This is a genomic window from Psychrobacillus sp. MER TA 171, from assembly GCF_023713305.1.
Classification (GTDB): Bacteria; Bacillota; Bacilli; order Bacillales_A; family Planococcaceae; genus Psychrobacillus.
The window spans coordinates 56,426-114,096 of the sequence record NZ_JAMAWN010000010.1 but is presented as its reverse complement, the minus strand read 5'-3'; the positions used below and the strand labels follow the sequence as shown (position 1 = coordinate 114,096).

Here is a 57,671-nt window from a genome sequence, read left to right as displayed (position 1 = left end):
CTCCTCATCATTTAATAGTCTCTCTTTTGGGACTGACTCCCCAATTGCTACAACAGTTTTTTCTTTCTTCATTTTCTCGAAAATGTCGCTCATCTTTCCTTCAAGCTCTAGACCGTTATAAAAAATCATGTCAGCATCCTCTAATATTTGTAAGTCTCCTTGAGTCGCCTTATAAAGATGTGGATCTACTCCTGGTCCCATCAAGGATTTAACTTCTACCATATCCCCGGCTATCGTCTTTACGGCATCAGCAACCTGACCTGTAGTTGTAACTACTAGTGGTTTATCAGCTTCCGCCTTTCCATTGTTTTGGTCATTACATCCAGCCAATAAAACTACAGCAAAAAATAATAAAAATAATTTTTTCATTTACTACACTCCTTTTCCTTTGTTATAAATTATTTCCTCAGGGAAACTTTTAGAATAAAAAAATATAAATTTCTTAAAAGATAATTATTTTCCCTTAGGAAACATTTGTTCATTAGGTTAACTCATCTTTTTAGAATTGTCAAATTAATTTATGCAAAATTGGAAAAAATGTGATTGTCTATTTTTATGAGTTAGAGTGGTAGAAATTTAATTAGGCTAAACTGAAATTTTCGTATGTCTTTATGTCAAAGTGCTATACTGTATAAACAATGATAGTGGGGAGGTAATGTAATGCAATATTCAAAATCTAAAATGGAAGAGCTTGTTAAGTTCAGTCCTGATTTAGCTAAAAGATTAAAGGAAGTAATGAAGGAGCATGATTTAGAAAAAAGCTTTGCTCTGAAGGCTTTGTATCATTCAGAGGTTAAAGATGGCGGTAAATATCAAAGGGATTATCAAGATCTATAGGAATTAGCGAACCAAATGACTAACGTCATTGGTTCGCTTTTTTAAAAGAGTCAATTTCATAATTCTATTTTAAAAAGCCAAACATGAACAATTAGTAAAAACAGTGATTTATATATGCTTTTATATGTGTAGAAGCAGAATTGATTTCCGCGCCAACCCGACGCTTTCTCGCGGGGTGAGCGATAAGCCATCACCCATCGCTTGCGCGCGTGGTTGTGATGTCTTATCTGTCTCCCTCATCTCGCTGGAGTCGCCGCCTGTCGCTACAATTAATACGGTTCGTGTTAATTGGTAAAGCTCTATTTATGAAATTGACTGACATATGTATTCTATTTATTCCTGCTCTATTCCAGCAATCTCTTGTTTAATCTGACGGTGTGCAACATTTAAGTGGTGAAGAAAAAGATTTCTTTCTTCTATACTCCATACTGAGTTAAGCTCAATTTCTTTTTTCATTTCCTCAAAGGTAGACTGTAGAGATATCGAGGTACTTGCAACCTGGTTTGTCATTAATACTTGCTTAAATTGCTCCATAAAAATCTCTTTTCTCATTTCCAAAATCCTTTCGTTTTTAACATAAAAAGCATCCTCTTTTTTATAAAAGAGGATGCTTGGTTAGTATGATTTAATAGTCAGTACGCTAGGAAACAAATAAAAACCACGATTAAATAAGGAGTCTGTTCGCTCCAGTGGATTTTAGTATGTCTTTTCGTACGGCAGTATTTTCAAGCTTTGCTTGTCATAGTTACACTTAGCACCTCCTATCCTCGTAGGGTCGTGGTGTGTACTTGAAATAGGCAGGTCTCCTGGCTCATGGTCATCGCGTTACCTTCCTTCCCGTAGTATCCATACATACAGTGGTTTATAAAGTATTGCTCACATTTACAGTTGCGGGACAGCGTCGGTCTTTCACCGAACTTCCCTTTTAAGTTCTTTTGCAATTAAAAGAACACCTAAATCTACACATTATTTAATTGTTCTTTCACTATAACATAAAAAAAGTTAGTCAATATAGCAAATTTGGATAAGTCGTGGACTGCTTCTCTTTTTATAATCAAGTGGAGAGGTGAGGTAAATGAGTAGTTTAAAGGACCCATATCGGCTGTATATTTATATTTGCTTTCTATCGCAATTATTTTTTACTTTTATATTTACAGTCAGTTTGTTGTATCAAGTAAGCGTTGTTAAGCTGGATCCGTTGCAACTAGTTTTAGTGGGAACTGTGTTGGAGATAACCGTATTTCTCTTTGAGATTCCAACTAGTATCGTGTCTGATTTAAAGAGCCGGAAGCTATCCGTTATCATTGGTTACTTTCTAATAGGAGTTGGTTTTTTATTAGAGGGCTTGTTTCCTTTTTTTATTACGGTTTTATTGGCTCAAGTGGCATGGGGGATAGGGTATACCTTTACTAGCGGGTCATTGCAAGCCTGGATAGCTGATGAAATAGGAGAAGAAAAGGCCTCATCTGCATATATGAGAGGAGCTAAGGCTGGTAACCTTGGCCAATTAGTTGCCATTCCGTTAAGCGTATTAATCGGCTCCTACCTAATCCATCTACCGATTATAGTAGGAGGATTATGTATGATTGGTTTAGCTGTTTTACTAATATTCTTTATGCAAGAGAATCATTTTAAACCTTTGAAAAGAAGCGAAACAGTTGGTGCATGGGAGACAATGAAGGAGAACTTAGATAAAATCATTCTTTTCTCCAGAACTAGCTTTATACTTCGTATGCTATTTCTAATCGCTCTGTTTATAGGTTTTTATAGTGAAGGTTTCGATCGTCTGTGGCTTCCTCATCTATTAGAAATGGCTGAAATAACTACCTTGTCCAATGAACGACTGGTGCTATTAACTGGAGGAATTCAATTAGTTGTCGTGCTGCTGTCATATATGTTGCTTCACTTTTTAAATAAAAGTACGATTTATCAAGAATTGCACCGAATATATATCGCTCTTTTTATTGGTTGCTCCAGTATAGTGGTAGCATTAATAGGCTTTGCATTTTCGAGCTATATTATTGGTTTGTTTATTTGCTATGTAATAATCCAAGTTAGTCGGAAGGTAATGTCCCCATTAGAGGACATTTGGTTAAATAAAATCATACCAGACTCTTCTACTCGGGCAACATTTTTCTCTGTAAAAGGGCAGGTGGATGCAGTTGGGCAAATAAGCGGTGGACCTGTTATTGGGTATATTGCCACAACCCTTACTATTAAGACTGCAATTATAGTAAGTGCGCTTATTTTAAGTCCAGTTCTATTTTTTTACCGTTCTCTTCTAAAGAAGGGTGTGCAGAAATAGTGGTAATTCGAAAAAAAGCAGTAGCTTATCTATTAAATTAAAGTTTCTATCATTTTTCTTTAATAGGAAGGTAAATCTCCATATAAACTTTGTCGTACTCCCAATCATGGCAGTGTTCATCATAATATTCAAAGTCATAGCTGTCTTCATCGACTTCATATTGGGAATCAGGTAGCCAGTCTTCTAAAATATATTGCCAAGTACCTTTGATAGAGGAAACAAATTGCTCTACCGGTACAAGAGGTGTTTTGAAAACTGCATAAGTGGTGGCCTTAACGGTAAATTTAAGGATTCCTTCAGGTACTGTTGTGCCCTCTTCAAAATTCACCGCAAATAAATAGGTGAAATGATCTTCTGACTCTGGTGCACTAAGATTAAAACAATATTCTCCGTGCTTTTTAGGTGTTAAGAGGTTATATAGAGTAGTTTCAATGGATTCCTCAGAGAGTATTCGTTGATTCCAAAAGGCGGGGGCATCTCTCGTAAAGGCTATATTTCCCATCCGTGTTTCAAACGTCTTACCTGCTACCCTAAAAGGGGGCTTAGAAATGATTTTAGGCTGAAGAACTACTCCCCCAGTTTTCTTTTGTATAAGGCTCTCTAAACATAGTCTTTGTGGAACCGAAATGGGGCAGTGCATCTTATATAAGCTAGGGGGACTCCCAAAGCAGCGTTTAAATGATTTAGTAAAGCCTGCATGTGTTTCAAACCCATATTCTAATGCTATATCTATAATTCTTTTCTCCTTCAGTAAGTCAACTAAGGCAAATTGTAGCTTCCTTTTTTGCACATAATCCATTGGTGTATAACCAGTAGTCTGATGGAAAATACGAGAAAAATGAAAAGGGGAATAGCTGATAAGCTTTGCAAGGCTTTCGGTATTTATATCATCTTTAATATGTTCGTCTATATAATCAATGACTTTTTGTAATAGAAAAAGTTGTGTCATGCAACATGCTCTCCATAAATTCGAATTTTCTAAAAATAAATCTTATAATAGTCTATAATAAAACAAAGAGAATGACTAGAGGAGGATGGATAGTGGAGGAGCTAATAGGTAAAGTTCAAAAGTTGATTAAACCTTCCAAGGGGACATGGGGGATTGTATTAGATGATTTGAATACGGGAGAGAAGTGGGAACACAATGAGCAAGAGCTGTTTTATGCAGCTAGTGTCATTAAGGTACCAATAATGACAGCAGTTTTTCAGGCAGTAGAACGTCAACAATTGTCCCTGACCGATTTAGTCAGATTGGAAAAAGATGAGTATGTGGGAGGGTCCGGAGTCCTCCAGCATTTAACTCCAGGAACTTCACTACCATTACTAGATATCATGCTTCTGATGATTATTCAAAGTGACAATACAGCTACGAATCTTTTAATAGATTTAGTTGGAGTAGAAAATATTCAACAAACAATGAAGGAAGCCGGTATGGAATACAGTACATTTTATAATAAGCTTATGTTGAGTAAGCCAAATCCACTTGGCTCTAATAGAATTGCTGCAAAAGATGTTGGTATCTTACTATCTAAAATGGCTCAGGGACAGCTAGTTAGTGAACAAGCAAGTAAGCAAATGATAGATATGCTTAAAAAACAACAGGTCCGTGATTGTTTGCCGGAAAAACTTCCTTCTCCATATTCCAACTTCAATAATGGGATGCCTGCTTGGGAATTTGCAAATAAGACTGGTTGGATACCAGGCACCCGTCATGATGTAGGAGTATTTTTTGTAGGAAATAGAAAACTAGTTGCAACAGTCCTATCGGAGAAGGAGGATGATATCCTATCCAAAAGAATACTTTCTCAAATAGGCTACGAAATATATCAATATTTATGTAAGGAAGTATAAAGAGCATATTCCCTTCCAAAAGAAAAACTTTGACAGACGGTAGTCAAAGTTTTTTCTATATTACTTGGATAAGTCCTTGGCCAATGCTCTCCCTGTTTCTCTTCCTGTGAACAGACATCCTCCCAAGAAGGTTCCCTCCAGAGCACGATAGCCATGCATTCCTCCACCACCAAAGCCTGTGACCTCTCCAGCTGCATAAAGACCGGGAACGGGATTACCTTCTGAGTTAAGGACACGACCGCCTAGATCTGTTTGAAGACCCCCTAGTGTTTTGCGAGTCAGGATATTCAAACGAACTGCAATCAGGGGACCATTTTTAATATCTAATATTTTATGAGGGGCAGCTACACGTATAAGCTTATCTCCGATATAATGACGGGCTCCCCTTAAGGCAGTTATTTGAAGGTCCTTTGTAAACTTATTATCCATCTCCCGATCACGAGCTACAATTTGTTTTTCTAGATGTTCATAATGTAACAGGCTATTTCCGGTAATTCTATTCATCCCAGCTACTAGTTCCTTTAGAGTTGTGGCAACTACAAAATCTTCCCCCTTCTCCATGAATGCCTTAACTGGATCAGTTGGCCCAGGTAAAATCCTTTTTAGCACTTGTTTGATGCTCTTTTCAGTAAGATCAGGATTCTGCTCTGAACCAGATAGTGCAAATTCCTTCTCAATAATTTTTTCTGTGAGTATAAACCAGGAATAATCATATCCAGTATCTTGAATGGCTTTTAAGGTACCCAATGTATCGAAGCCTGGGAAGTTTGGGGCGGGAAAGCGATTACCCTCTGCATCTAGCCAAATGGATGATGGACCGGGCAAGATACGAATTCCGTGTTCCTTCCATATTGGATTCCAATTCTTAATACCTTCTGTGTAATGCCACATTCGGTCTTTATTGACTACACGTCCACCTGCTTTTTCAGTGATTCCCATCATTCTTCCGTCTACATATTCTGGAACCCCGGAAATCATGTTTTTAGGAGGGGAGCCGAGGCGTGCTGGCCAATTTTGACGTACTAGTTCAAGGTTAGCTCCAATGCCTCCACTTGTGACTACTACTGCTGTCGAGTGGTATTCAAAGTTATTAATAACTTCTCTTGAGCTTGCTTGTCCACGTTCCGCATCGCTTGCCGCTAAAATGGATCCGCCTACACCAGTCACCCTACCATTAATAGTTAACAAACGATCGACTTGATGACGTGGCTTATAAGTAACTAATCCCTCGGATACTGCTTTTTGCACCTGCTTTTTAAATGGGGCAACAATTGCTGGGCCTGTACCCCATACAATATGAAAGCGAGGAACTGAATTGCCGTGTCCTTCAGCTAGATAACCTCCACGTTCTGCCCATCCAACTACGGGGAAAAATCGAATACCTTTTCCGTGCAACCAGTCTCTTTTTTCTTCATGAGCGAAACGTACATAAGCCTCTGCCCATTTTTTTGCCCAGTATTCTTCCTCGTTATCTCCATCAAACCCCGCTGTCCCTAGCCAGTCCTGCCATGCAAGTTCGTAGGAGTCCTTAATACCCATCCTTCTTTGCTCCGGAGAGTCTACAAGAAATAGTCCTCCAAACGACCACCAGGCTTGCCCGCCTAGGGAACTTTCCGGTTCTTGATCCAATAACAAAACTCGCTTTCTAGCATCTACTAATTCAGCTGTTGCCACGAGCCCTGCTAAGCCGGCTCCTACAACGATTACATCAAATTCCATTCGCTTATCCCCTTTTAAATATCTAATAGTTCTGAAAATTACTGTCAATCCTTATTATACTTCCTTTTTATGCTAATTAACTATTGGGTTATGATAACGGACTTTAAAAAGTACCACATGTTATAATGAAAATATTATTGGAGGTAATACGTTGAAAAATTTAAACGATCATCCGTCATTTATTTATACATTTGCTTATAACGATGCAGAACGCTCTCTTTGTCATCTAGAGATGCGCTCTTTTTTTGGGTACGATACAGACATGAAAATACTTAAAAGTGATACAAAGATAGATCCTAGTAGAAGTCCATTCATGAAGGGAAGAATGGATATCTTAGCGGAGGGGGACACTGTAGAAGAAATTATTGCCGCTGCCCATTTATTTGGTGAAGAAGGAGAGACCAACAAAGTGATCTTTCTTAAAATAAATGATAGGCAAGGTGAGGATAAGATTGAAAACAAGGAGCGTCTCCACATTGAACGAGCTATTGGATCAGAGATGAAGGGAGATTTTGACCTTCATAATCCAGAACAATTCTTTGCAATAGCTCCATACCAACAGCGATGGTATTTTGGTACTTATACAAAGAGTGAACCTATTTGGTTTAATCATATAAAAAAACCAAAAGAATATTCTACTGCCCTAAGTACGAGAGTAGCTAGAGCTGTAGCTAATATAGCCGTTCCTCATCCTTCAGGCGTACGAGCAATCGACCCGTGCTGTGGAATTGGAACTGTCCTAGTAGAAGCGAGATCTATGGATATCGATATTGTAGGAAGAGATATTAATCCCTTAGTTTGTATAGGATCCAGAGAAAATCTGGCTTATTTTGGGCTAACTGGACAGGTAGAGAAGGGTGCTATTCAAGACATAGAGGAAGCCTATGACGTAGCGATTATCGACTTACCTTATAATTTATATACTCATGCCTCATGGGAGGAACAACTGACCATATTAAAGCATGCGAAAAGGATTGCTAAGCGGGTAGTCATTGTCACAATCGAATCTATGGATGATCGGTTAGAATCGATTGGTCTTCATATAAAGGATCGCTGTATTACAACGAAACAACAGTTTGAGCGAGAGATTTTAGTTTGTGAATCAAAGTAGTGAAAGGGGGAGAAAAGGGTGCATGAGCTCTCTTTAGGTGGACTTTTAGATGTAGTTGGCCAGTTATTTTCGGACGAAATATCCATAGCCGTTTCAGACAAAGAAAAGTATATATACTATAGACCAAGCACACGCATTGATTTAAAGATAAAACCAGGGGACCCTATAAAGGAAGGAACTTTAGCTTATAAAGCGCTGCATAGTAACCAAAAAGTCTCTGAATTTATCAATCGAGAAATGTTTGGGATTCCTTATCATGGGATGGCTGTACCCTTGCAGCACAACGGTGAGGTAGAAGGAACTGTTTTGGCCATCTATCCTGCTCTGACGGATGGAAAATCAGTTATTACAGTCAAAACACTAGACGGCTGGATGCCTGTTCCTTTTTCAGATGTTATCTATTTAGAAGCAAGAGATCGAAAAACGAGAATCGTGACTAAAAATTTTACTGGTACACATGCTGGTTCACTCCAGGATTTTGAATATAGACTACCAAGAGAATCCTTTATACGGTGTCACCGTTCTTTTATCGTCAATGTGCATCAGATTAAAGAAATATACCCGGATACACATTCTACCTTTGTATTAGCTATGCAAACCGGAGAAAAGGTATCTGTTAGCCAGTCGTATTCTAGCTATTTTAGGAAATTATTAGGTTTTTAAAAAGAAGGCATGGATAAGGGGTTAATCTCTTTTTATTCAAGCTTTTTTTATTTATTCCTTTTTTTGATATAGCAAAATATGAATTTTTTTAAAATCCATTCTGTTTTAGTCATTATTTTTTCTGCTTCATTCATTTTATAAGTGTCTTTGACTGTTTTTATCAAATTTGTGACGATACGAAGTAAAATAATTAGACAAGGCAACTAATGAGGGGGATGTCTGTATGTTAAAAGAACTTAATCGTATAAAAAATACTAAATTACATAGCTTAATAGTAAGCGCAGAAGAAGCGGCTTCCTGGATTCAAGACGGAATGACTTTAGGATTAAGCGGATTTACACGTGCGGGTGATGCGAAAGCGGTGCCATTAGCATTAGTAGATAGAGCTAAGAAAGATACTTTTAAAGTTAACGTATTTACAGGAGCTTCAGTAGGCTCTGACATAGATAAGCTTCTATCAGAAGCAGGAATCATTAATAAACGTTTACCATTCCAGGCGGATGCAACTATGAGAAAGCATATTAATGCAGGTGATCATCTATTTGTTGACCAACACTTATCTCATACATCCGAATTAATTCGTAACGGGGTTTTACCTACAATTGACTTCGCTATTGTGGAAGCGGTTTCAATCACAGAGGATGGAATGATTATACCAACTACTTCAGTTGGTAACTCTGCAACCTTTGTTACTCATGCAAATAACATTATTATTGAAATAAACTTAGCGCAACTTGAGGAGTTCGAAGGCTTACATGATGTTTATGAGCCAGTCGCACAAGGAGACAATAGACAACCAATCCCTGTAACCTCCGTAGGTGAACGAATTGGTACCATTGGTATCCCTTTTGATGCATCTAAGGTTAAAGGAATCGTTTTTACTAAGTATTTGGATTCTCCATCTACAATTGTTCCTCCGGATGAGGAAACAAAGGAAATGGCAGATCACTTAATCACTTTCCTTCGTGAGGAAGTAAAGGCTGGAAGATTAACAGAGAAGCTAGCGCCTATTCAAGCTGGTATAGGCTCTGTCGCTAATGCCGTATTACACGGAATGATTGATTCGGAATTTGAGAACCTTGAGGTTTACTCCGAAGTATTGCAAGACTCTGTTTTTGATTTGATCGATGCAGGAAAGGTCGACTTTGCTTCTGGATGTTCGGTTACACTATCAGAAGAAAAGATGAACCAGGTATTCGGTAGCTTCGATCAATATCGTGAAAAGCTTGTGTTAAGACCACAGGAGATTACAAATCATCCAGAAATAATCCGTCGTCTTGGACTAATCTCTATTAATACAGCGTTAGAGTTTGATATATACGGAAATGTAAACTCTACACACGTATGTGGTACAAAGATGATGAATGGTATCGGAGGTTCCGGAGACTTTGCACGCAATGCCAAACTGGCTATATTTGTAACCAAATCTATTGCTAAGGGTGGAAATATCTCTAGTATCGTTCCATTTGTATCTCATGTCGATCATACCGAGCATGACGTAGATGTAGTAGTGACAGAGCAAGGCTATGCTGATTTACGCGGTTTAGCTCCTCGAGAGCGTGCATCTTTAATTATTAATAATTGTGTGCATCCAATGTATAGAGACCAGTTAAGCAGTTATTTCGTGGAGGCCCTAACTAGAGGCGGACAAACTCCTCATGTATTAGAGAAAGCATTCTCTTTCCACACGAAATTTGCTGAAACTGGAACTATGTTAGATAAAGAAGAATCATTAGCTTAAAACCAATAAAACCCCGTATCCTTCTACAAGGTACGGGGTTTTAATATGCAAAATAAAAAGTAGTGGTAAAAATAGGCGGTTGCGCTTTTCTCGATGTCTAGCTGCACCGCCTTGCCCCTCGGGGTCAAATGGAGAAAAGCTCCGGTGGCTGAGGAACTGCCTCCTCGTTTTTCTCCATTTGCCTGTCGGGGCAGAGATAGGCGGTTGCGCTTTTCTCGATGTCTAGCTGCACCGCCTTGCCCCTCGGGGTCAAATGGAGAAAAGCTCCGGTGGCTGAGGAACTGCCTCCTCGCATTTCCCCATTTGCCTGTCGGGGCAGACATAGGCGGTTGCGCTTTTCTCGATGTCTAGCTGCACCGCCTTGCCCCTCGGGTCAAATGGATAAAAGCTGTGGTGGCTGAGGGACTGCCTCCTCGTTTTTCTCCATTTGCCTGTCGGGGCAGAGATAGGCGGTTGCGCTTTTCTCGATGTCTAGCTGCACCGCCTTGCCCCTCGGGGTCAAATGGGAAAAAACTGCGGTGGCTGAAGAACTGCCTCCTCGCATTTCCCCATTTGCCTGTCGGGGCAGACATAGGCGGTTGCGCTTTTCTTGTTAATGAATGTCTTTTTTCTTAAATCTGCCGCCTTGTACCTCGGCTATGTTGCCTACTGCTAAAAAGGCATGGGAATCTATTTCTTCCACAATTGATTTTAGCTTGGCTTCCTCTAATCGAGTAACAACTGTAAAGATTACCTTCTTACTATCTCCTGTATAGGCACCTTCCCCATGAAGATATGTTACTCCCCGACCAAGACGGTCCATGACAGTATCACCAATAATCTCAACTTTATCACTAATAATAAAGACGGATTTAGATTCATCTAAACCTTGAATAACGATATCAATAGTTTTAAATGCTACAAAGTAGGCTAAAAAGGAATACATAGCTTGCTCCCAAGTGAAGACGAAACCGGCAACAGAGAATATGACTAGATTTATTATCATAATAATCTCGCCAACTGAAAAAGGTAATGCTTTATTAAAAAGAATAGCTAAAATTTCAGAGCCATCCAAGGAACCTCCATGACGAATAACTAATCCTACTCCGACGCCAAGAACGATGCCTCCAAATACAGTTGATAGGAGTAAATCCTTTGTAAAAGCATCAATATGGTGTAAATAAGATGTACAGAGTGACAGTATAGTAATACCAAAAAGAGTGGATAGTGCAAAGGTTTTTCCGATTTGCTTGTATCCTAAGAAAAAGAATGGAATGTTTAGTATGAAGATAAAAACTCCTAATCTTACTCCCGTTAGATGTGAAATAATGATAGAAACTCCTACTACTCCACCATCGAGAATTTGATTGGGAACTAAGAAAAGTTCTAGACCGACGGCCATCAGGATAGCTCCAATTGCTATCATGATCATGCGCCCAGCAACAACTTTTTTGGGGGTTTTTCTGTGAGGTATTTTAACTTTTGCCAGCTCAATCGCTATATCACTCAATTTAATCTCCTCTTTTCTAAAAAATAGCCATTCTTCTATTTTATAAAAAAATTCAAAAAATTAAAAGAGTGTTTTCTATATATTAATAAAATTATCCAAAAAATGTTATAAGCATTTTTAATCTATCTATTTAAATTTATGTAGTCCTTTCTGAAAAGAATAATGAAGGCTTTAATATTGCACGTGGCTGATAGAGGAATTATGAAAATAACAGAGCCCATCTTTAAATAAGTTTATCAAATTATATAATTTGAATATTCATTTTAATCTGTTAATATTATTGTAAGATTGATATTATTAGAGGGGGGATATAAGATTCAAATTCATGGAAAGTAATTAAAATTGTAAGCGCATACATAATTATTCTTTTGCATATTATTTAAATGCGCAAAAAAATGTGGGGGAGGAATAGGGATGGTTTATGCATTTCCTAATACTGAAGGGGCAAAGGTTTCCTTTAAGGACAAGTATGATAATTATATCAACGGAGAGTGGACACCACCGGTTAATGGGCAGTACTTTGAGAATGTCACTCCTGTGACAGGAAAGGTATTTACAATGGTTGCTCGTTCCACATCGGAGGATATTGAATTGGCTTTAGATGCAGCTCATGCCGCCAAGGAAGCTTGGGGATTGACATCGGTAACTGAGCGATCAAATATTTTGAACAAAATTGCTAACCGTTTAGAAGAAAATTTAGAAATGTTAGCTATTGCAGAGACTTGGGATAACGGTAAAGCGGTACGAGAGACTTTAAATGCTGATTTACCTTTAGCTATTGATCACTTTCGTTATTTTGCTGGTGCCATAAGAGCACAAGAAGGTCGACTTAGCCAAATAGACAATGATACAGTTGCATATCATTTCCATGAACCTCTTGGTGTAGTGGGACAAATTATTCCTTGGAATTTCCCTATCCTAATGGCAGTATGGAAGCTAGCCCCGGCCTTAGCAGCTGGTAACTGTGTCGTGCTAAAACCAGCAGAGCAAACGCCAGCCTCTATATTAGTACTAATGGAGCTGATTGAGGATTTACTTCCCGCTGGCGTGGTGAATATCGTAAATGGATTTGGCTTAGAAGCTGGTAAACCTTTAGCCTCTAGTCCTAGAATCAGTAAAATTGCCTTTACCGGAGAAACTACCACTGGCCGTTTAATCATGCAGTATGCTTCTCAAAACCTTATTCCAGTAACACTAGAGCTTGGTGGGAAATCACCAAATATCTTCTTTGAGGACATAATGGATGAAGATGATGCATTTTTAGACAAAGCAATAGAGGGCTTTGTATTGTTCGCTTTAAATCAAGGAGAAGTGTGTACATGTCCTTCAAGGGTGCTTATTCAAGAGTCTATTTATGATAAGTTTATGGAACGAGTAATTGCTCGAGTGGAGTCTATTAACATAGGAAATCCTTTAGACCCTGATGTAATGATGGGAGCACAGGCTTCCACAGAGCAAATGGAGAAAATTCTATCCTACTTGGATATTGGAAAACAAGAGGGAGCAGAGTGCCTGATCGGTGGCGAACGGAATACATTAGAAGGTGAATTGGCAGAGGGCTATTACATTAAGCCGACAGTCTTTAAGGGTCATAACAAAATGCGTATATTCCAGGAAGAAATTTTTGGTCCAGTGGTGTCGGTTACCACATTTAAGACGAAAGAAGAAGCTCTGGAAATTGCTAATGACACGTTATACGGCTTAGGTTCTGGAATATGGACACGCAATATGAATACAGCATATCGTTTTGGACGTGCTATTCAAGCAGGACGTGTATGGACAAATTGTTATCATCAATACCCGGCCCATGCTGCTTTCGGAGGCTACAAAATGTCTGGAATAGGCCGAGAAAATCATTTGATGATGCTCAGTCACTATCAACAAACCAAAAATCTATTAGTGAGCTATAGTGAAAATAAATTAGGATTCTTTTAAGCAACAGAGAGGATGAATGTAGATGGTCGAAAGGGTCATCGCAACAGATGCTTCACTAGAGCTAATCGAGCAATTGAAAATTAAGCACGGTCCCTTAATGTTTCATCAATCAGGAGGGTGCTGTGACGGGTCCTCTCCTATGTGCTATCCCAATGGGGAGCTAATTGTCGGAGATCAGGATATCCTCTTGGGACATATTGGGGATGTTCCGTTTTACATGCACAAGAATCAGTTTGAATACTGGAAGCATACCCAGCTAATCATTGATGTGGTAGAGGGAAGAGGAGGAATGTTTTCTTTAGAAGGAGTAGAGGGCAAACGATTCCTAACAAGATCTCGGGCATTTACCTCTGACGAGAACACTCAGCTTAGTAGTTATGAATAATGGAAATAAGCACAGTAATGGTATCCCCTTCCTGTGCTTATTTGTAATTGACTCAACAAACACTGCAGAGCCCATAGCTTGTTACTTGCCGTCTTTAATAGCCATTCCGTTTCCTTAGAGTGTGATTTGTTTCATTCTTAAAATAAATTAAGCTATACTTACTTTAGAAAAAACAACGAAAGAAGGAATACGAATGGTTAAAGAACTGTTACGAGCGCATGCTTCTGTGAGAAAATATAAAGACTATAAGTTGCCGAGAGAAGAAGTAGTAGAGCTTATAGAAACTGCTCAACATGCTGCCAGCTCCCACTTCGTACAAGCCTATAGCGTGATATGGGTTTCCGATGAGGAGAAAAAAGAAGAACTAGGTAGACTATCCAAAAACCCTACTCAATTTGCTACTGCAGGAGCAGCTCTTCTAATGTGTGCAGACTTCAATCGCTTACAAGCGGCTGGCAAAATTCAAGAAAAAGAAATAACGATTGATACGGTTGAAAATGTAATTGTCGGAACAGTAGACGTAGCCCTGTTCTCGCAAAATCTTGTTATTGCTGCCGAAGACAAAGGCTATGGCATCTGCTACATAGGTGGGGTAAGAAATGCATTAGATGAAATTAGTACTTTGTTTAATCTGCCAGAAGGGGTATTTCCACTCTTTGCAATTACACTAGGTGTGCCTGACCAACAAAATGAGGTGAAGCCACGTCTACCAGTGGAGGCCATTCTCCACGAAAATGATTATAATTCTGGTAAATACGGAGAGCTTCTCAAAGAGTATGATGAAACGATGAAGGAATATTACTTGAGTCGTGGATCTAACCAAAAAGTATCTACTTGGACAAGGCAAATGGCAGACTTCCTAGAAAGTCCTCGCAGACCCCATGTGAGAGATTTCTTAGCAAGTAAAGGATTTAACTTAAAGTAAGTGAAATTTAGAAGAGAGGATCCGACATTAGTCGTGATCCTCTCTATAGCTTTTTACTGTGTAAAAAAGTTTTCAGTGTAGTAGGGTGTAGCAGTATCATTAAAAGCAGTTCCGACTCCTAAGTTCCTGTAATTTGGACTGAGAATATTTTTACGATGACCAAGTGAGTTCATCAATCCCTCATGGGCAAATATACTGCTGCTTTGTCCGTATGCTAAATTTTCACCAGCATAGGTAAAGCTAAGACCGTCCTGCTCCATTCGGTCAAAAGGAGTTAGCCCCTGTAAGTTGTCATGACTAAAATAATTATGGACAGCCATATCCTCACTATGCTTCCGAGCGGTGTCACTTACTGATTCATCGTACGCAAGGATAGGTAAACCACGAATCGCACGAGCAGCATTTGTTAAATCGAAAAGCTGATATTCAAATCCTTTTTTCAATTCCTCAGAAGGCTCACCAAATGTTTTTTTATGATTTTTTTCCACGGATTCCTCTACAATTTGTATTGCTGTAATAGTACTGCTCTCATGTATATCATAAAAAAAAGTAACATAGTTGTTATTGACCAAAAACAAATCATATTCCCCCGAGTCTGGGAGTATATAGACGATGTTACCCTTTTTTAAACGTTTGATAGGTTCTCCTAAAGCAGCAAGCAACTGCTCTCTATTACTATCCATAGTCATCCCTAAAAACATGGAGTTAGAGGGCTGATTAGTGAACATGGCATTTACCTTATTTTGAGAATCATAAGAAACCATCATGAAATTTTGATAGTTTTCATGGTGAGTATGCCAAACTAACCCGTATTCGTTTAGACTAACTCTTTGAGCTTTTCCATATATCGTTTCAATCTCGGTTTTTTTCATACCCATCTTAATCTGATCTAGCTCAATGCCTGCATCAGAAAGAGGAATGTTCGTTTTAGTTGGGGAGGAAGTAGGATTAGATTTCATCTCTTGCCAGTAAGCCTTCGCTTCATTTAGATACTGACCAACCTCCATAGACTCTATCCATTCATCTACAGGCTGAAGAAAAGAAAGATCAACATATTCAGTTGTATATTCCTCCCACAAAGGTCTGGAGAAGAAAATGGCTACTAACAAAAGAAGAAACCAGCCTACTTTTCTCACGTGTTTCACACTCCAACTTATTTCTTAATTTCTCCGCATACAATTCTTTTGCCAGAATTACCTGCAGGATCGGTTTTATAGTCATCAGCACTTTCATGAATAACAATAGCACTACCATCAGCATCTAACAAAGAATTACTTTTCCCTTGAGTTAACACTACAGCAGGTGAAATAGTTTCTAACTCAACAGTTCCATCCTTGTCTATTTCAATATTGGGTAGATCTCCGGCATGATACCCCTTATGATTTTGAAATCCATGCTCTTTTCCAGTAGGATTAAAATGACCTCCGGCGGATTCAAACGTTGGTTTTTCACAGCTAGCCTTCTCATGAAAATGGATGGCCTTAATTCCAGGAGCTAACCCCTCTGCTTTTAATAAAATATGGGTACCCTTGGAGGTTTCTGAAAGCGTTGCAGTTCCTACTTGTTTACCTTCTGAATTCATCAATGAAACATCCACCATCTCACCTTTATCTGCATCAACTGAAGAAAAGCTACACCCTGCCAATAAAACGCTAGTAATTACTAAAGTAACTGTAATATGTTTATACACTTATGTCCCTCCTAATTTTACATTTTTAAGTCCACATAAGTCTTACCAAATATAGGGTTTATATACATCTATTTAAATAAAAAGCACAATGCAGTCGACTTCTGCATTGTGCTTTTTATAATATAAACGGATTAACTCGGAACAAAGCGTTTGTCCCTCAAAAGGCATTAAGCTTAGCGATTAAGGTTTGCTCTCAATCGCTTCATTTGCATTAAGAATACAATCAAGGTCAAGGCAACAATACCGCTAGATAGCAGGTAAAGCCCTTGATACCCAAGTTTCGATGCAACAATTCCGAGGATGAAAGAACCTATAGCAATACCAGTATCGAACAATGTAAAGAAGGTAGCTGTTGCATAGCCACTTCTCTCATGAGTAGTCGATTGTATAGCTAGTGTTTGGAAGCTAGGCACAATCGCTCCATATCCTAAACCAATAAAAGCGCCAGACAATAAGAATGTAAAGGGACTATCCATATATGCTAATAAAATAAGTCCAAACATAAAGAAGACTAATCCCGGTATTATTATGTATCTTGGTCCTTTTTCATCAAAAATTCTTCCGGTAAATGGTCTACTTACAAGCATCACAATAGCAAAAACTGCAAAGAAGCTACTAGTTAGATACAACAAATCTTTTTGTTGGGAGTATATAGAAAGATAAGATAGAATGCTTGCGTATGAAAAAGCGACTAAGCTCCCGATTAATGCGATTGGTAAAGATTTCTTTTCAAAAAGATCGTTTAAAGTCATTTTTGCTCTGACAGGTGGCACGGCTGGCTGTTTCTCAGGTGGAATGGATAATGCCGTTAAAGCACCAATTAATAAAAGTAGACTCATAGCTATAAAGAAAATATCATATGAGAAGTACTGAACAATCGTCAAAGCGATGAAGGGACCTACTACTACAGCTAAATTTGTAGACATAGTAAAGTATCCTAATCCTGCACCACGTCTAGATGGTGGAATATTGTCTGCAGCAAGGGAGCCACTGGCGGTTGTAGCGATACTAAACCAAATACCTTGGACAAAGCGCAAAATAAGCAAGATACTAAAGGGTTCTATGAAGTAATACATAACTGTGCAAATCAAGTATAAAAATAAACTGATCCATAGCATCTTTCTCTTACCGGCTAAATCTAAAAGCTTACCGGTAAACGGACGCATAATAATTGCAGAAATTAAAAAAATGGTCATTAGTAAACCGGCATCTTCATCCGAACGCTCTAATACATCGGTAGCGTAAAGAGGAAGAACAGTTACTAAGCCATAGAAGATGATAAATATGGAGAAGTTTGTACTGAACAAACTGATAAAAGGTTTAGTCCATATTGGTTCCTTGTTAGTCAAAAAACATTACTCCTTATTAATTTTTTTTAACAACTCCATTAAAAGCTGTTGGTCTTCTTTAGACAGGGCAGAAATCATTTCGTTTTCGAAAACATTCATAGAGTTTTCAATAGTAGGAAAGGTTTCTAGCGCTTTGGTTGAAAGTCTTACTATTTTTTCACGACGGTCTTTTCCAGCCTTTATGTCTAGCCAACCTAAAACAGCCAATCGATTGACTGTACGAGTGATCGTAGGGGCTTCCACATTTAAATACTTCCAAATTTGAGTCAGTGTCATTTCATTATGTCGATAGACGCAATTCAAGACAGACCATTGAGATGAATAAAGATTATAACCCTTTAGCGTTTTGTTTACCTCATACGATAAATAACGAGTCTTTTGGAAAAGCTCATGAATAAGTGGATTTGTCATCTTCTAGCTCCTTGTCTGGAAAATTATTTAACTAGCTAAGTTTTATTTTAATCCTCATTATACACTTTGTAAAGTGGGAGAAAACTGGAGAAATAAGAAAAAGCCGAGAAGACTCGGCTTTTTAAAAGCATTGAAAAGATGTTATTCTTCCTAGGTCTGTACCGTAGAAGGTCCAACGAAAACCATTCCAGCGAAAACCAGAAACTGAATTTCTACCTACATAGGTTGGGTAAATCCAAAAGCCTCTTCCGTTATTTAACCAAATATAAGTGTTCCGGAACAAGCAATTTCTAATAGCGCCAGGGTCAACCGCAAACACGCCTACATCCTGTCTTTGTTGAGGAATAAACGAGGGCGGAGGGCTAGTAGGTGGCCCTCCTTGTGTATTTTGTCCTGGAGGCCTACCTGGTGTACCTGGAGTCTGCCCGCCACCTGGCGGTCTATTTGGAAATCCAGGCATCCCTGGCGAGCCCGGAAAACCCGGAGACCCTGGAAAACCTGGCGAACCCGGTGATCCTGGAAAACCTGGTATACCCGGAAAGCCACCTGGCCCACCTGGCGGTCTTCCTGTGCTTCCAGGTCCACCAGGTGGTCTTCCCGGAAATCCGCCGGGAAATAAACCCGGAAAATTAAATTGATTCGTCAAAATAATATCCTCCTTCTACTTAGTCAAGTTAGTATATGTAGAAGGAGCTTTTATGGCACGGCTACTTAATGTAAGTTAAAGCCTTATTTAAGAGCTCTGTACTAGAGAGCGCTGCTTCGCCTCCACCTTGGGCAAGTGTATCATTTCCTCCACCCTTACCATTAATTAGAGGAAGTAGCTGTAGAAGCAATGCTTTCATACTCTCTTCTCTATTTGTACCACGGGCAGTTACGATTTGAAGCTTTTCTTCATTGTGTGAAACTAATACACATAGGGAGGAAGGGGATTCCTCTACAAGGAAGCGAGCAAGCCTTTGTAGATCCTGAATAGTTCTATTTTCAAAAGTAACACCTACTATATCGTTAATAGATTGTTTTAATAACTCCTTGGCTTCGAACTTTAAAAGCTCCTGTTTGTGCTCATTTAATAGCTTTTCTAAATTTTTGTTAGTATGCAATAGGTTATTTGCAGTATCGACTAGCTTTTCCTCCGGTGAACTCAGCTTGCTAATTAGGCTAAGTAATACATTTTGCTTACGGTCAAGTTGTGTTAACACTCTTTTACCGCAGACAAATTCCACTCGAATATGCCGTTTTTCTTTCTCTGTCTGTAGGATTTTAATGGAACCTACTTGTCCAGTCGAAGATGGATGAGTGCCGCCGCAAGCGTTGTAATCGAAATCAGGAATGATGACTAATCGGATATCTTCCTTAATACTAGTTGATTTACGTAATTTGTATTGAGTAAGCTCATCTTCTGTCACCCACTTTGTTTCAATAGCGCGGTTTTCAAGAATTATTTGATTAGCTAATTCTTCTACTTTTTTCAATTGCTCCTCAGTAACTTCGGTTGTATCTAAATCAATTGTTGCAGTTTCTTTACCAAGGTGGAAGCTTACTGTTTGCATTTGGAAAAGCTCTGCAAAGGCTGCAGATAAGATGTGCTGACCAGCATGCTGCTGCATATGGTCGAAACGTCTCCTCCAGTTAATACTCCCCTTCACTTCTATGGACTGAGAATCTAATGGCTCAGCTAGAAAATGTCTTATTTCTCCATCTATAATCTCTACGTTTACTACGGAAATATCATTTAGACTACCAATATCACATGGTTGGCCGCCTCCAGTAGGATAGAAAGCTGTTTCTGAAATTATTACATATTCCGGTTCTTTTTTTATGATAGAGGCAGTAAAAGTAGTTAGGTAAGGATCTTCGTAATATAATTTGTTAGTCATTTCATTAGCTCCCTTATGTAGGATGTCCTGATCGCTTTATTAACGATTGCATGCCTGTATGTTTGTTCTTCTTGTCTTACTGTATACACTAATATCTTATAAATCCTCCATTACTTCTAGTTAGTTCTGGTAACCTTGAAAGAAATAGTGAAAATATCAATAGTATTTTGAAAAATCCTTCTCTATACTAAAATTAACGAAATATTAAATAAAAGAGGTAATCCATATGAATGTAGCTGCTAGAGAATACTGGAACAGTTTTTGGAAAGACAAAGAGTATGAGCCCAAGGTCTCCGCTTGGCAATTTGGAGAAGATGCGGACACTTTGGCACAACTAGTTGTAAACAGAATAAAAACTGCTACTTGTTCCGCTCATATTCTATATGAAAAAGAAAATGAGCCACTTCCACAGGTTGGTGAGTATAATATTATCTTAAATACCAAGGATGAACCAGTTTGTATTATAAAAACAAAGGATGTCACCATTAAACCGATGAATAGAATTTCTGAAGAATTTGCGCATGCAGAGGGTGAAGGAGACAGAAGTTATAATTACTGGAAAAAAACCCACATAAATTTTTTCACAAATGAATTAGACAAAGTTGGGTTGAAGTTTGAAGAAGATTTATTGTTAGTCTGTGAACGATTTGAAGTAATTGATGTTAAATAAAAAGGGGTGCGAGTATGTTTAAAACAGTAACCATGTATACAAATAAGTTACAGGAGCTGCGAGGATTTTATGGGAATGTGCTAGAGCTCAATGTTACAGCAGCAGATGACCATTATTTTCAAGTAGAAATTGGCGAGTCTACTCTTGTTTTTCAAGAAACAGAACTTGCTTCGTTGTATCATTTTGCGATTAATATTCCAGGCAATCAATACACACTTGCTAAACTTTGGGCAAAGGAAAGAGTTGTGCTAAATAGAGAGGATGGGTTAGACGATATATACTATAGTCGGTTTGACGCAGACGCATTCTATTTTGAGGACCCGGCTGGTAATGTAATCGAGTTTATCGCTAGAAGACATGTAGATAAATGGAGTGACTTCAGTATTGAATCTTTACTGAATATAAGTGAGGTAAGTATAACAACTCCTTTTGTAAAACAGGTAGGAGAACAGCTTCAAAATCTAGGTATTGCTGTATCAGGTCATGTTCGGATCGAGCCTGAGGAGCTAAACTTTATAGGTAGAAAAGATACATTTATATTACTCGTCCCTCCACAACGCAGATGGTATTTCTCTAGAAAGATGAGTGTTACCTCTCCAATAGACATTCATTTTACGAATGGTAAAAGAGTTGCAATTAATGAAAAAGGCGAGTTATCAGAGGATGAGAGCGACTAGGTAACACTTCTAGTGTTACAGTCGCTTTTTTTTAGAATGTCGCTTTTTTAGACCATAAAGTACAACTGATATTTAAAATTATTTACATTAAAATTTTTTCTAGGGGAAAGATATACATAAAAAGGAGGCATGAAAACTTATGTGGTATAACAAAAGGACCGAAGAGATAGCAACAGAGTTACAGGTTAATCTACAAGAAGGTCTAACCACTGATGAAGCACGGCAGAGATTAGAAAAAAATGGACCTAATCGACTGGCAGCTGCCAAAAAGAAATCATGGTTTGAAAGAATATTTGCTCAAATTAACAATGTGCTTATTTATGTACTTATAGTTGCTGCAGCGGTTTCAGCTTTTGTAGGAGAAGTGGCAGACGCAATTATTATTGGGATAGTAGTTATTATCAATGCAGTTGTAGGTGTCGTTCAAGAGTCAAAAGCAGAGGAAGCATTAGAAGCACTAAAAAATATGTCCACTCCAAAGGCTGTAGTCAAAAGGGATGGTCAATCTAAAGAGATAGATTCGATTGAGGTAGTAACGGGTGACATTATTGTGGTAGGTGCGGGATCGTATATACCATGTGATATTAGGTTAATTGAATCCGCCAACCTCAAAGTAGAGGAAGCAGCTTTAACTGGAGAATCTGTTCCCGTTGAAAAGGATGCACATGTAAAGCTTAATACAGAGGAAAAGACAATTCCTCTAGGTGATCAAAAAAATATGTTATTCATGTCCACCCTAGTCACAGCTGGTAGAGGAACAGGCATAGCAGTAGGAACAGGTATGAACACCCAAATTGGTAAAATAGCAGGCATGCTACATACGGGGGATGAGCAAACTCCATTACAAAAAAGCCTTGCTCAAGTAGGTAAGTATTTAGGTTTTGCAGCAATGGGGATTTCTTTGCTGATTTTCTTAATCGGAATGTTTCAAGGAAGAGATTTACTAGAGATGTTCATGATTGCGATCAGTCTTGCAGTTGCTGCTATTCCTGAAGGTATGCCGGCTATAGTCTCTATTGTGTTGGCAATTGGTGTACAAAGAATGATTAAACAACATGTAATCATTCGTAAGCTCCCAGCGGTTGAGGCTTTAGGATCCGTAAATGTAATCTGTTCTGATAAGACCGGCACACTTACGCAAAACAAAATGACTGTAACAAAGTTTTTCTTAAATGGAGAGACTCAGGAAATAGCAAATCTAAAAAAGGCTAGTACTGGGCATGAACGTTTAATGAGAATTTTTGTTTTATGTAATGATGCTACCTATACGAGAGGTGCTGAAACAGGTGATCCAACTGAAATTGCATTAATCGCTGCAGGAGCGAGCCATGGGATTGACAAAAATGTCCTAGAAGCGGAGTTAAAAAGAGTCGCAGAGATTCCATTTGATTCGGAACGAAAGTTAATGACGACGATCCACGAGTCTGAAGACGGCTATTACTATATGACCAAAGGGGCAATAGATCGATTACTTGGTCGATGTAATAGAATTTGGAGTAATGGAGAAGTTAAACCATTAACGGAAGAGGATAAAGTAATCATTTTAAATGCATCTCACTCGATGTCTAGCGAGGCACTGCGAGTGTTAGCTGCGGCATATAAGGTGGATGCAGAGATAGAGCTGGAGCAGGCTGAAAATGACCTTATTTTCGTTGGATTCGTTGGAATGATTGACCCTCCTAGATTAGAAGTTAAAGACTCTATTGCACTATGTAAAAGTGCAGGTATTCGTACGGTAATGATAACGGGAGATCACAAGGACACCGCATTTGCTATTGCCAAGGATCTTGGAATTGCTTCTTCTGATGAGGAGGTTATGGAGGGCGTTGAATTAGACTCCTTAGACCAAGCACAATTGGTTAAGACATGCCAAAACATCAATGTGTTTGCTCGTGTTTCTCCTGAGCACAAGGTGAAAATTGTCCAAGCTATGAAGGCCGCTGGTAATACGGTTTCGATGACAGGAGATGGAGTGAACGATGCACCATCCTTAAAAGAGGCAGATATAGGAGTTGCTATGGGTATAACCGGAACGGATGTAGCAAAAGGTGCCTCAGACATGGTACTTACGGATGATAATTTTTCTTCCATTGTAAAAGCAGTTGAAGAAGGTCGAAATATTTATAAAAACATAAAAAAGTCTATTATCTTCCTTTTGTCTTGTAATCTTGGAGAAATCATAGCATTATTTTTCGCAATCATTGCTGGATGGCCGACTCCTTTACGTTCCATTCACATTTTATGGATTAACCTAGTGACCGATACTTTCCCAGCTCTTGCTCTTGGGATGGATCCTGAGGAACCGGGAGTAATGAAGGAAAAGCCAAGACCAAAAAAGGAACAATTATTTCATGGAATGATTCCTTTCTTATTGCTAAACGGTCTACTAATAGGTATTGCAACTTTAGTTGCCTTTTTAATTGGGCTAGAGGGAGTTACAAAGAATGTGTCCGAGGAAGTATTGACACATGCTCAGACGATGGCCTTTATCACTTTAAGCTTTTCTCAGCTAGTTCATTCCTTAAATTTCCGATCTATGAACCAGTCAGTGTTTAAAGCGGGGTTGTTTAAAAATAAGTTATTAATATATTCTATTTTGTTAGGTGTTGTATTGCAGGTGCTCATTGTTTCAATTGGACCAATTGCAGATGTGTTTAGTGTACAGTCGCTACAATTAGAGGACTGGTTAATTGTTATTGGGCTTAGCTTACTACCACTAATCGTAAACGAGGTAGTAAAGATTTTTAGAAAATAGAGATAATCTTCAGGGGGAAATGTTATGGGAGAGATGAACAATCAACAAATAGAAGTGGCTCAAAAAGAATCGCAGTTTTCAGGAAGTATTCTATTGAAAAACAAGGATTCCTCGCTAGTAGAGACTAATTTTGGATATGCTAACCGCTCCGATCTGCTACTTAACACGATAGATACCAGGTTTGGTATTGCATCTGGTTGCAAAATTTTTACAGCGGTTGCCATTAGCCAGCTAGTAGAGGCAGGGAAATTAGCTTATGACCAAAAATTAAAGGATTGTACGTCCATCACTCTTCCTCACTTTGATAATTCAATAACTATTCATCACTTACTGACACATACTTCTGGAGTCCCAGACTATTTTGATGAAGAAGTGATGGATGACTTTGAAGAGCTTTGGATTGAAAAGCCGATGTACCATATGCGTAAGTTAGAGGACTTCTTACCATTATTTCAGAATGGTAAGATGAGATTTACGCCAGGAGAACAATTTCATTACAACAACGCAGGTTATATCTTACTTGGTTTAATCGTAGAAGAAACTACAGGGCTTTCGTTTCAACGATATGTAGAAAAAAATATTTTTGAGAAAGCGGGAATGAAGGACTCAGGGTATTTTCCGATGGATGCCTTACCAAATAATACGGCAATAGGTTATATAGACTATGAGGATGGATCATGGAAAACTAATATTTATTCTCTACCCGTCCTAGGCGGGTCGGATGGAGGAGCTTTTACAACGGCTCAGGATATGCTTCATTTTTGGGATGCCCTCCTAGACAATAAACTATTAGAAGAGCAAACAACGGCAGCCTTACTCCAACCATACGTAAAAGAACAGGATGATGATTACTATGGATATGGGGTATGGATAAAGAAAGACGGGAACAATATTAGCAAGTACCACGTAATGGGATATGACCCTGGAGTTAGCTTTCACTCGGCGTACTATCCTGCTCAACAACTTAAATTAGCTATCTGCTCTAATAAGTCCAAGGGTGCTTTTGCTATGATGAAAGTGTTGGAGCAAATGTACTGCCTTTAAATATTATTTGCGTTGCTTTCGCTCCTCGCGTTGTTTACGTAAAAGGGAATAAGCAAGGTAAAGCATCGACAAGCCTAAGAGGAAAGATAGGATAGAATATACGATATTATTTAGACCTTCACCGAATACTAATACGAGAAGAAAAACAGGTACAAGTATATATATTATTTTTTCAGGGTTAAGCATGAGAGACTCTCTCCTTCTTTTTATAATCTCTCTATTATAGCGAACAAAATAAGAAAAAGCTCTGTAAAAATGATAAACTATAGACGGAGGTGGACTTTGTGAATATAACATCTTATGAGGTTGAAAAGATAAAGGACCCAACAGGAATAATTGCTGGGGATCGATATGAATTTTTATTAGGCTTTGAAGTTCCAGAGGATGACGAGTTATTTGAAGAGGCAAGCTCTTTAGATTTAAGAGTTATTTTAGCTGTTTTAGATACGGGGTCAAAAATTGTTCAATATCACATTCTTGATCGCAGTAATGGAAAAGTATTAGACTACGGATTAGAAGAAAATGAAGAGTCTGTAGTTCTTGCTTTTTGCATGGAACACTATAACGAGGCGGAATAACGCAACTAGCCTCAAATAATGAGAAACGTGAAATCGTTAGGATATCACGTTTTTTCATTTGAGGCGAAGGTAGACAGATTAAGGGCGAGATGCCTAGACGAAAGATGTCTCGTTGTAAGTGAAAAATTGATTACTTTCTTCTCACGAAAAGCATATATTTTATGTCGCCATTCTTTCCAGGAACGGCCTGACTTTTTAACAAGAGAAATGATGGAATAGACTCAATTGAAGGACTATTAAGGAAATAGTTTTTGTATTTCCTTTTAGTTTCCTTCTTATTTGAATTGATGTAAACTTAACTGAGAAGATTTTACATATAAAGGTGGCTGTTTTGATGGAACTAACAAATTTGATGAATCAACTATCTATAATTGACGTCAAAAATGCTAAAAATATGAATATTACAGGACTTGCTTATAATTCACAGAAGGTGGAGAAGGGCCAAGTATTTGTTTGTATAAAAGGCTTTAAAGCGGACGGACATAAGTTTGCTGGACAAGCAGTGGAAAATGGTGCTGTAGCACTTGTGGTAGAGGAGTTTATAGATGCTTTAGAGGTTCCACAATATAAAGTTGGGGATGCACGTAAAGCTCTAGCTGCACTTGCTGCTGCTTACTATGATCATCCAACCCATAAGCTTAAAACGATAGGTATTACGGCAACTAATGGAAAGACATCAACCTCCTTTATGACTAATGCAATTTTAGAGAATCATGGTCTTAAAACAGGTCTAATGGGAACTGTCGTAGTTAAAATTGGTGATTATGCAGAGCCTTCTGAACTGACAACACCAGAATCGCTGGATCTACAGCGATTTTACGCTAAGATGGTCGATGAAGGTGTGACTCACGCTACTATGGAGGTTTCATCCTCTGCTTTAGAGTTAAAACGTGTAGGCTGTGTCGATTTTGACATTGTGACGTTAAACAATATAAGTCGAGAACATATCGACTTACATTCATCCTTTGAAAAATATTTTGAACATAAATCTAGTCTTATACGAGACGCTGGAGCAGACAAGGTAGCGATTCTGAATTTAGATGATGCTTATTCTGCCTCTCTAATTAACAAAACAAAGGCTACAGTTATTACTATTGGTGTAGAAGACCAATCGGCAGATGTAATATGTGAAGAATTGGATTTATCAACAGGAAGAGCAAAATTCAATCTAGTTATTCAACGTGATTTAGTTACAAATGATATGATCATACCCAAGCAACAATTTTCAATTGAGCTTTCTACACCGGGTTACCACTCCGTTTACAATTCCATGGTTAGTATTGTAGCCGGCTTGTTATGTGGTGTTCCAGTGGAGACCATCCAAAAAAGCCTCTCCGAATTTGTAGGGGTAGAAAGACGTTTTGAAATCATCTTTGAGGAAGATTTTAAAATTATAGATGACCACTTTGCAAATAGTGGGAACATAGATATTACACTTGGAACTTTAGAAAAAATGGATTTTAACCGCTTGTCCCTTGTATATGCAATTCGTGGAGATAGAGGGGTAACCGTCAATAGAGAAAATGCAGAAGCTATCGCTAAATGGGCACCAAGATTAGGTATTCATGAGATCACTGCTACCATTAGTAAATCCCACGTTACTAAGAAAGATGTTGTGTCTGAACAAGAGTTACAAGTATTTAAAGAAGTAATGGACGAAGCAGGCATTACGGTTCATTTATATGAAGAACTACCAGAGGCCATTAGCTTTGGCTTGAGTGAGGTGTCTGAAGGCGATCTTGTTCTGTTAGGTGGATGTCAAGGAATGGACTATGGTGCTAAGATTGCTTTAGAACAGCTAGAATCCCTTCGACCAGATGTAGATAAAAAGAAATTATTCCAACCATTAGAGAAACGTGTGGCTGGAAACTAGATAATAAAAGAAGCAGTCCGCATTTAAAATGGGGACTGCTTCTTTTATTATCGTTTTGGATGATAATCTAATTCCATAAATAGTTCTTTTCTTTCTTGCTCAGTTAAATCGCGCCATTCACCAATAGCAAGACCATCAATGGAAATGTTCATAATACGAACTCGTTGTAATCTCTTAACTGTAAATCCTAAGGCAGAACACATCCTACGTATTTGGCGATTTAAGCCTTGAGTTAAAATAATATTAAATGTTTTTGGTCCTATTTTTTTTACTTTACATGGTAAAGTAGTTGTATCAAGAATGTTAACTCCAGACGACATTTTTTCAATAAAAGTGTCTGTTATTTTCTCATTGACAGTTACAATATATTCTTTTTCATGCTTGTTTTCTGCCCGAAGAATTTCATTCACAATATCCCCATCGTTTGTTAGTAATATTAAGCCATCAGAATCTTTGTCTAAGCGACCAATATGGAAGATGCGGAGTGGGTGATTAACAAAGTCCACGATATTTCCTTTAATATTACGCTCTGTTGTGCTAGTTATACCTACTGGCTTATTTAAAGCAAGGTATACTAAAGGCTGCTCCACAGTTACCGGCTTTCCATCTACACGTACATCATCGCCAGTCTCTACTTTACTTCCTAGTTCAGCAACTGCCCCATTAATGGTAACCTTGCCCTCTGCTATCCATTTGTCTGCACCACGTCTAGATACTATGCCAGCCTCGCTTAAAAATTTATTTATACGCATCATTTAACACCTACTTTTCTTTGTGGTATTAGTATAACAAATTAGTGAAACTTTCATGGGTTTTAAGCAGTAAAAAAGTAAAGGAGTGGGTAAAATGATGAAAATACAAAAAGTAGAGCATAATTATAATAAGCTCAAAGAGATTTTAGGATGGTCAGTAGATAAAAGAGTAACACTGTCCCTTGCTGGCTATTATACGTCCCTAGAAAAAGATGTGGATTCAGTTCGCTTTAACAAGATAAAAGAGATTCTGAAGAACAGAGTAAGTGTGTTCTCTCCCTTGCGTTCCCACCTACAACCATTATTTACTTCCGTTTTGGATGTAAGTGGCCAAGAACCGGAAGAAGCAATCGATCAGTTGTTACTGAAGGTAGAGGAATTGAAGAAAAAATCGTTTAAGATGAATGATTACACATACGTTGCTGCTCTAATGATGTCGGATGAATCAGATAAGTGGGATTTTGAAATCAGTAGAGCTATGGAGCTTATGTCAGCGATGAAGGTCCATCATCGTTTCTTAACTAATAGTGATGATTATCCATTTGCCATCTTTTTAGGTAAGCTGGAAGGGGATATTACAACGAGGGCAGCGACCATGAATAAATACTATGAGGAGTTAAAGAATCATAAATTTTATGCAGGAAATGAGCTCCAGTGGTTATCTCAAGTGCTTACTTATACAAATCCAGGGTATGATAAGGAAACAGTACCAAGGGTAGTGGTTATTAGGGATGGTTTTAAAAGTGTGAAGATAAAATTCTCTATTTCGCAATATCCACTTATTGGTTTTATGGCTGCTCTTAAATTAAACGAGAATCAGCTAATGGATATAGTAGAGACATACAGAGCATTGACTAATATGAAGCTTTTTACCTGGTACAAGGAATCAGCACTACCTATTGCTCTTGGACTGACTTTGAATCCTTCTAGGGACATACGTGAAACTACCGCAATATCAATGACTACCTCCCTTGAATTACTTTTGCAGGCTCAGCAGGCTATGATGATTTCATCTATTGCAGCGACAAGTTTCGCATCTTCTTCCAACTCAAATTAAAGAAGGAATGCTATACTAAGTAAGTAAGAATATAAGAAAGATCTATACATCGAAGTTAAACATCAAGGAGAGATTTTCGTGAATACTAATCCAATGAGTCAATCAAGAACAATTCAAACCCATTTAATCTTACCTCCAGATACTAATCATCATGAAACTATATTTGGTGGCAAGGTTTTAGCGTTTATAGATGAAATCGCAGCCATCACTGCGATGAAACATGCAAAAGGAGCTGTCGTGACTGCTTCTATTGATTCCGTAGACTTTTTATCTTCAGCAAAAGTTGGAGATGTAATTGAATTAGATGCAATTGTATCCTCAACGGGACGCAGTTCAATGGAGGTATACGTTCGCGTAACTTCCATGAATTTACTGACAGGAGAAGAAAAACTTACAACCGAATCATTCCTGACAATGGTTGCAGTAGATGAAGAGGGGAAACCAGTTCCAGTCCCGGGTATTCATCCAGAAAATGAGGATGAAAAACGTCTGTATGAAACTGGACCAGCAAGAAGGGCCCACCGTAAACAACGTCTAGCGATGAAATATTAAAAACCGAGGTGACTGTATGTTAAAGCTAATAGATGAGAATTATAAGTACTTAATGATTTTATTTCTTGGCATCTATTTAATAAATTCTATCTATCTCCATGAGATGACAATTACAATTATGGTTATCCTTTTGGTCATCATTTTAGAATTATTTATACACCGTCATCAAATGAAGCAACTTAGTTATATGCAGATTGCAATAATGGGTATTGTAGTTATTGCTGGAATCGCCGGACTCATCTATTTGCTAGTTACGCTTCAAATCTTCTTAAACCCATTTAATCTACCACACGCAGTAGAGACCATTTTAGTGGTATTATTTCTAGCGTTTGGCCTCTATATTTTGTGGCAATTTTTACGAAAACTGTTTAAGCGAGCATTAGAGCATTAAAAGAAGACCCTCCAAAAGAGAAATCTTTAGGAGGGATTTTTTTATGAAACTATTTCCTGAAGGTTTTCGTAAAAGGGGTAGGGGGGATGTAGATGAAACATATTTATGAACGGACAGCCAAATATGCTAAAATAGCCTCTATTACTGTTTTAATAGTTTACATAGCAGCAATTTTGGGCTTTAGGGACACTTTATTAACGGATTGGGAATTACATATATCTGTAGGATGGACGCTTCTCATTTTCTTTAGTTTGACTTTCTTGTTCCAACAAGCAGCGAACAAGCTACCAGTGGAGCAGAGCACAGTTACAGAACAAACTCCATCTGAATTTACATTAAAGGAGTTAAATTTCCAAAGTGATGTCTCGATTATTCCGAGGAGCTTTTTAGTATCCCCCACTGGTGAAAGGCTTTATAGCATCAGTCCTACAGTGGAACAGCCGGTCATAAGAAGGCTAAATGCATTTCCACTTATTCGAAAAGGAATGATATTTCCAGTAACTTATGATGTTATAACAATGGATGGTCAAGTGGTTAGCAAGTTTACTATTGCAAACAAATTTAAATTTATGGAGATACAAGTGTTTGATCATAAACAGGTACACCTTTCAACTGTAGTACTTCCAGTTTTTTCAGTAAAAAATAGAGCACTAGTATTTGACCCAAATCGGGAAAAAACACATCAGATGGAAGCAAAGAGTGTATACGGTGATATAGACGTAAATGATTTGAACGGTAAAAGATTAGCAACCTATCGCTTTGGTATGTTTCCGTATGCTACACACCCGGCCTTTGAGCTGCAAGGGATGAATGTTCACGTTTCATTTGCAGAAGGCCTATCATATGTAGAAAAACTAACTTTTACAGCTTTATTTTATTACTGGACAGCTAATCAGTCCTGATTTAAATGGAGATATAAGAAGGAGGCTCATCATAAGAAAATATGATGAGCCTCCTTTATATTAGTGTGCTTTATAATTATAGATGGGCTTAATAACCTCTAATACATCAACCGTGTCATGAATATGAGCAAGTATATCCTCCATAGCCTTGTAGGCAAAAGGAGATTCATCTACTGTGGCAGACACTACGGAAGTACTCCAAATTCCTTCCATTGAAGCTTGAAAGTCCTCTAACGCTACTTGTTTTCTTGCTTGAGAACGGCTCATTAAACGGCCAGCTCCATGAGGGCCTGAATAATTCCATTCAGGATTTCCTTTTCCGCGACAGATAAGTGAGCCATCACGCATATTCATTGGTATAATTACGATTTCATCAGCTTGAGCCGATATTGCTCCCTTGCGTAAAATCATGTTATCTAAGTCAATATAATTATGAATGGTATCAAACTCTGATTGAACACTCCAGTTCATTCCTCTACAAATAACATCAACCATTGTCTTACGATTAAATGCGGCGTACTTTTGGGCAATGGAAAGATCATATAAATAATCCTTCATATTGTCTCCTTCTACATATGCAAGATCTCTTGATACGCTGTTACCTAAAGTATCGGCTGCTACTTGCTGATAATGCTCTGCAATTTGTTTTCCTAAGTTTCTACTTCCAGAGTGAATGACTAGATAGATACTGCCATCTTCCCCTTCATTCAGTTCTATAAAGTGGTTTCCCCCTCCTAGTGAACCTAGGCTTAACCTTGCGCGCTGTTCATTAATAGGAGCAGCTACTTCTTCGAAAGGTATTTCTATTGTATTACGATGTTCTTTTTGGCGAATACGAGTTCCGCTTGGTACATTTTTCTTGATTGTCTTATCAAGCTTGGCAAAATCCACATCTTCTTTTCTAGTATCTAGCTTTGCACAAATCATTCCGCATCCTAAATCGACTCCTACAAAATTAGGGACTACTTTATCAGTAATCGTCATAGTAGTGCCTACCGTACAGCCTTTTCCAGCATGTAAATCTGGCATCATTCTAATTTTGGTGTCCTGAAGAAATGGAAGACTACAAAGCTGTTCTACCTGAGATTTTGCAGTTTCTTCTATTGTATCTGTAAAAACTAATGCATTATTATGTGTTCCTTTAATCTCAATCATATTATCCCCCTAAGTAAATTTTAACTTCTAAACAAATTAAACCAGCCCTTATACTTGAACCAAGCAATCATCCCAGTAGCAATTACTACCATTAAACCAACGACAATAAAGTAGCCATACTTCCACTCTAACTCAGGCATATTAATAAAATTCATGCCGTACACTCCAACGATAAACGTTAACGGGATAAAGACGGTAGAAACCGTGGTCAGTATCATCATAATACGATTCATTCGGCTAGCATTGATTGAATCATAGCTGTCCCTTATATCTGCAGTTAACTCTCGATTAGCTTCTACCATCTCGGTTAACTTCAGAAGATGATCATAAATGTCATCAAAATATGCACGCTCACTCTGGTTTAAGTTAATACGCTCGGAGTACATCACTCGGTATAGCAAGTCTCGCATAGGAATGATAGTTCTTCGTAAACGCAATAAGTCACTTCGTAGGTCAAATACTTGATCCATAGACAAATGATCCATGTCCATCGATAGCCTTTCGTCTACCTCATTCAAATAATCCTCGATGTGGTAAACAATTGGGAAGTAGGTGTCTACTACTTTATCCACGATATTGTACGTAATGAGGATGTTGCCACGATCCCAATTTCTAGGGTTACTTCTAATTCTCTCTCTAGCTTCTTGTAACTCTTGCATAGGGGGAAAGTGGAAACTTACAACAAAATCCTTTCCGACAAAAAGGTTGAGCTCCTCAGCCTCCATTTCTTTCTCATTAAAGGCATGTAAAACAAAAAATTCATAATCACCATAGTGATCTAACTTAGGACGTTGCAACATTTGCAAACAATCCTCGATAGCAAGTGGATGGAAGTGAAAGAAGGAGCTTAAAAGTTGTTCCTCTTCTTTTGTCGGTTCACCAATATCCACCCAATACCATTCCAGTTCGTTTGTTTGTATATATTCTAAAGGAAAATCCATAATGACCTCTTGGTTGACTGTCCTGCCTATTGTACTTATCATAAAGAAACCACACTTTCACCAGATCTTTGTATATTATCTCATAATATCCCAATGAAAAATATTAAAACAAAAATGCCAAGGGGTTTTCCCTGGCATTTTTGTTTATCTTTTCTTTTTTAACTTAGTTTCACCGTTTAATGATTTAAATAATGATATGACCATGAGTATCATAATAAAAGAGAACGGTAGAGCTGCAATGATGATAGTGTTTTGTAAAGCAGTGAGCCCATTGACCGATAGTAATATAAGCGCAATGGTCGACTGGATTACTCCCCACGTAAGCTTGACACTATTAGGTGGGGTAAGTGACCCATTAGTAGACTGCATACCGAGAACAAATGTTGCAGAGTCCGCTGACGTAATAAAGAACGATGCTATTAACAAAATTGCTACCAAAGAAATAATAAAAGAGAATGGCATGGTATTAAACATCTCGAAAATAGTTAGCTCCGTTGAAAGGCTTGCTAAATCTGCCACGCCTCTTTTTTGTATATCAATAGCTGTTGTTCCGAAAGATGAGAACCAAATTGCACCCAAAAGAGTAGGTACTAGTAATACTCCAATCATAAACTCGCGAATGGTTCTACCTTTAGAAACTCGAGCGATGAACATGCTCACAAATGGAGCCCAGGATATCCACCAAGCCCAGTAAAAGATCGTCCACATATCCAACCAATCTCTATTGGTAGAACTTAATGGAGCCGTTCTAAAGCTCATTTGAATAATATTTGCTAAATAACCACCAAATGAATCCGTGAACATATTTAGAATGAGTAAAGTTGGTCCTAGAACAATTACAAAAAGTAAAAGGGCAAGAGCAAGTATTAAGTTTAGATTTGAAAGATACTTAATACCTTTACTCAACCCTGACCATGCAGAGGCCACAAATAAGACAGTAACCACAGAAATAATGATAAATTGTGAAAAGATACCTATTTCAAAACCGAATAAGTAGTTAAGACCTGCGTTAATTTGAACAGCGCCGAAGCCAAGGGAAGTAGCAACTCCAAATGCTGTTGCAAAGACAGCTAGCACATCGACAAGGACACCCCAAGGACCTTCCATTTTTTTGCCGAAGATTGGCTTCAGTGTTGCCGAAATTAACCCCGGTTCCCCTTTACGGAACTGGAAGTAAGCAAGTGTTAAAGCAATTACTCCATACATTGCCCAAACGTGTAATCCCCAATGAAAAAAGGATTGTCGTAATCCTTCTTTAAATGCAGCATCCGTATTAGGTTCTTCAGTAGCAGGACTAGTTGCGAAGTGAGATAGAGGTTCAGCGGCACCATAAAAGACAAGACCGATTCCCATTCCTGCTGAGAATAGCATGGCTAACCAGGAAATTAAACTGAAATCTGGTCGATCAGTATCCTTACCTAATCGTATCTTCCCGTACGGACTGAAGATAAAAAATATACTAACTAACAACATCACTGACATGAGTAGCATGTAATACCAACCAAATGATGTTGAAACAAACGACTTACCTCGTGTAGTAAGCGCCTCAAAACTTTCCGGAGCTAGTGCTCCATAACCGACCGCTATAATAATAAGGCCGATCGTGATATAAAATACTTTTGAAATATTCTTCATGTTTCCTCCTTTTAAAATCAACTAAGTTAAGTCTATTACTATACTAAGATAAAGTTGTTTAATCAACCCATATGCCCAGAATAACCATTTTTCAATCAACTTAAACGCTTTTTTTAGGTATTTTATACGATAAAATCTATGAGTATTAATTTGATAAACAGATATTATCCATATTAAACATTATTTGGTAATAATTTTAATGAGTACTAGCATGACCAGACCGAATTGTAGGGGCCGATTCGATTATGTTTGCGATAGTGTCTCTTAAAGTATGGTCCGTATCAAATGAAGCTATTCATAAGCTGCCCATAGCTAAGGAATATTAAATAAGGATCAAGTCTGTCTTGGTTTTATCTTGCATAATGGCTTACATAAAATTATTCTTTTTTTTTTGGTGATTGAGGTGTTTGTCTATTCCTCTTATGATTTCTTGCATTTATTACTATAAGTGCAAGAGGAGGTGAAAAATATGAGTAATCATCATATGTGCCATTCATGCGGGAAGAATATGAGTTGGGGCCAACAATGTGGGTGCAATAGACAGCTACCAGCAGCTGAGCCAATTATTTGCCCACCGCAATATCGCGTTTGTGATTCTTTCATACCAAGAGTTCAGCCAGTCATTCAACCAATTGTAAATGTTAATAGAGAGCATATCGTAAATGTTCCGCAATATTACGTTACAGAATCGAATGAAACAGTGGTAGTACCTGAAGCACAAAATGCTTACCCTGTTAACAATCAGTTTTCAGGTGGATCCCATCGTGGATTTTTCTCTAGATTTCGTTAATTTTTGAACTATAGCGTCGACTTAACCAAGTTTTGTCTATCTTTATCGAATATTGCAAATGCCCTTTATAAAAGGTGCATTTGCTTTTTTATTTTCTCGGTAAAGGAAGAAATGAATTTATTAATTTTTTTTTAATATACTAAACATGTAGCAAAAACGAGATATTGTAATTTTCCGTAAATTTTGATAAAGTTGGTCTTACTAATAGAAAAATAGAGTTAGAATTTGGGGGAGAATGTATTGAAGCTATTTCTTTCGGTTGATATGGAAGGCATAACAGGTCTGCCGGATTACACATTTGTGGAGTCGAACAAGCATAACTATGAAAGAGCAAGACGCATCATGACGCAAGAAGCCAATGCAATTATAGAAGGGGCACTATCTACAGGAGTTAACGAGGTCCTAGTTAATGACAGCCATTCAAAAATGAATAATCTTTTAGTGGAGGAATTACATCCAGAAGCCTCTTTAATAACAGGAGACCTTAAGCCTTATTCGATGGTACAGTCTTTAGACGAAAGTTACATAGGAGCAGTATTTGCGGGATATCATTCTAGAGCAGGACAACCTGGGGTTATGAGCCATTCCATGATTTTTGGAGTTCGTAATATGTACATCAATGACGTAGAGATAGGCGAGCTTGGACTTAATGCATACGTGGCTGGCTATTACGGAGTTCCTGTCATTATGGTTGCTGGAGATGACGGAGCTTGTCGAGAGGCAGAAGCTCTTATACCTGGCATTGTAACAGCTGCTGTAAAGCAGTCTATATCTAGGTCTGCTGTAAAAACATTACATCCTCAAAAATCACAAGCCCTTCTTAAAGAAAAAGTAGCAGAGGCTATTAAAAAAAGAAATCATATTCCACCACTGACACCTCCCGAGCACCCAATATTAAAAATTGAATTTACAAACTACGGACAAGCTGAGTGGGCAGCACTTATGCCTGGCTGTGAAATAATAGAAGGAACAACTATCGTAAAATTTGAAGCAAAAGATATTCTTGAAGCGTATCGTGCGATGCTTGTCATGGTAGAGCTAGCAATGCAAACCAAATTCTGTTAGGAGGAAGCCTGCCGTGACGAAGTATATTATTAAGCGTTTTATGATGATGATAGCAACAATCCTCATCATCGCGACTCTCACATTTGCATTAATGCACACCATACCGGGTTCTCCTTTTGATGGTGAAAGAACTTCGAATCCTACTATTCAAGCAAACTTAGAAAAGTTTTATAAGCTAGACCAGCCTATGTACGTCCAATATTTGAACTATTTGAAGTCAATTGTTACATTCGATTTTGGTCCATCGATTAAAAAACCAAATGAATCAGTCAATGAACTGTTAGCAAGGGGATTTCCAATTTCCTTTGAGTTAGGGATGGCAACTATCCTAGTTGCTTTATTGTCTGGGGTTCTTTTAGGTACATTGGCAGCTCTCCGGCATAACGGTGTTATTGATTATTTGGCTATGACTTTTGCGGTAATTGGTATATCAGTTCCTAACTTTGTTTTAGCTACTTTACTGATTCAGCAAGTGGCAGTAACGTGGGAGTTATTACCGCCAGCCACTTGGAGTAGTCCGTTGCATATGATTCTTCCAACCCTAGCATTGGCCACGGGACCTACGGCAATAATCGCTCGTTTGACTAGATCCAGCATGCTAGAAGTATTGACACAGGATTATATCAAAATGGCAAGAGCTAAAGGACTTTCTCCAGTTAGAATTGTTTTTCGTCATGCCTTAAGAAATGCCTTAATGCCAGTAGTAACCATTATGGGTACGATGTTAGCAGGTATTCTAACAGGTACCTTCGTAATAGAACGCATTTTTGCCATTCCAGGAATGGGAAAATACTTTGTAGAAAGCATTAATAATCGTGATTATCCAGTTATCATGGGAACGACGGTCTTTTATAGTGCATTCTTAGTATTTATGCTGTTCTTAGTAGACATTGTCTATGGCATATTAGATCCACGTATCAAATTACATCGTAAAGAGGGGGATGCTTAATGGTTAAAACACAAGAGACTGTATCCCCAGTAGAAATAAAGGATGAATGGTTTCGTCCAAAAGTAAAAGAAGAGGGAGAAGCCGAATCTGTTGTAAGACCTTCTTTGTCCTATTGGAAGGATGCATGGAGAAGACTAAAGAAAAATAAGCTTGCAATGGGAGGACTGCTCTTTTTAGTTCTTCTCACCCTGTTTGCTATATTTGGTCCGATCTTTTCACCCTATGATATGGATGAAGTAAATTATCCAATGCAAAATCAAGGTCCATCAGCTGAGCATTGGTTCGGTACGGACGAGGCAGGTCGAGATGTTTTTACAAGAACATGGTACGGTGCTAGGGTTTCGTTATTTGTAGGGGTAATGGCTGCATTAATTGATTTCTTTATTGGAATTATTTATGGAGGCTTTAGTGGTTACAAAGGCGGCAGAGCAGATGCGATCATGATGCGTATTATTGAAGTACTTTATGGTCTACCGCATTTACTGGTAGTTATTTTATTGATGGTTGTAATGGGTCCAAGTCTAACAACCATTATAGTGGCGTTAACGGTAACTGGCTGGGTAGGTATGGCTAGGATTGTACGGGGCCAGGTATTACAGATTAAAAATTATGAATTTGTAACTGCATCCAAATCCTTTGGTGCCAAAAGCTCAAGAATCATACGGAAAAACTTATTGCCTAATACGATGGGTCCTATTATTGTCCAAATGACTCTTACTGTACCGAGTGCGATATTTGCAGAGGCATTTCTTAGTTTTTTAGGACTAGGAGTATCTGCACCCGCTGCCAGCTGGGGTGTAATGGCAAATGATGCCTTGCCAGTAATTTTATCTGGCCATTGGTGGAGGTTGTTTTTCCCTGCATTCTTTATCTCTGTGACAATGTTTGCATTTAATGTATTAGGAGATGGCTTACAGGATGCACTTGATCCAAAGCTTAGGAGGTAAGAATGGATGAATGAACATCAATTAGATCATGCAAAGGAACTTGCTCGAGGGAAAGTAGATGAAGTAGCTGCATCCTTACAATCGGGTGACTCTTTAGCTAGGCCTAACGGTAAGAAAGCAAGAAAGAAGATAACGGATGAAAAAATATTACAGGTTAATAACCTACAAGTTTCATTTAAAACGTATGGGGGAGAGGTAGAAGCAGTCAGGGGAGTCAACTTTGATTTATATAAAGGTGAAACATTAGCAATCGTTGGTGAATCTGGCTGTGGTAAGAGTGTGACCTCTAATGCCATCATGGGATTGATACCGGAGCCAGCAGGCAAGATTAAGAATGGAAGTATCTTATTTAAAAACAAAGAGCTTACGAAGCTAAGTAAATCAGAACTCAGAAAGATCCAAGGTATTGATGTATCCATGATTTTTCAAGACCCTATGACAGCCTTAAATCCTACGCTTACTATAGGGGAGCAGTTAACGGAAGGTTTGAGGACACATAAGAAGGTTGGAAAACAAGAGGCTAGGCTAAAGGCAATCGAAATGCTAAACCTGGTAGGCATCCCGAATCCTTCGGAAAGATTAAAACAGTATCCTCACCAATTCTCTGGTGGGATGAGACAGCGTATCGTAATCGCCATTGCTTTAATCTGTGATCCAGAACTGCTTATAGCAGATGAACCTACCACTGCCTTAGACGTAACGATACAAGCACAAATATTGGAGCTCTTTGAAGAAATTCAAAGGAAAACCGATATTTCAATTATTTTAATTACTCATGATTTAGGGGTAGTAGCAAAGATAGCTGATCGCATAGCGGTGATGTATGCAGGTAAAATTGTGGAGATAGGGGATAAAAGAGAAATTTTTTACACTCCACAGCATCCTTATACTCAAGGGCTTCTAAACTCAGTTCCACGTTTGGATTTAATGGATGAGGAGTTGCAGCCAATTGATGGAACACCACCTGACCTTTTCTCACCTCCTACTGGCTGTCCGTTTACTGCACGATGCAAGTTTGCCATGGAAGTATGTGATCATGTGTATCCATTTACAAGTAAGCTATCAGATGCCCATAAGGTAGATTGCTGGCTCCAGGATGACAGAGCAAAGGTTTTACAATTACAAAAGTAAAAAGGATGAGAGCGCGCAAGTGCATTCACATATACAATACAGAGGGGGAAACTAGGATGAAAAAATGGCTTTCATTATTAATTGTGGCTTTGTTTGTTCTTGTGTTAAGCGCGTGTACAGCCAATGAAGAGGCTGGGAAGACACCGACCGAGACTGAGCCGACGACAACAAAGACGGACGAGGGTAAAGAGGAACCTGCTCCAGAGGCAGAAAAAGTACTTAAGCTAAATAATGGCAATGAGCCAACGTCATTTGATCCATCGGTAGGGTTTGATGCAGTATCATGGAGCGCGTTAAACAACCTTATGGAGGGTCTAGTAAGATTAAACAAAGACCATCAAGCTGAAGAGGCTACGGCGGAGAAGATTGATATATCAGAGGATGGGCTAACGTATACATTTACGATTCGTGAAAATGCAAAATGGTCTAATGGAGACCCTGTTGTAGCAGGAGATTTTGTTTATGGATGGTTGCATATGTTAAATCCTGAAACTGCTTCTCCAGCAGCGTTCTTGGCCTATTTTATTGAAGGGGCAGAGGCTTATAACAATGGAGAAGGAGCAGCTGATGCAGTAGCGATTAAAGCTGTTAGTGAGAAAGTATTTGAAGTTAAACTTGCTGCTCCAACTGAAGCATTTTTAAATATTATCACGAACCCAAGCTTCTTCCCGGTCAACGAGAAGGTAGCTACAGAAAATCCTGAATGGTTTACAGAAGCAGAATCATTTGTTGGGAATGGTCCTTTTAAATTGGCTAGTTGGGATCATGATGTAAGCTTCACTTTTGAGAAAAACGAAAGCTATTGGGATGCTGAAACTGTGAAGCTAGACAAAGTCGAGTGGGCAATGATTGATGATTCGAATACAGAATATCAAATGTACTCAACAGGTGATTTAGATGTCTCTGGTGTTCCAGCAGAGCTTGCAGACCAATTAAAAGATGATCCGGAGTTAAAAAACGAAGACCAAGCCGGTCTGTATTTCTTCCGCTATAACGTTTCAATGGAACCATTTACAAACAAAAAAATTCGCCAAGCATTTGGTATGGCTGTTGACCAACAAGAAATCGTAGAATTCGTTACGAAAAATGGCGAGAAACCTGCTGAGGGATTTGTACCATACGGATTTAAAGGTCCTGATGGCAAGGAATTTAGAGAGACTGCTGGAAAGCTAATACAGCATGATGCGGAAAAAGCAAAAGCACTTTTAGCAGAAGGTATGAAAGAGGAAGGTTACACAGAATTACCTCAAGTAACGTTAACTTATTCTACAAGTGATACACACAAGAAAATTGCAGAGGCACTTCAAAGTAAATTTAAGGAAGTTCTAGGAGTAGAAGTAGCACTACAAAATGTAGAGGCTAGCGTATTTGCTTCAGAGCAAAAAGAGTTCAAATACATGTTATCACGCTCTTCCTTCTTATTTGACTATGCTGATCCTGTAAACGCATTAGAAAGCTTCATTACTGGTTCTTCTATGAATCGTACTACTTGGTCTAGCCCAGAGTTCGATAAAATGATTGCTGATATTAAAAATGAAACAGATGAGCAAAAACGTTGGGATATGCTAATAGAGGCTGACAAATTCTTAATGGAAGAAATGCCTGTTATTCCAATCCACTATTACAACCAAGTAACACTAGAGAAATCGAATGTTAAAGGTATTGTAAGACATCCAGTTGGATACATGGATTTAAAATGGGCAGATAAGGAATAAAAGTATTTATTCCCAAACAAAAGATGCGGCACTTTTGCAAGTGCCGCCCTTTTCTTTAAAAACAAAGGAGATTATACATATGAAAATAAAGCCAAATAGATTGAAAAAAGGGGATACAATTGGAATTATTGCTCCAGCTAGTCCTCCTAACTTAGATCAACTGAAACGCTCCCTATCGTTTTTAGAGGAATTAGGATTATCTTATAGAATGGGAAAAAGTGTAGAGCAAGTTAACGGGTATTTAGCGGGCACAGACGAAGAGCGACTAGAGGATTTACATGAGATGTTCGCAGACCCTAACATCAATGGAATAATTTGTGCTGGCGGAGGATACGGTACTGCAAGGTATGCAGACCAAATCGATTATCAATTAATGAATGAAAATCCGAAAATTTTTTGGGGTTATTCAGACATCACTTATTTACATAGTGCAATGAATTTATATTCGGATATTGTCACATTCCATGGTCCCATGTTAGCTTCAGACGTGGGTAAAAGTACATTTAATGAGCTATCCAAAAAAATGTTTTATCAGCTGTTTCAGCCAATAGAGTTACATTACACAGAGGATATATCTCCTTTATCCATAGTTGCTCCTGGGGTAGCCAGAGGGGAGCTGGTTGGTGGAAATCTCTCTCTTCTTGCAAGCGGAATTGGGACCAAATATGAAGTGGATACCAATCGTAAGCTTCTGCTAATAGAGGACATTGGAGAAGAGCCATATAAGGTAGACGGAATGCTAAATCAGCTACGTTTAGCTGGCAAGCTAGATGCAGCTGCTGGATTCGTCATTGGAGACTTCTGTGACGCGGAGCCAAGGAGAGGTAAAAAATCTCTTACAATGGATGAGGTTTTTGACCATTACTTAGGGAACTTAGGTAAACCAGCAATAAAAGGTTTTCTTATCGGACACTGTCAGCCTCACTTTGCGATTCCATTAGGAGTAGACGGCATGTTAAATACAGAGAACCTAACGTTATCTATATTACCAGGAGTAGAGTAGGAGGAATTTAGGGTGAAAATACAAGCTATTGAAACGTTTTATGTTGCTGTTCCACTGACTAAACCTTTCAAAACAGCATTGCGTACAGTTACCACTGCTTTTTCCGTTGTCGTGAAGGTAACCTCTGATGAAGGAAAAGTAGGTTACGGAGAGGCACCTCCTACTCATGTGATCACTGGTGAGTCATTAGAAAGTATCCAATACGCTATAAATGAAATTATTTCTCCGCAGCTAATCGGACTTTCTTTACTAGAAAAGGAGATAATTTTTCAGAAGCTCCATAAAGCACTTGTCAGAAATACGAGTGCGAAAGCTGCAGTTGACATGGCAATCTTTGACCTTTTGGGCCAATATGCTGAGCTACCACTTTATCAATATTTAGGAGGCTATCGAAATAGCCTTACAACGGATTTTACTGTGAGTGTCAATGAACCAGCTGAAATGGCAGAGGATGCTGAGCGCTACGTAAGAGAAGGGTTTCAAATACTCAAAGTAAAGGTTGGAATAGGTACGATACAAGAGGATATTGAACGTATTGAGGCTATTAGGAGGCGAGTAGGAAAAGATATTAAAATAAGGCTCGATGCCAATCAGGGATGGAATGCAAAAGAAGCCGTACGCGCTATAGGTACTATGGAAGACGCTGGGCTTAAGATTGAGTTTGTCGAGCAGCCGGTTCCTGCTGAGGATCTAGAAGGCTTAAAATACGTAACTGAACGAACAGCAACCCCTATTATGGCAGATGAGAGTGTTTTCTCGATTTATGATGCTAAGCGTGTATTAGAAATGCGGGCTGCAGACTTGATTAATATTAAATTAATGAAATCTGGTGGCATTTATCAGGCATTAAAGATTAATACATTGGCAGAGGCAAATGATATCACCTGTATGGTAGGGAGTATGATTGAAACTAAAATAGGTATAACAGCAGCAGCTCATTTGGCAGCGAGTCAGCCTAATATCCTTTTTTATGATTTTGATGCTCCTTTAATGCTGGCGGAGGACATTGTTACAGGCGGTATCGTCTACCAAGCTAGCACGATGACCTTTTCGAAATCCTATGGGCTAGGCATTGCGAGCGTTAAAATAGGGGAGGGACAAAAATGACAATAGAAAAAAGTTATTGGGCTTGTGCAGTAAAGGTTGCGACGGTCTGGACAGAGCCGTCTTCAGCTCGGGAAGTAGATGGTCCTGGAATATCTAATCCTGTACAGCTTGTTGAATGGCTAGAAGCTTTGCCATACAAGGAGCGACTAGCCCTTTGTGATGAGAACCGTGTTCAAACTCAGCTTCTTTATGGAGAGCCAGTTATTGTGGATGAGATAAAGGACGATTGGGCTAAAATAATTGCAGTCTGGCAGCCCTCTAAAAAAGACGAAAGAGGCTATCCGGGTTGGGTGCCGTTGGCTCAATTGAAAGAAATAGTAGAGGCTGGCAACCAAGGAATTGTTCGAGTAAAGGGTACAAGAACCCAGTTATGGGATACGGAAGAAAAACCATTACTGATTCTACCTTTTAATACAATTCTACCTGTTCTATCTGAAACGGATGATTTCTATAAGGTTCGAGCGCCACATGGAGAGGGGCTGCTCCGAAAAGAAAATGTACAATATGCTGCATCTAAGGAACAATTACCAAAACTCCCACTAGAGGAAACTGTGAGGTTGGGGGAAGCCTACTTAGACTTACCATATCTATGGGGAGGGATGTCTCCATATGGCTTTGATTGCTCAGGATTTTCATACAACATGTTAAAGGCGTGTGGCTATTTTATCCCACGCGATGCAAGTGATCAGGCGATAGAAGGCATAGAGGTCTCTAAGGATGAACCTTCTTCATGGAAAAAGGGAGACTTGCTATTTTTTGCAAATGACGAAGGCACAGGCTCAGTTCGTCATGTTGGATTTTACTATGGGAATGGTCAATTATTACATTCACCTTCAACAGGAAAGTCAGTGGAAATTTTAGTATTAGAAGGCTCCAAGCTACAAAAAGAGATATGTGCTGTGAGAAGATATGCCGTTTAGGGGGGAAAGATATGACGGAGAATGTACTATTATCTGTAAAGGATTTAAAGAGACATTTTGATATTGGTCAAGGTAGCACTTTAAAGGCAGTGGATGGGATTAGCTTTGACATTCTCAAGGGAGAAACATTTGGCTTAGTAGGGGAATCGGGCTGTGGTAAATCTACCGCTGGACGTACTATCCTAGGTCTGTATAACCGGACTGAGGGAGATGTGCTATTCGAACAAAAGAATGTACATGAAATGAATGATAAAGAACGCAAAGACTATTTGAAGAAAATGCAAATGATTTTCCAAGATCCCTACGCATCTCTAAATCCTAGGTCCACAGTCCTCGAAATTATTGCAGAGCCTATCGAAATTCATAAATTATATAGCTCTAAAAAAGAGGTTAGAGAAAGAGTTTATGAGCTGTTAGAAGATGTCGGACTAAATCGAGATCATGCTAATAGGTATCCACATGAATTCTCAGGCGGACAAAGACAACGTATAGGAATTGCGCGAGCCCTGGCATTAGATCCAGAATTTATCATAGCAGATGAGCCAATATCTGCATTGGACGTTTCTGTACAAGCTCAAGTAGTAAAATTGTTACAGCGTCTTCAAAAGGAAAAAGGGTTAACCTACTTATTTATCGCTCATGATCTATCTATGGTTAAATATATTTCTGATCGTATTGGTGTAATGTATTTAGGGCATATGGTTGAACTAACAACAAGTAGTCAGCTTTATGAAAGCCCATTACATCCTTATACGCAGGCATTGTTGTCGGCAATTCCAATTCCAGATCCTGATATTGAGGAATCCCGTCAACGGATTATCCTACAAGGCGAGCTACCAAGTCCGATCAATCCACCATCGGGTTGTGTATTTCGGACAAGATGCCCTCACGCGATGTCTATATGTGCAGAGAAAAAGCCAATTTGGCAAGAGCAGGAACCAGGCCATTTTGTTGCCTGTCATCTTTATAATTAATATGGGATTACACCAATCTAATTAAAGTGGATTGGTGTTTTTTATTTTTTGAATTGTTCGCTTAGAAGGTAAACAAATTAATTAGATTTTTATAGAACTTATTTAAGTTTGAGACGTATAACTTAATAGGGACAAAATTAGTGATAAGGAAGGTGAGTTAATTTGGAACAAAAAACAATAGTAAGGTTACAAAATCTTTCTAAAATAATTGGGAAAAAGAAAATTATCGACGACCTGACATTAGACTTGTATTCTGGGCAAATAACAGGATTCTTAGGGCCGAATGGAGCAGGGAAAACAACAACTATACGGATGATGACTGGTCTTATGAAGCCAACATCGGGAGAGGTATTTATAGAAGGCAAGCCTTTGTCCGAGGATTTTGAGGGGTCCATGAGCAAGGTAGGGGTAATTGTAGAGAACCCTGAAATGTATAAGTTTATGAGCGGATATAAAAATCTCGTTCATTTTGCTCGAATGAATAAGAACATCACCAAAGAACGTATTGATGAAGTAATTGCTCAGGTGGGACTTCAAAAGCGTATTCACGAAAAGGTATCCACCTATTCTTTAGGAATGAGACAGCGTCTTGGCCTAGCACAGGCTATCCTACATAAGCCTAAATTTCTTATTTTAGACGAGCCCACAAACGGGTTAGATCCTGCAGGGATTCGGGAATTCCGCACATACTTAAAAAAGATCGCAGTAGAAGATGGTGTTGCTATCTTTGTTTCAAGTCATTTGCTCGCAGAGATAGAATTAATGTGTGATAGAATTGCCGTTATTCAAAATGGGAAGCTCTTATCTATTCAAGAGGTAAATGAACAGCAAAAATCTTATTATTACATCGAAGCATCTGAACTAGAAAAAGTAGTAGATTTCTTTAAACATAAAGAGATTACAATGGAAGCTCAAGGAAGTGGTTTTATAATCCCACTTAATAAAGAGGAAGTGCCTGCATTAGTTGCAGAGATGATTGCGAATGGCCTACAAATCTATTCCATCACTCCAAATAGAAAAACATTAGAAGATCAATTCTTAGAAATTACAGGAGGTGGACAAATTGCTGAATCTCGTACGAAATGAGTGGTTAAAACTATGGAGTAAAAAAGCAACCTGGATCATGGCTATACTGCTCGTATTGGTAATGCTTGGTTCTGCGGGCTTTGTGAAATGGATGAATTCCTTAGAAGTAGGACAGGACGATTCAGGAGAAACTATAACAGTGAGCCAGATGACGGCCGTTGCGGAGGAACCTGAAATAACTAAATATAGATTGGATAATGAACTGCCACCAATTATAGATGATAGTGCACAAGGCTTTATCACCGGCCTTCCTAGTATGATGTCAGTTGTTACATTACTTACAGTAGTTGTTGCCGGTGGTATTGTAGCTTCTGAGTTTTCTCAAGGAACGATTAAAATGTTATTAACAAGACCAGTAAAGCGTTGGAAGATCCTTACGTCTAAACTGTTAACGGTTGGTTTATTTGCAGTAGCAATGACTGGTATTCTTCTTATTTCAGGCATCATTTTTGGCTATATATTCTTTGATAATGTACCAGGAACCCAGTTAGAGTTAGTAGACGGAGCTGTAGTTGAAGTTTCATTCTGGGGTAGATTGTTACTGTTAACTGCTTTATCGCTAATCAATGTATTAGTGATTGGAACGTTGGCCTTTATGATTGGCTCTGTTTTCCGTTCGAGCTCATTGGCAATAGGAATATCTATTTTCTTGATGTTTACAGGAGTACAAGTTACAGGAGTTCTTGCGGCGCTGAAAATCGAGGCTTCGAAATATATTTTATTTGCTAATACAAATTTGGGGCAATACATTGGCGCAAATGATCCCTCAATAGAGGGAATGACGATGGCCTTCTCTATTGTCGTAATTCTTATTTACCTTGCAGTTTTCCTTGTGACGAGCTACTGGTCATTTACAAAACGTGATGTAACGGCATAATTGCCTATTGCATATTTCAAAAACTTGTAGTATTCTGAATTTAACTTAAAGAAAGAGGTGAGGCATTATGGCTATTGTATATAATTCGATTCGAATCAGTAAGTTCATGATGTCTTACCCTGTTATTTTCTAAAATGTAGGCGGAATAGGTATTAGTTTGATTGTATACAGACAATCGAGCTTATTTCTTCATACTTTTTGAAATTTCTTTACTAATGAACGGGAGACCATGATTGCTGATTCGAGCAATCATGGTTTTTTTGTTGCCCAGTAATTCGCTTAAAATAATGGCGATTCAAATATTTTAATGGGAAAATTAGGAGGAAATTGAAATTGAATTTAATCGAACAGTATGGATGGAATAGTAAATGGGAAGAAAAGATGTCGAACAAAGGATTAGTAGGTCGAGTTTTACTCGAGCATAAGCATTCTTATCGAGTAATTACGAATGAAGGTGAGTGGCTTTGCTCTCTATCGGGTAGATTTAAGTTTGATCACAACCGTGAAGCCTATCCAGCCGTAGGAGATTGGGTGGTTTTAGAGCAGATGCCTGGAGAAGATAAAGGTATTATTCAACAGGTTCTACCGAGACAATCCCAATTCTCAAGAAAAGTGGCAGGTACAACAACAGAAATCCAATTGGTAGCAGTGAATGTAGACTATGTATTTTTAGTGATGTCACTCAACCATGATTTTAATGTAAGAAGGTTAGAGCGCTATCTACTTGCAGCTTGGGATTCTGGTGCTACACCTGTCGTGGTACTAACGAAAAAAGACGCTTGTGAACAGGTGGATTATTTCATCAGTGAAGTCGAAACGATTGCATTCGGCGTAAATGTATTCGCTGTATCTAGTGTCACGGGAGAGGGAATAGATGACTTAGCCGCTCTCCTAGTCAACGGTAAAACGGGGGCCTTACTAGGTTCTTCAGGCGTAGGGAAATCCTCTTTGATCAATGCTCTATCTGGTGAGGATGTAATGGAGGTTAGCGATATTCGAGCGGATGACAGTAAAGGGCGTCATACAACCACTCATAGAGAGCTTTCCTTATTACCTGGTGGTGGACTATTAATTGATACCCCGGGAATGAGAGAGTTCCAGCTCTGGGATTCTAGCGAGGGTATTAGCAACAGTTTTCAGGATATCGAAGAACTTGCTATCGAATGCAGATTTAGAGACTGTCAGCATAAAAAAGAGCCTGGCTGCGCCATTCAAGAAGCTATTCGAACTGGTTTGCTAAAAGAGGATCGATATGTAAGCTATGTAAAATTATTGCGTGAGCTTGCTCATATCGAGCGTAAAAACAACTTAGCTGCTCAAAAAACAGAACGTGATAAATGGAAGCAAGTATCGAAGACCCAAAAAACCAATAAGAAAAGAAAAATTTAATAGAGGTGCATATGATTCGATTAATTGATCACCAAAAGCATTCTATAGCAGAGGAAATGCTCGAAATACAGCTTCCGGCTTACCGCAAGGAAGCAGAGATCATCGGTTTTGAAGGCATACCACAGCTTAAGGAAACAATCGAGGATATTAAAGTATCTAAAGAGATTTTTATAGGAAAGTACAATAAGGAGAGCCTACTTGGTTTTATCTCCTATGAATACGAGGGAGACGTACTAAATATTTGTAGGTTAGTTGTCCACCCAATTTATTTTAGAAAAGGGATAGCTTCTGAGTTGCTCCAGCATGTTTTGAGCGCTACTCCAAAAGCTGTAAGTATAATAGTTTCTACCGGCGCAAAAATTTACCAGCTCTTGCTTTGTATGAAAGACATCACTTTTACAAAGTACATGATATTGAGGTAGAGCCAACAATTTTTATTACACAGCTTAAATACAATTCACAAATATAAGAATATAAGTTTTCATTTTGATACACCCTAAAACTACTGACAATAAATGTTGGTAGTTTTTTTGTTTCTTTTATGCTAGGCAAATCAATTGCACAACCAAAAAATTCATTATATAATATAGTCAAAGATAGTCAAAGTCAGTTTTTGTGAGAAGAGGTGAGAGAAGATGAAAAATATATCTGACATTATTGAAGGTTATTTGAAGGCAATTATCGAACAAGAAAGTAGGGGGCAAATTGAAATCAAAAGAAGCGAGATCGCAGAAAAATTTCAATGTGTACCTTCACAAATAAATTATGTAATAAACACCCGATTCACACTGGATCGTGGATATTTGGTGGAAAGTAAACGTGGTGGTGGTGGGTATATTCGAATTCTCCGCGTTCGAGCCCACACAAAAGCTGAATTAATTGAGCATATAATACAAAGTCTGGAAGCAGGAGCATCTGCATCCACTACAGAGGATATTGTTTTTCGTTTATTGGATGAAGAGGTTATTACCAAAAGAGAGGCGAAGATAATTTTAGCAGCTCTAGACAGAACAACTTTAGCCATCCCACTACCAGCAAGAGATGAGCTACGAGCACGTATACTATGTGCCATGCTTTTAACACTAAAATATGAAAAAAGTGAAAATTGAACGGGGTGTTGATAAGGTGATTTGTGAAAATTGTAAACAACGGCCAGCTAAAGTGACGGTTACACAAGTGCATAACGGAGAACACTTTGAAAGACATTATTGTGAGGTCTGTGCCAATAGCCTCCACCCGTTTTATGTTGAATACAAACAAGACCCATTATCTCTTCATCAGCTTCTATCTAATTGGTTTAACCAAGCAGATCAGATAGTTCAACAAAAACAACAAAAAACACTTGAATGTGATGAATGTGGCTGGTCTATTGAGAGATTTCTAGAAGAGGGTAAGTTTGGATGTGCATCATGCTACGAAAGCTTCCGTCCTCATTTACCTCAAGCCCTAAAACGTCTACACAATGGTAACACTACACATATTGGAAAAGCACCAGGGCGACTTGGTGAAAAAATAGCTTTAAAGAAACGAATTGAAGCAATTAGGGCTCAAATGAAGCAGGCAGTTGAGCAAGAGCAATTTGAAGATGCCGCGAAGTTAAGAGACGAAGTTAAAGACCTTGAAAAACAACTTGCCGGAGGAGGTGACGATTCACATGTCGATTGAGAACTTTTTAGATAATTCCAGATCTAGTTGGATGGAAGGGGAAGGAGAGCATTCTGACATCGTGATGAGCACCAGAATTCGCTTGGCGAGAAACCTTAATGGTTTTCGCTTCCCTCTAGCATTTACAGAGGACGAAGCGCATAAAATTGACCAATCTGTATCCTCCACACTGTTAGATGCAGATGAAGAATTACAGAAAAATTTTACATCTGTGCATATTAAAGATGTATCTGAGCTAGGGCGTCAAGTCTTGGTTGAAAAACATTTAATAAGTCCTAAGCTCGCAAATTCACCAAATACGGGATCTGTCCTTTTATCAGAAGATGAGTCTGTTAGTGTCATGGTGAATGAAGAGGACCATATTCGAATTCAATGCCTATTTCCAGGACTCCAAATCCAACAAGCTTACGAACGGGCAGATACAATAGATCGTTTATTAGAAAAGGAATTACCATATGCATTTGACGAACAGTTTGGTTATTTGACAAGCTGCCCTACAAACACTGGAACAGGACTTAGAGCATCTGTCATGATGCACTTACCTGCTTTAACAAAAACAAAGCAAATGAATCGAATCGTAACCATTATTTCTCGGCTTGGTATGGTCGTAAGAGGAATATATGGAGAGGGTAGTGAAGCGCTCGGCAATGTTTATCAGGTATCAAATCAAACGACACTTGGTAAGACTGAGGAAGATATACTTGCTGATCTTCAAAGTATAGCAGAACAAATTATTCAAAAAGAAAGAGAAGCAAGAGACGCACTTTTACAGCACTCCCCAAATACATTGGAGGATCGTCTTTACCGTTCACTAGGAACCTTATTCTATGCTCGTCTAATGACCACAGAGGAGGCGGCAAGATGTCTGTCTGATGTGCGTTTAGGAATAGATATTGGACTTATTAAGGATATAGATATGTCCATCCTAAATGAATGTATGATCTTTATGCAGCCTGGTTTTTTACAAAAGTACGCTGGCACTACTTTAAATGCCACGGAGCGTGACATGTTTCGAGCTAAGCTGTTAAGGGAACGTTTGCAAAAAGGAGAAAAAGATAATACAAAAGGAGAGGAACCTGCATGATGTTTAATCGATTTACGCAAAGATCGCAAAAAGTTTTACAATTAGCTCAAGAAGAGGCTATTCGTTTAAAGCATGAATCTATTGGAACAGAACATATTTTACTCGGTCTTATCCGTGAAGGTAGCGGAATTGCCGCAAAAGCATTAGAAGCAATCGAAGTAGATCCAAAAGTGATAGAGGCAGGGATCGAGGAGCTGGTTGGAACTGGAGCAGAGGAAGTTGGTCCGATTGTTCACTATACGCCTCGTGCTAAGAAAGTCATTGAGCTGTCAGTAGATGAATCAAGAAAACTAGGTCACTCATACATTGGAACAGAACATTTACTTCTTGCTTTAATTCGTGAAGGAGAAGGAGTAGCAGCAAGAGTATTGAACAATGCAGGTGTAAGCTTGAACAAGGCGCGTCAGCAAGTGCTTCAATTATTAGGAAGTTCCGATCAATCTCATAGCAATAGTAATAACAACGGAGTCGCTCCAGCTAGTACACCGACATTAGACGGGTTAGCACGCGATTTAACACAAATTGCAAGAGAAGGTACGCTAGATCCTGTAATAGGGCGTAGCAAGGAAATCACACGTGTTATTGAAATATTAGCTCGTCGTACGAAAAATAATCCGGTCCTAATTGGGGAGCCAGGTGTAGGTAAGACTGCTATTGCAGAAGGTCTTGCACAACAAATCGTACAAAATGAGGTTCCTGAAATTTTAAGAGATAAACGTGTAATGACTTTAGATATGGGTACTGTTGTAGCGGGTACTAAATATCGTGGTGAATTTGAAGACCGTCTGAAAAAAGTGATGGATGAAATTCGCCAAGCAGGAAATGTTATTCTTTTCATTGATGAACTTCATACGTTAATCGGTGCAGGTGGAGCAGAGGGGGCAATTGATGCTTCTAATATCTTGAAACCAGCACTGGCTCGAGGAGAAATTCAATGTATCGGTGCTACTACATTAGACGAATATCGCAAATACATTGAAAAAGATGCTGCGCTTGAACGTCGCTTCCAACCAATCCAAGTTGATGAGCCTTCTTCTGAGGAAGCTGTACAAATTATTTATGGGTTACGCGATCGTTATGAAGCACATCACCGTGTGAAAATTACGGATGAAGCAGTAGAAGCAGCAGTTAAAATGTCTGATCGTTACATTTCCGATCGTTTCTTGCCTGATAAAGCAATAGATTTAATTGATGAGGCAGGTTCTAAGGTTCGCCTTCGTTCCTATACAACTCCTCCTAATTTAAAAGAATTAGAAACGAAGCTAGAGGCTGTTCGCTCTGAGAAAAATGCAGCTGTGCAAAGCCAGGAATTTGAGAAGGCAGCTTCTTTCCGAGATAAAGAACAAAAGATTAAAGATAAATTAGAAACTATGAAAAATACTTGGAAAGAAAAACAAGGAAAAGAAGAGTCAGAGGTTACAGTCGAGGATATCGCTGCTGTCGTTTCGATGTGGACTGGAATTCCTGTTTCCAAGTTAGCTCAAACAGAGTCCGAGAAGTTGTTAAAGCTGGAGGATAAATTACATGAACGTGTAATCGGACAAAAAGAAGCGGTAGATGCTATTTCTCGTGCTATCCGACGAGCTCGAGCGGGCTTAAAAGATCCGAAGCGACCAATTGGTTCATTTATCTTCTTAGGACCTACAGGAGTAGGTAAAACGGAGTTAGCTCGTGCTTTAGCAGAGGTAATGTTTGGAGACGAGGACGCGATGATCCGAGTAGACATGTCTGAGTACATGGAAAAACATTCTACTTCTCGTTTAGTAGGTTCACCTCCGGGGTATGTTGGCTTTGATGATGGTGGTCAGTTGACTGAAAAAGTTCGCCGTAAACCGTATTCTGTAATTTTATTAGATGAAATTGAAAAAGCACATCCAGACGTATTCAATATACTTTTACAAGTATTAGAGGATGGTCGATTAACTGATTCGAAAGGTCGCACAGTCGACTTCCGCAATACAGTAGTGATTATGACATCTAATGTTGGAGCAGATGCACTTAAGTATAATAAACATGTAGGGTTTAACTTACAAGAAGCAGGAAAAACGGATTATAAAGATATGAAAGGAAAAATGCTGGAAGAATTGAAAAAAGCATTCCGTCCTGAATTCTTAAACCGTTTAGATGAAATGATTGTATTCCACTCATTAGAGAAGGAACACTTAAAACAAATTGTGACATTAATGACAGAGCAGCTAGCGAAGCGTTTAAAAGAACAAGGAATAGAGCTAGTACTTACTGAAGCTGCTCAAGATAAAATTACTACAGAAGGCTACGATCCAACATATGGAGCACGTCCGTTGCGCCGTGCATTACAAAAGCATGTGGAAGATCGTCTTTCAGAGGAACTGTTAAAAGGTGAAGTCTTAACGGGTCAGCGTGTAGTATTTGATGTAGAAAATGACGAATTTGTTGTTCGAACAACAGAGCCTGTCACAGAAAGTTAATATTATAGGCATTCCGAGATCACCGGAATGCCTTTTTTTACATAGTGCAACAAAGAGTATGTGAGGTGGCTGAGGAACTGCCTCCTCGCATTTCTCCATTTGCCTGTCGGGGCAGAACAGGCGATTATGTTTTTCAAGATGTCTAGCTTCATCGCCTTGCCCCTCGGGTCAAATGGATAAAAGCTCCGGTGGCTGAGGAACTGCCTCCTCGCTTTTCCCCATTTGCCTGTCGGGGCAGAACAGGCGATTATGCTTTTCTTATTATAGGAGGATTATATGGCAAAAAAGAAAACGAAATTTATGTGTAACTCATGTGGCTATGAGGCTGCCAAATGGATGGGTAGATGTCCAGGGTGTGGAGAATGGAACACGATGGTGGAAGAGGTAGAGGTTGTTTCTAAGGGGCCTAGACATTCTTTTCAGCATTCCTCTGGAGTCACTCAAAAAGCAACCCCCATTATATCTATTGAAACGATCGATGAGCCTCGTGTACAGACGGATTTAGTAGAATTGAATCGGGTCTTAGGTGGAGGAATTGTGCCAGGCTCCCTAGTTTTAATTGGGGGAGATCCAGGTATAGGTAAATCAACGCTTCTTTTACAAGTTTCTGCACTTCTTGCGAATAAGGGAGAAAGAGTCCTCTACATTTCCGGAGAAGAATCCATCCGCCAGACGAAACTCCGAGCAGAACGTCTAGGAGTTACTTCAAACGAACTTTATATCTACTCGGAAACTAATCTAGAGCTGATAAATGAAACAATCGATCAAGTAAGTCCACGTTTTGTAATCGTGGATTCTATACAAACCGTGCATCACCCAGAAGTAACGAGTGCACCAGGTAGCGTGTCTCAAGTACGTGAAAGTACGGCTGAGCTGATGCGTATCGCGAAGACTAAAAATATTGCTATCTTTTTAGTTGGTCATGTAACTAAGGAAGGGCAAATCGCCGGACCAAGGATTCTCGAGCATATGGTAGATACGGTTTTATATTTTGAGGGTGAGCGTCATCACAATCATCGTATATTGCGTTCACAAAAAAATAGATTTGGTTCCACTAATGAGATTGCTATTTTTGAAATGGTACAACAGGGCCTAAAGGAAGTACTAAATCCTTCTGAGTTATTTTTGCAGGAGCGTTCTCATGGAGCAGCAGGCTCTGCAATCGTCGCTTCTATGGAAGGGACAAGACCGATTTTAGTAGAGATTCAAGCGCTAGTCACACAGTCGAGCTTTAACTACCCAAAAAGAATGGCTACAGGGATTGACCAAAATAGAATTTCCTTGTTAATGGCAGTGCTAGAAAAACGCATGGGACTGCTACTTCAAACACAAGACGCCTATATAAAAGTTGCCGGTGGAGTAAAATTAGACGAACCTGCCATCGATTTAGCCGTCCTAGTAAGTATTGTCTCTAGTTTTAGAGATATAGGTGTTGCTTCAACTGACTGTTTTATAGGAGAAGTCGGATTAACTGGTGAGGTAAGAAGAGTTTCGAGGATTGAACAAAGAGTGCAAGAGGCTGCAAAGCTCGGCTTTAAACGAGCAATCATCCCAGCATCGAATATGGGAGGCTGGGACTATCCAAAGGGACTGCAGGTCATTGGTGTAGAATCAGTAAATGAAGTGATGAAGGAAGCTTTTTCTTAACTGACTAGTAGGACAAACTACTCGAGGTAATAATAGAGAAGATACGGTGGTGGGGAACTGCCACCTGCTTTCTAAAATACGTATACTTCTGAGTGGTAATGTAAACTATGTATAAGTAAACTTTTGATACTAGTATTGTATTGCTGCATTGGTTAGCCTTGCTCATACGTCAAAATAGGCATAGAGCCATAAAAGGAAGTATAATAAAATTTAAACGGAGGTGGAATATTTGTTAAAGTGGATTATTCAAATTGCTTTTGTATTAATAGGTGGTACATTAGGGTTGCTATTCTTACCGCACTTATATGAACTGATTAATTTATCCAACAACTCTTTTATTAACAATGTATATGTTTCTGTATTAATCGGAGCAATCATGCTGTATGTAGCTGCGCTATTTTTAACAGATTATTTAATTCATTTCATTAAATGGATGGAGGAAAGACTATTAAAGGCACCCATTGGTGATTTGTTGTTTGGGACGTTAGGGATGGTCATCGGGTTAATCGTAGCCTTCTTTTTAGGGTCAGCGGTATCGAGTATTGAATTTCCAGTCATTCGGTCTGTTGCTCCAGTTCTATTGACCATCATTTTAGGGTATTTAGGATTCCAGGTAGGTTATAAAAAGAGAGATGAATTGCTACACGTGTTTACTCCATCTTCTAAGCTCCCTGCATTGAAGAAAAAAACAGCAGAGGAAGAAGAACAAGCTCTACCATTGGGGACTTACAAGCTCTTGGACACAAGTGTGATCATTGATGGGAGAATAGCTGATATTTCTGAAACCGGCTTTATGGAAGGGGTACTAGTTGTCCCTCAATTTGTGCTAACGGAGCTTCAGCATATTGCAGATTCTTCTGATACACTTAAACGGACAAGAGGTCGCCGTGGCTTAGACGTTCTAAACAAACTAAAGGATGAAAGAAGCACTGCGGTTTTAATAGTGGAAGAAGACTTTGAGGATGTCCAAGAAGTTGATTTAAAATTGATGCGTCTAGCTAAAAAAATGGGCGGCATAGTAGTCACAAATGATTTTAACCTAAACAAGGTGTGTGAGCTGCATCAGGTTCGTGTATTGAATATTAATGATTTAGCAAATGCCGTTAAACCGGTAGTTATTCCCGGGGAAATAATGCATGTAGTTGTGATTAAAGATGGTAAAGAGCATAATCAAGGGGTAGCTTATTTAGACGATGGGACAATGATTGTTGTAGAAGGCGGTAAAGCTTATATCGGACAAGCTATTAATGTAGAAGTGACGAGTGTTCTCCAAACATCAGCAGGACGAATGATCTTTGCGAAACCCCAAGAAACTAAATAAGTAGGAGGGGATGTTTCCTTTGTGGAGCATACCCTTTTTCTTTGTAATATAGGAGGTACGTAAATAATGTTGTATACAGTAATCTTACCTGCCGCGGGAAGTGGAAAAAGGATGGGAGCAGGTCACAACAAACTTTTTATCGAATTAAGTAATATACCAGTTTTAATACATACGCTTAGAGTTTTTGAACAAGACCCTGACTGCGCTCATATTGTTTTAGCGATAAAAAAAGAAGAAAAATCATATATAGAACAGCTGCTTCAGCAATATTCCATCCAAAA

At 38.7% G+C, this 57,671-nt stretch carries 56 protein-coding genes and 1 riboswitch (2 of these 57 running past the window's edge); of the genes, 40 read left to right on the top strand and 16 right to left on the bottom strand.

Annotation, left to right across the window (positions count from 1 at the left end; genetic code table 11):
- Positions 1–369 carry the beginning of a metal ABC transporter solute-binding protein, Zn/Mn family gene (locus tag M3627_RS11375; RefSeq protein ID WP_169361274.1) on the bottom strand. 549 nt of this gene lie to the left of the window's left edge, so 369 of the gene's 918 nt are visible here — the first part of the coding sequence; it begins with the start codon at positions 367–369; its stop codon lies beyond the left edge, outside the window.
- 291 nt (positions 370–660) lie between these two features.
- Between M3627_RS11375 and M3627_RS11370 the strand changes: the two genes are divergently transcribed.
- The gene (locus M3627_RS11370) at positions 661–837 is read left to right on the top strand and encodes a hypothetical protein (protein WP_169361273.1); all 177 of its coding nucleotides are present in this window, start codon (positions 661–663) and stop codon (positions 835–837) included.
- Positions 838–1,170: 333 nt separating this feature from the next.
- Here M3627_RS11370 and M3627_RS11365 read toward each other — a convergent pair whose 3' ends face one another.
- Complete coding sequence (locus tag M3627_RS11365; RefSeq protein WP_169361272.1) at positions 1,171–1,389, bottom strand: hypothetical protein; 219 nt, start codon at positions 1,387–1,389, stop codon at positions 1,171–1,173.
- Positions 1,390–1,616: 227 nt separating this feature from the next.
- Positions 1,617–1,809, bottom strand: a riboswitch (cobalamin riboswitch).
- A gap of 103 nt (positions 1,810–1,912) precedes the next feature.
- Between M3627_RS11365 and M3627_RS11360 the strand changes: the two genes are divergently transcribed.
- The gene (locus M3627_RS11360; protein WP_169361271.1) at positions 1,913–3,142 is read left to right on the top strand and encodes an MFS transporter; all 1,230 of its coding nucleotides are present in this window, start codon (positions 1,913–1,915) and stop codon (positions 3,140–3,142) included.
- 49 nt (positions 3,143–3,191) lie between these two features.
- Here the strand turns inward: M3627_RS11360 and M3627_RS11355 are convergent, their stop codons facing one another.
- Complete coding sequence (locus M3627_RS11355) at positions 3,192–4,091, bottom strand: AraC family transcriptional regulator (RefSeq protein WP_169361270.1); 900 nt, start codon at positions 4,089–4,091, stop codon at positions 3,192–3,194.
- Positions 4,092–4,183: 92 nt separating this feature from the next.
- Between M3627_RS11355 and M3627_RS11350 the strand changes: the two genes are divergently transcribed.
- Positions 4,184–4,993 (top strand): serine hydrolase, encoded by an 810-nt coding sequence (locus M3627_RS11350; RefSeq protein ID WP_169361269.1) that lies wholly within the window; start codon positions 4,184–4,186, stop codon positions 4,991–4,993.
- A gap of 60 nt (positions 4,994–5,053) precedes the next feature.
- Here M3627_RS11350 and M3627_RS11345 read toward each other — a convergent pair whose 3' ends face one another.
- Positions 5,054–6,712 carry an FAD-binding dehydrogenase gene (locus tag M3627_RS11345; RefSeq protein ID WP_169361268.1) on the bottom strand — a complete coding sequence of 553 codons (1,659 nt, stop codon included), beginning with the start codon at positions 6,710–6,712 and terminating at the stop codon, positions 5,054–5,056.
- 151 nt (positions 6,713–6,863) lie between these two features.
- Between M3627_RS11345 and M3627_RS11340 the strand changes: the two genes are divergently transcribed.
- The 3 genes from M3627_RS11340 to M3627_RS11330 all read left to right on the top strand — a co-directional run bounded on the left by M3627_RS11340 (position 6,864) and on the right by M3627_RS11330 (position 10,227).
- Positions 6,864–7,823, top strand: coding sequence for a TRM11 family SAM-dependent methyltransferase (locus M3627_RS11340; protein WP_240949821.1), 960 nt, complete (start codon positions 6,864–6,866; stop codon positions 7,821–7,823).
- An 18-nt stretch (positions 7,824–7,841) separates the two neighbouring features.
- Complete coding sequence (locus M3627_RS11335; protein WP_169361267.1) at positions 7,842–8,486, top strand: LytTR family DNA-binding domain-containing protein; 645 nt, start codon at positions 7,842–7,844, stop codon at positions 8,484–8,486.
- 223 nt (positions 8,487–8,709) lie between these two features.
- Positions 8,710–10,227, top strand: coding sequence for a succinyl-CoA:acetate CoA-transferase ScpC (locus M3627_RS11330; RefSeq protein WP_169361266.1), 1,518 nt, complete (start codon positions 8,710–8,712; stop codon positions 10,225–10,227).
- Positions 10,228–10,819: 592 nt separating this feature from the next.
- On the opposite strand, the gene M3627_RS11325 is transcribed toward M3627_RS11330, so the two are convergent.
- Entirely contained in the window at positions 10,820–11,638 is an 819-nt protein-coding gene (locus M3627_RS11325; protein ID WP_251555656.1) for a YitT family protein, read from the bottom strand.
- A gap of 492 nt (positions 11,639–12,130) precedes the next feature.
- On the opposite strand from M3627_RS11325, the gene adh reads away from it, so the two are divergent.
- The 3 genes from adh (at position 12,131) to M3627_RS11310 (ending at position 14,961) form a co-directional block, all read left to right on the top strand.
- Entirely contained in the window at positions 12,131–13,651 is a 1,521-nt protein-coding gene (adh, locus tag M3627_RS11320) for an aldehyde dehydrogenase (RefSeq protein WP_169359428.1), read from the top strand.
- Positions 13,652–13,673: 22 nt separating this feature from the next.
- Positions 13,674–14,036 (top strand): DUF779 domain-containing protein, encoded by a 363-nt coding sequence (locus M3627_RS11315; protein ID WP_251555634.1) that lies wholly within the window; start codon positions 13,674–13,676, stop codon positions 14,034–14,036.
- A 193-nt stretch (positions 14,037–14,229) separates the two neighbouring features.
- The gene (locus M3627_RS11310) at positions 14,230–14,961 is read left to right on the top strand and encodes an NADPH-dependent oxidoreductase (RefSeq protein WP_251555633.1); all 732 of its coding nucleotides are present in this window, start codon (positions 14,230–14,232) and stop codon (positions 14,959–14,961) included.
- 53 nt (positions 14,962–15,014) lie between these two features.
- Here the strand turns inward: M3627_RS11310 and M3627_RS11305 are convergent, their stop codons facing one another.
- The 6 genes from M3627_RS11305 to M3627_RS11280 all read right to left on the bottom strand — a co-directional run bounded on the left by M3627_RS11305 (position 15,015) and on the right by M3627_RS11280 (position 20,291).
- The gene (locus M3627_RS11305) at positions 15,015–16,097 is read right to left on the bottom strand and encodes a CAP domain-containing protein (protein WP_251555632.1); all 1,083 of its coding nucleotides are present in this window, start codon (positions 16,095–16,097) and stop codon (positions 15,015–15,017) included.
- A 17-nt stretch (positions 16,098–16,114) separates the two neighbouring features.
- On the bottom strand, positions 16,115–16,651 hold the full coding sequence (locus M3627_RS11300) for a superoxide dismutase family protein (RefSeq protein WP_251555631.1): 537 nt from the start codon (positions 16,649–16,651) through the stop codon (positions 16,115–16,117).
- Between the two features lie 173 nt (positions 16,652–16,824).
- Entirely contained in the window at positions 16,825–18,000 is a 1,176-nt protein-coding gene (locus M3627_RS11295) for an MFS transporter (protein ID WP_169359425.1), read from the bottom strand.
- A gap of 6 nt (positions 18,001–18,006) precedes the next feature.
- Positions 18,007–18,411, bottom strand: coding sequence for a MarR family winged helix-turn-helix transcriptional regulator (locus M3627_RS11290; RefSeq protein WP_169359424.1), 405 nt, complete (start codon positions 18,409–18,411; stop codon positions 18,007–18,009).
- A gap of 121 nt (positions 18,412–18,532) precedes the next feature.
- A complete protein-coding gene (locus M3627_RS11285; RefSeq protein WP_169359423.1) occupies positions 18,533–19,057 on the bottom strand; it encodes a hypothetical protein in 525 nt (174 codons plus the stop codon).
- 61 nt (positions 19,058–19,118) lie between these two features.
- Entirely contained in the window at positions 19,119–20,291 is a 1,173-nt protein-coding gene (locus M3627_RS11280; RefSeq protein ID WP_169359422.1) for an alanyl-tRNA editing protein, read from the bottom strand.
- Positions 20,292–20,517: 226 nt separating this feature from the next.
- On the opposite strand from M3627_RS11280, the gene M3627_RS11275 reads away from it, so the two are divergent.
- The 6 genes from M3627_RS11275 to M3627_RS11250 all read left to right on the top strand — a co-directional run bounded on the left by M3627_RS11275 (position 20,518) and on the right by M3627_RS11250 (position 27,888).
- Positions 20,518–20,961, top strand: a complete 444-nt coding sequence (locus tag M3627_RS11275; protein ID WP_169359421.1) for an ASCH domain-containing protein — start codon at positions 20,518–20,520, stop codon at positions 20,959–20,961.
- A 14-nt stretch (positions 20,962–20,975) separates the two neighbouring features.
- Positions 20,976–21,638, top strand: a complete 663-nt coding sequence (locus M3627_RS11270) for a glyoxalase (protein ID WP_169359420.1) — start codon at positions 20,976–20,978, stop codon at positions 21,636–21,638.
- Positions 21,639–21,777: 139 nt separating this feature from the next.
- On the top strand, positions 21,778–24,393 hold the full coding sequence (locus M3627_RS11265; protein WP_169359419.1) for a calcium-translocating P-type ATPase, PMCA-type: 2,616 nt from the start codon (positions 21,778–21,780) through the stop codon (positions 24,391–24,393).
- A gap of 24 nt (positions 24,394–24,417) precedes the next feature.
- Complete coding sequence (locus M3627_RS11260; RefSeq protein ID WP_240949694.1) at positions 24,418–25,437, top strand: serine hydrolase domain-containing protein; 1,020 nt, start codon at positions 24,418–24,420, stop codon at positions 25,435–25,437.
- Positions 25,438–25,721: 284 nt separating this feature from the next.
- The gene (locus M3627_RS11255; RefSeq protein WP_169359418.1) at positions 25,722–26,015 is read left to right on the top strand and encodes a DUF6509 family protein; all 294 of its coding nucleotides are present in this window, start codon (positions 25,722–25,724) and stop codon (positions 26,013–26,015) included.
- Positions 26,016–26,349: 334 nt separating this feature from the next.
- Complete coding sequence (locus tag M3627_RS11250) at positions 26,350–27,888, top strand: Mur ligase family protein (protein ID WP_240949693.1); 1,539 nt, start codon at positions 26,350–26,352, stop codon at positions 27,886–27,888.
- Positions 27,889–27,935: 47 nt separating this feature from the next.
- Here M3627_RS11250 and rluF read toward each other — a convergent pair whose 3' ends face one another.
- Complete coding sequence (gene rluF / locus M3627_RS11245) at positions 27,936–28,640, bottom strand: 23S rRNA pseudouridine(2604) synthase RluF (RefSeq protein WP_169359433.1); 705 nt, start codon at positions 28,638–28,640, stop codon at positions 27,936–27,938.
- A gap of 94 nt (positions 28,641–28,734) precedes the next feature.
- On the opposite strand from rluF, the gene M3627_RS11240 reads away from it, so the two are divergent.
- The 4 genes from M3627_RS11240 to M3627_RS11225 all read left to right on the top strand — a co-directional run bounded on the left by M3627_RS11240 (position 28,735) and on the right by M3627_RS11225 (position 31,542).
- Positions 28,735–29,697 carry a DUF4003 family protein gene (locus tag M3627_RS11240; RefSeq protein ID WP_169359416.1) on the top strand — a complete coding sequence of 321 codons (963 nt, stop codon included), beginning with the start codon at positions 28,735–28,737 and terminating at the stop codon, positions 29,695–29,697.
- 93 nt (positions 29,698–29,790) lie between these two features.
- Positions 29,791–30,249, top strand: a complete 459-nt coding sequence (locus M3627_RS11235) for an acyl-CoA thioesterase (protein WP_169359432.1) — start codon at positions 29,791–29,793, stop codon at positions 30,247–30,249.
- A 16-nt stretch (positions 30,250–30,265) separates the two neighbouring features.
- A complete protein-coding gene (locus M3627_RS11230; RefSeq protein WP_169359415.1) occupies positions 30,266–30,640 on the top strand; it encodes a hypothetical protein in 375 nt (124 codons plus the stop codon).
- Positions 30,641–30,732: 92 nt separating this feature from the next.
- On the top strand, positions 30,733–31,542 hold the full coding sequence (locus M3627_RS11225) for a hypothetical protein (protein ID WP_169359414.1): 810 nt from the start codon (positions 30,733–30,735) through the stop codon (positions 31,540–31,542).
- Between the two features lie 60 nt (positions 31,543–31,602).
- On the opposite strand, the gene M3627_RS11220 is transcribed toward M3627_RS11225, so the two are convergent.
- The 3 genes from M3627_RS11220 to M3627_RS11210 all read right to left on the bottom strand — a co-directional run bounded on the left by M3627_RS11220 (position 31,603) and on the right by M3627_RS11210 (position 35,273).
- Complete coding sequence (locus tag M3627_RS11220) at positions 31,603–32,697, bottom strand: RtcB family protein (protein WP_169359413.1); 1,095 nt, start codon at positions 32,695–32,697, stop codon at positions 31,603–31,605.
- Positions 32,698–32,717: 20 nt separating this feature from the next.
- A complete protein-coding gene (gene corA / locus M3627_RS11215; RefSeq protein WP_169359412.1) occupies positions 32,718–33,680 on the bottom strand; it encodes a magnesium/cobalt transporter CorA in 963 nt (320 codons plus the stop codon).
- Positions 33,681–33,782: 102 nt separating this feature from the next.
- Positions 33,783–35,273 carry a glycine betaine uptake BCCT transporter gene (locus M3627_RS11210; RefSeq protein ID WP_169359411.1) on the bottom strand — a complete coding sequence of 497 codons (1,491 nt, stop codon included), beginning with the start codon at positions 35,271–35,273 and terminating at the stop codon, positions 33,783–33,785.
- A 469-nt stretch (positions 35,274–35,742) separates the two neighbouring features.
- Between M3627_RS11210 and M3627_RS11205 the strand changes: the two genes are divergently transcribed.
- From M3627_RS11205 to M3627_RS11120, 18 genes are all read left to right on the top strand, one after another.
- Positions 35,743–36,063, top strand: a complete 321-nt coding sequence (locus M3627_RS11205) for a hypothetical protein (RefSeq protein WP_169359337.1) — start codon at positions 35,743–35,745, stop codon at positions 36,061–36,063.
- A 240-nt stretch (positions 36,064–36,303) separates the two neighbouring features.
- The gene (locus M3627_RS11200) at positions 36,304–37,128 is read left to right on the top strand and encodes a M55 family metallopeptidase (protein ID WP_169359410.1); all 825 of its coding nucleotides are present in this window, start codon (positions 36,304–36,306) and stop codon (positions 37,126–37,128) included.
- Positions 37,129–37,141: 13 nt separating this feature from the next.
- Entirely contained in the window at positions 37,142–38,077 is a 936-nt protein-coding gene (locus M3627_RS11195; RefSeq protein ID WP_169359409.1) for an ABC transporter permease, read from the top strand.
- Complete coding sequence (locus M3627_RS11190) at positions 38,077–39,024, top strand: ABC transporter permease (RefSeq protein ID WP_169359408.1); 948 nt, start codon at positions 38,077–38,079, stop codon at positions 39,022–39,024. The genes M3627_RS11195 and M3627_RS11190 overlap by 1 nt, the downstream gene beginning before the upstream one ends.
- Positions 39,025–39,030: 6 nt before the next feature.
- Positions 39,031–40,155, top strand: a complete 1,125-nt coding sequence (locus tag M3627_RS11185) for an ABC transporter ATP-binding protein (RefSeq protein ID WP_169359407.1) — start codon at positions 39,031–39,033, stop codon at positions 40,153–40,155.
- 56 nt (positions 40,156–40,211) lie between these two features.
- Complete coding sequence (locus M3627_RS11180) at positions 40,212–41,870, top strand: peptide ABC transporter substrate-binding protein (protein WP_169359406.1); 1,659 nt, start codon at positions 40,212–40,214, stop codon at positions 41,868–41,870.
- Positions 41,871–41,949: 79 nt separating this feature from the next.
- Positions 41,950–42,873: a S66 peptidase family protein gene (locus tag M3627_RS11175; protein WP_169359405.1), complete on the top strand. Its 924-nt coding sequence runs from the start codon at positions 41,950–41,952 to the stop codon at positions 42,871–42,873.
- 12 nt (positions 42,874–42,885) lie between these two features.
- Positions 42,886–43,980, top strand: a complete 1,095-nt coding sequence (locus M3627_RS11170) for an enolase C-terminal domain-like protein (RefSeq protein WP_169359404.1) — start codon at positions 42,886–42,888, stop codon at positions 43,978–43,980.
- Positions 43,977–44,900 (top strand): C40 family peptidase, encoded by a 924-nt coding sequence (locus tag M3627_RS11165; protein ID WP_169359403.1) that lies wholly within the window; start codon positions 43,977–43,979, stop codon positions 44,898–44,900. Before M3627_RS11170 ends, M3627_RS11165 begins: the two co-directional genes overlap by 4 nt.
- 11 nt (positions 44,901–44,911) lie before the next feature.
- Entirely contained in the window at positions 44,912–45,874 is a 963-nt protein-coding gene (locus M3627_RS11160; RefSeq protein ID WP_169359402.1) for an ABC transporter ATP-binding protein, read from the top strand.
- Between the two features lie 162 nt (positions 45,875–46,036).
- Positions 46,037–46,960, top strand: a complete 924-nt coding sequence (locus M3627_RS11155; RefSeq protein ID WP_169359401.1) for an ABC transporter ATP-binding protein — start codon at positions 46,037–46,039, stop codon at positions 46,958–46,960.
- Entirely contained in the window at positions 46,938–47,837 is a 900-nt protein-coding gene (locus tag M3627_RS11150; protein WP_169359400.1) for an ABC transporter permease subunit, read from the top strand. The genes M3627_RS11155 and M3627_RS11150 overlap by 23 nt, the downstream gene beginning before the upstream one ends.
- Positions 47,838–48,218: 381 nt before the next feature.
- The gene (rsgA, locus tag M3627_RS11145) at positions 48,219–49,226 is read left to right on the top strand and encodes a ribosome small subunit-dependent GTPase A (RefSeq protein ID WP_169359431.1); all 1,008 of its coding nucleotides are present in this window, start codon (positions 48,219–48,221) and stop codon (positions 49,224–49,226) included.
- 11 nt (positions 49,227–49,237) lie between these two features.
- Positions 49,238–49,648 carry a GNAT family N-acetyltransferase gene (locus tag M3627_RS11140; RefSeq protein WP_240949691.1) on the top strand — a complete coding sequence of 137 codons (411 nt, stop codon included), beginning with the start codon at positions 49,238–49,240 and terminating at the stop codon, positions 49,646–49,648.
- A 213-nt stretch (positions 49,649–49,861) separates the two neighbouring features.
- Positions 49,862–50,335: a CtsR family transcriptional regulator gene (locus M3627_RS11135; protein ID WP_169359399.1), complete on the top strand. Its 474-nt coding sequence runs from the start codon at positions 49,862–49,864 to the stop codon at positions 50,333–50,335.
- Entirely contained in the window at positions 50,325–50,891 is a 567-nt protein-coding gene (locus M3627_RS11130; protein WP_353056461.1) for a UvrB/UvrC motif-containing protein, read from the top strand. The genes M3627_RS11135 and M3627_RS11130 overlap by 11 nt, the downstream gene beginning before the upstream one ends.
- Positions 50,881–51,975: a protein-arginine kinase McsB gene (gene mcsB / locus M3627_RS11125; protein ID WP_169359397.1), complete on the top strand. Its 1,095-nt coding sequence runs from the start codon at positions 50,881–50,883 to the stop codon at positions 51,973–51,975. Before M3627_RS11130 ends, mcsB begins: the two co-directional genes overlap by 11 nt.
- Complete coding sequence (locus M3627_RS11120) at positions 51,972–54,422, top strand: ATP-dependent Clp protease ATP-binding subunit (RefSeq protein ID WP_169359396.1); 2,451 nt, start codon at positions 51,972–51,974, stop codon at positions 54,420–54,422. The genes mcsB and M3627_RS11120 overlap by 4 nt, the downstream gene beginning before the upstream one ends.
- A gap of 2 nt (positions 54,423–54,424) precedes the next feature.
- Here M3627_RS11120 and M3627_RS11115 read toward each other — a convergent pair whose 3' ends face one another.
- Positions 54,425–54,574, bottom strand: coding sequence for a hypothetical protein (locus M3627_RS11115; protein WP_251555630.1), 150 nt, complete (start codon positions 54,572–54,574; stop codon positions 54,425–54,427).
- A 124-nt stretch (positions 54,575–54,698) separates the two neighbouring features.
- Between M3627_RS11115 and radA the strand changes: the two genes are divergently transcribed.
- From radA to ispD, 3 genes are all read left to right on the top strand, one after another.
- Positions 54,699–56,069: a DNA repair protein RadA gene (gene radA, locus M3627_RS11110; RefSeq protein ID WP_169359395.1), complete on the top strand. Its 1,371-nt coding sequence runs from the start codon at positions 54,699–54,701 to the stop codon at positions 56,067–56,069.
- Between the two features lie 229 nt (positions 56,070–56,298).
- Positions 56,299–57,390, top strand: a complete 1,092-nt coding sequence (locus M3627_RS11105) for a PIN/TRAM domain-containing protein (protein ID WP_169359394.1) — start codon at positions 56,299–56,301, stop codon at positions 57,388–57,390.
- A gap of 66 nt (positions 57,391–57,456) precedes the next feature.
- Positions 57,457–57,671: the 5' end (the start) of a 2-C-methyl-D-erythritol 4-phosphate cytidylyltransferase gene (gene ispD, locus M3627_RS11100; protein WP_169359393.1), read on the top strand. The gene runs 478 nt beyond the window's last position; the window shows 215 of its 693 coding nt (coding positions 1–215); its start codon is at positions 57,457–57,459; the stop codon falls past the right edge of the window.

What these genes read in the sequence shown, in the direction of transcription:
- M3627_RS11205 (WP_169359337.1), top strand. Translation starts at nt 35,743, where the DNA reads ATGAGTAATCATCATATGTGCCATTCATGCGGGAAGAATATGAGTTGG.
- M3627_RS11240 (WP_169359416.1), top strand. Translation starts at nt 28,735, where the DNA reads ATGATGAAAATACAAAAAGTAGAGCATAATTATAATAAGCTCAAAGAG.
- rluF (WP_169359433.1), bottom strand. Translation starts at nt 28,640, where the DNA reads ATGCGTATAAATAAATTTTTAAGCGAGGCTGGCATAGTATCTAGACGT.
- M3627_RS11180 (WP_169359406.1), top strand. Translation starts at nt 40,212, where the DNA reads ATGAAAAAATGGCTTTCATTATTAATTGTGGCTTTGTTTGTTCTTGTG.
- M3627_RS11265 (WP_169359419.1), top strand. Translation starts at nt 21,778, where the DNA reads ATGTGGTATAACAAAAGGACCGAAGAGATAGCAACAGAGTTACAGGTT.
- M3627_RS11185 (WP_169359407.1), top strand. Translation starts at nt 39,031, where the DNA reads ATGAATGAACATCAATTAGATCATGCAAAGGAACTTGCTCGAGGGAAA.
- M3627_RS11190 (WP_169359408.1), top strand. Translation starts at nt 38,077, where the DNA reads ATGGTTAAAACACAAGAGACTGTATCCCCAGTAGAAATAAAGGATGAA.
- M3627_RS11370 (WP_169361273.1), top strand. Translation starts at nt 661, where the DNA reads ATGCAATATTCAAAATCTAAAATGGAAGAGCTTGTTAAGTTCAGTCCT.
- mcsB (WP_169359397.1), top strand. Translation starts at nt 50,881, where the DNA reads ATGTCGATTGAGAACTTTTTAGATAATTCCAGATCTAGTTGGATGGAA.
- corA (WP_169359412.1), bottom strand. Translation starts at nt 33,680, where the DNA reads ATGATAAGTACAATAGGCAGGACAGTCAACCAAGAGGTCATTATGGAT.
- M3627_RS11115 (WP_251555630.1), bottom strand. Translation starts at nt 54,574, where the DNA reads ATGAAGCTAGACATCTTGAAAAACATAATCGCCTGTTCTGCCCCGACA.
- M3627_RS11140 (WP_240949691.1), top strand. Translation starts at nt 49,238, where the DNA reads ATGATTCGATTAATTGATCACCAAAAGCATTCTATAGCAGAGGAAATG.
- M3627_RS11355 (WP_169361270.1), bottom strand. Translation starts at nt 4,091, where the DNA reads ATGACACAACTTTTTCTATTACAAAAAGTCATTGATTATATAGACGAA.
- M3627_RS11310 (WP_251555633.1), top strand. Translation starts at nt 14,230, where the DNA reads ATGGTTAAAGAACTGTTACGAGCGCATGCTTCTGTGAGAAAATATAAA.
- M3627_RS11135 (WP_169359399.1), top strand. Translation starts at nt 49,862, where the DNA reads ATGAAAAATATATCTGACATTATTGAAGGTTATTTGAAGGCAATTATC.
- M3627_RS11210 (WP_169359411.1), bottom strand. Translation starts at nt 35,273, where the DNA reads ATGAAGAATATTTCAAAAGTATTTTATATCACGATCGGCCTTATTATT.
- M3627_RS11325 (WP_251555656.1), bottom strand. Translation starts at nt 11,638, where the DNA reads ATGATCATGATAGCAATTGGAGCTATCCTGATGGCCGTCGGTCTAGAA.
- M3627_RS11220 (WP_169359413.1), bottom strand. Translation starts at nt 32,697, where the DNA reads ATGATTGAGATTAAAGGAACACATAATAATGCATTAGTTTTTACAGAT.
- rsgA (WP_169359431.1), top strand. Translation starts at nt 48,219, where the DNA reads ATGTCGAACAAAGGATTAGTAGGTCGAGTTTTACTCGAGCATAAGCAT.
- M3627_RS11250 (WP_240949693.1), top strand. Translation starts at nt 26,350, where the DNA reads ATGGAACTAACAAATTTGATGAATCAACTATCTATAATTGACGTCAAA.
- M3627_RS11120 (WP_169359396.1), top strand. Translation starts at nt 51,972, where the DNA reads ATGATGTTTAATCGATTTACGCAAAGATCGCAAAAAGTTTTACAATTA.
- M3627_RS11360 (WP_169361271.1), top strand. Translation starts at nt 1,913, where the DNA reads ATGAGTAGTTTAAAGGACCCATATCGGCTGTATATTTATATTTGCTTT.
- M3627_RS11365 (WP_169361272.1), bottom strand. Translation starts at nt 1,389, where the DNA reads ATGAGAAAAGAGATTTTTATGGAGCAATTTAAGCAAGTATTAATGACA.
- M3627_RS11270 (WP_169359420.1), top strand. Translation starts at nt 20,976, where the DNA reads ATGTTTAAAACAGTAACCATGTATACAAATAAGTTACAGGAGCTGCGA.
- M3627_RS11175 (WP_169359405.1), top strand. Translation starts at nt 41,950, where the DNA reads ATGAAAATAAAGCCAAATAGATTGAAAAAAGGGGATACAATTGGAATT.
- M3627_RS11230 (WP_169359415.1), top strand. Translation starts at nt 30,266, where the DNA reads ATGTTAAAGCTAATAGATGAGAATTATAAGTACTTAATGATTTTATTT.
- M3627_RS11260 (WP_240949694.1), top strand. Translation starts at nt 24,418, where the DNA reads ATGGGAGAGATGAACAATCAACAAATAGAAGTGGCTCAAAAAGAATCG.
- radA (WP_169359395.1), top strand. Translation starts at nt 54,699, where the DNA reads ATGGCAAAAAAGAAAACGAAATTTATGTGTAACTCATGTGGCTATGAG.
- M3627_RS11290 (WP_169359424.1), bottom strand. Translation starts at nt 18,411, where the DNA reads ATGACAAATCCACTTATTCATGAGCTTTTCCAAAAGACTCGTTATTTA.
- M3627_RS11330 (WP_169361266.1), top strand. Translation starts at nt 8,710, where the DNA reads ATGTTAAAAGAACTTAATCGTATAAAAAATACTAAATTACATAGCTTA.
- M3627_RS11235 (WP_169359432.1), top strand. Translation starts at nt 29,791, where the DNA reads ATGAGTCAATCAAGAACAATTCAAACCCATTTAATCTTACCTCCAGAT.
- M3627_RS11280 (WP_169359422.1), bottom strand. Translation starts at nt 20,291, where the DNA reads ATGACTAACAAATTATATTACGAAGATCCTTACCTAACTACTTTTACT.
- M3627_RS11345 (WP_169361268.1), bottom strand. Translation starts at nt 6,712, where the DNA reads ATGGAATTTGATGTAATCGTTGTAGGAGCCGGCTTAGCAGGGCTCGTG.
- M3627_RS11225 (WP_169359414.1), top strand. Translation starts at nt 30,733, where the DNA reads ATGAAACATATTTATGAACGGACAGCCAAATATGCTAAAATAGCCTCT.
- M3627_RS11160 (WP_169359402.1), top strand. Translation starts at nt 44,912, where the DNA reads ATGACGGAGAATGTACTATTATCTGTAAAGGATTTAAAGAGACATTTT.
- M3627_RS11165 (WP_169359403.1), top strand. Translation starts at nt 43,977, where the DNA reads ATGACAATAGAAAAAAGTTATTGGGCTTGTGCAGTAAAGGTTGCGACG.
- adh (WP_169359428.1), top strand. Translation starts at nt 12,131, where the DNA reads ATGGTTTATGCATTTCCTAATACTGAAGGGGCAAAGGTTTCCTTTAAG.
- M3627_RS11315 (WP_251555634.1), top strand. Translation starts at nt 13,674, where the DNA reads ATGGTCGAAAGGGTCATCGCAACAGATGCTTCACTAGAGCTAATCGAG.
- M3627_RS11275 (WP_169359421.1), top strand. Translation starts at nt 20,518, where the DNA reads ATGAATGTAGCTGCTAGAGAATACTGGAACAGTTTTTGGAAAGACAAA.